The organism is Shewanella sp. SM101, from assembly GCF_025654465.1.
In the GTDB taxonomy this organism is placed as follows: Bacteria; Pseudomonadota; Gammaproteobacteria; order Enterobacterales; family Shewanellaceae; genus Shewanella; species Shewanella oncorhynchi.
Genome location: NZ_JAKKRH010000006.1, coordinates 57,672 through 115,342, shown reverse-complemented (window position 1 = coordinate 115,342; position 57,671 = coordinate 57,672). Strand labels below are relative to the sequence as shown.

53 protein-coding genes (2 of these 53 cut by a window edge) are annotated in these 57,671 nt (G+C 46.0%); 32 read left to right on the top strand and 21 right to left on the bottom strand.

The features are described 5' to 3' along the window. Positions 1-320 carry the final stretch of an O-acetylhomoserine aminocarboxypropyltransferase/cysteine synthase family protein gene (locus tag L5M38_RS05115; RefSeq protein ID WP_131523875.1) on the top strand. It extends 979 nt beyond the left edge of the window, so only the last 320 of its 1,299 coding nucleotides appear in the window; the start codon falls outside the window, past its left edge; it ends in the stop codon at positions 318-320. Between the two features lie 132 nt (positions 321-452). Here L5M38_RS05115 and L5M38_RS05110 read toward each other — a convergent pair whose 3' ends face one another. Next, positions 453-3,683, bottom strand: a complete 3,231-nt coding sequence (locus L5M38_RS05110; protein ID WP_263178492.1) for a DUF2339 domain-containing protein — start codon at positions 3,681-3,683, stop codon at positions 453-455. A gap of 212 nt (positions 3,684-3,895) precedes the next feature. Further along, positions 3,896-5,032, bottom strand: a complete 1,137-nt coding sequence (locus L5M38_RS05105) for a methyltransferase (protein WP_113939937.1) — start codon at positions 5,030-5,032, stop codon at positions 3,896-3,898. An 83-nt stretch (positions 5,033-5,115) separates the two neighbouring features. Between L5M38_RS05105 and L5M38_RS05100 the strand changes: the two genes are divergently transcribed. The 16 genes from L5M38_RS05100 to dinB all read left to right on the top strand — a co-directional run bounded on the left by L5M38_RS05100 (position 5,116) and on the right by dinB (position 20,604). Then, positions 5,116-5,730 (top strand): alpha-ketoglutarate-dependent dioxygenase AlkB family protein, encoded by a 615-nt coding sequence (locus L5M38_RS05100; protein ID WP_263178491.1) that lies wholly within the window; start codon positions 5,116-5,118, stop codon positions 5,728-5,730. Positions 5,731-5,882: 152 nt separating this feature from the next. After that, entirely contained in the window at positions 5,883-6,203 is a 321-nt protein-coding gene (locus tag L5M38_RS05095; protein ID WP_028761572.1) for a BolA family protein, read from the top strand. 253 nt (positions 6,204-6,456) lie between these two features. Further along, positions 6,457-7,575: a TRAP transporter substrate-binding protein gene (locus tag L5M38_RS05090; protein ID WP_263178490.1), complete on the top strand. Its 1,119-nt coding sequence runs from the start codon at positions 6,457-6,459 to the stop codon at positions 7,573-7,575. 167 nt (positions 7,576-7,742) lie between these two features. Then, positions 7,743-8,252: an S-ribosylhomocysteine lyase gene (luxS, locus tag L5M38_RS05085; RefSeq protein WP_028761570.1), complete on the top strand. Its 510-nt coding sequence runs from the start codon at positions 7,743-7,745 to the stop codon at positions 8,250-8,252. A 164-nt stretch (positions 8,253-8,416) separates the two neighbouring features. Further along, on the top strand, positions 8,417-10,471 hold the full coding sequence (locus tag L5M38_RS05080) for a TonB-dependent receptor domain-containing protein (RefSeq protein WP_263178489.1): 2,055 nt from the start codon (positions 8,417-8,419) through the stop codon (positions 10,469-10,471). A 401-nt stretch (positions 10,472-10,872) separates the two neighbouring features. Beyond that, positions 10,873-12,207, top strand: a complete 1,335-nt coding sequence (locus tag L5M38_RS05075; protein WP_028761568.1) for a Na(+)-translocating NADH-quinone reductase subunit A — start codon at positions 10,873-10,875, stop codon at positions 12,205-12,207. Beyond that, on the top strand, positions 12,207-13,406 hold the full coding sequence (locus tag L5M38_RS05070; RefSeq protein ID WP_105250021.1) for an NADH:ubiquinone reductase (Na(+)-transporting) subunit B: 1,200 nt from the start codon (positions 12,207-12,209) through the stop codon (positions 13,404-13,406). Before L5M38_RS05075 ends, L5M38_RS05070 begins: the two co-directional genes overlap by 1 nt. Further along, positions 13,399-14,187 (top strand): Na(+)-translocating NADH-quinone reductase subunit C, encoded by a 789-nt coding sequence (locus L5M38_RS05065; RefSeq protein ID WP_028761566.1) that lies wholly within the window; start codon positions 13,399-13,401, stop codon positions 14,185-14,187. The genes L5M38_RS05070 and L5M38_RS05065 overlap by 8 nt, the downstream gene beginning before the upstream one ends. Next, a complete protein-coding gene (locus tag L5M38_RS05060; RefSeq protein ID WP_006080467.1) occupies positions 14,187-14,819 on the top strand; it encodes an NADH:ubiquinone reductase (Na(+)-transporting) subunit D in 633 nt (210 codons plus the stop codon). Before L5M38_RS05065 ends, L5M38_RS05060 begins: the two co-directional genes overlap by 1 nt. 5 nt (positions 14,820-14,824) lie before the next feature. After that, complete coding sequence (nqrE, locus tag L5M38_RS05055) at positions 14,825-15,433, top strand: NADH:ubiquinone reductase (Na(+)-transporting) subunit E (protein WP_006080469.1); 609 nt, start codon at positions 14,825-14,827, stop codon at positions 15,431-15,433. A gap of 46 nt (positions 15,434-15,479) precedes the next feature. Further along, a complete protein-coding gene (gene nqrF / locus L5M38_RS05050) occupies positions 15,480-16,736 on the top strand; it encodes an NADH:ubiquinone reductase (Na(+)-transporting) subunit F (RefSeq protein ID WP_028761565.1) in 1,257 nt (418 codons plus the stop codon). Positions 16,737-16,834: 98 nt separating this feature from the next. Beyond that, the gene (locus L5M38_RS05045) at positions 16,835-17,881 is read left to right on the top strand and encodes an FAD:protein FMN transferase (protein WP_131523870.1); all 1,047 of its coding nucleotides are present in this window, start codon (positions 16,835-16,837) and stop codon (positions 17,879-17,881) included. Positions 17,882-17,896: 15 nt separating this feature from the next. Then, positions 17,897-18,121 (top strand): (Na+)-NQR maturation NqrM, encoded by a 225-nt coding sequence (gene nqrM, locus L5M38_RS05040; RefSeq protein ID WP_105250019.1) that lies wholly within the window; start codon positions 17,897-17,899, stop codon positions 18,119-18,121. A 253-nt stretch (positions 18,122-18,374) separates the two neighbouring features. Next, positions 18,375-18,848: a bacterioferritin gene (gene bfr, locus L5M38_RS05035; RefSeq protein ID WP_006080475.1), complete on the top strand. Its 474-nt coding sequence runs from the start codon at positions 18,375-18,377 to the stop codon at positions 18,846-18,848. 9 nt (positions 18,849-18,857) lie between these two features. Beyond that, entirely contained in the window at positions 18,858-19,325 is a 468-nt protein-coding gene (gene bfr / locus L5M38_RS05030) for a bacterioferritin (RefSeq protein ID WP_011918791.1), read from the top strand. A 202-nt stretch (positions 19,326-19,527) separates the two neighbouring features. Further along, positions 19,528-20,604 (top strand): DNA polymerase IV, encoded by a 1,077-nt coding sequence (gene dinB / locus L5M38_RS05025; protein ID WP_263172423.1) that lies wholly within the window; start codon positions 19,528-19,530, stop codon positions 20,602-20,604. A 44-nt stretch (positions 20,605-20,648) separates the two neighbouring features. Here the strand turns inward: dinB and L5M38_RS05020 are convergent, their stop codons facing one another. Further along, complete coding sequence (locus L5M38_RS05020) at positions 20,649-21,548, bottom strand: LysR family transcriptional regulator (protein WP_263178488.1); 900 nt, start codon at positions 21,546-21,548, stop codon at positions 20,649-20,651. 92 nt (positions 21,549-21,640) lie between these two features. On the opposite strand from L5M38_RS05020, the gene L5M38_RS05015 reads away from it, so the two are divergent. Further along, entirely contained in the window at positions 21,641-22,573 is a 933-nt protein-coding gene (locus L5M38_RS05015) for a DMT family transporter (RefSeq protein WP_263178487.1), read from the top strand. Between the two features lie 153 nt (positions 22,574-22,726). Here the strand turns inward: L5M38_RS05015 and L5M38_RS05010 are convergent, their stop codons facing one another. The 4 genes from L5M38_RS05010 to L5M38_RS04995 all read right to left on the bottom strand — a co-directional run bounded on the left by L5M38_RS05010 (position 22,727) and on the right by L5M38_RS04995 (position 26,957). After that, positions 22,727-24,373: a methyl-accepting chemotaxis protein gene (locus tag L5M38_RS05010; protein ID WP_263178486.1), complete on the bottom strand. Its 1,647-nt coding sequence runs from the start codon at positions 24,371-24,373 to the stop codon at positions 22,727-22,729. A 95-nt stretch (positions 24,374-24,468) separates the two neighbouring features. Next, entirely contained in the window at positions 24,469-25,023 is a 555-nt protein-coding gene (locus L5M38_RS05005) for a cache domain-containing protein (protein ID WP_028761558.1), read from the bottom strand. A gap of 245 nt (positions 25,024-25,268) precedes the next feature. Next, positions 25,269-26,729 carry an aminoacyl-histidine dipeptidase gene (locus L5M38_RS05000; RefSeq protein ID WP_263178485.1) on the bottom strand — a complete coding sequence of 487 codons (1,461 nt, stop codon included), beginning with the start codon at positions 26,727-26,729 and terminating at the stop codon, positions 25,269-25,271. A 51-nt stretch (positions 26,730-26,780) separates the two neighbouring features. Then, the gene (locus L5M38_RS04995) at positions 26,781-26,957 is read right to left on the bottom strand and encodes a hypothetical protein (RefSeq protein WP_173496936.1); all 177 of its coding nucleotides are present in this window, start codon (positions 26,955-26,957) and stop codon (positions 26,781-26,783) included. Here L5M38_RS04995 and L5M38_RS04990 point away from each other — a divergent pair. Together L5M38_RS04990 and L5M38_RS04985 are read left to right on the top strand one after the other, a co-directional pair. After that, positions 26,949-28,487 (top strand): leucyl aminopeptidase family protein, encoded by a 1,539-nt coding sequence (locus L5M38_RS04990; RefSeq protein ID WP_263178484.1) that lies wholly within the window; start codon positions 26,949-26,951, stop codon positions 28,485-28,487. The two genes, L5M38_RS04995 and L5M38_RS04990, sit on opposite strands and share 9 nt — an antisense overlap. 875 nt (positions 28,488-29,362) lie before the next feature. Continuing rightward, positions 29,363-29,884: a hypothetical protein gene (locus tag L5M38_RS04985; RefSeq protein ID WP_263178483.1), complete on the top strand. Its 522-nt coding sequence runs from the start codon at positions 29,363-29,365 to the stop codon at positions 29,882-29,884. A gap of 46 nt (positions 29,885-29,930) precedes the next feature. Here L5M38_RS04985 and L5M38_RS04980 read toward each other — a convergent pair whose 3' ends face one another. The 7 genes from L5M38_RS04980 to L5M38_RS04950 all read right to left on the bottom strand — a co-directional run bounded on the left by L5M38_RS04980 (position 29,931) and on the right by L5M38_RS04950 (position 35,587). After that, positions 29,931-30,275, bottom strand: coding sequence for a DUF2956 domain-containing protein (locus L5M38_RS04980; protein WP_173246420.1), 345 nt, complete (start codon positions 30,273-30,275; stop codon positions 29,931-29,933). Positions 30,276-30,390: 115 nt separating this feature from the next. Further along, complete coding sequence (locus L5M38_RS04975) at positions 30,391-31,230, bottom strand: heme ABC transporter ATP-binding protein (RefSeq protein ID WP_105250012.1); 840 nt, start codon at positions 31,228-31,230, stop codon at positions 30,391-30,393. A gap of 10 nt (positions 31,231-31,240) precedes the next feature. Then, a complete protein-coding gene (locus tag L5M38_RS04970) occupies positions 31,241-32,257 on the bottom strand; it encodes a FecCD family ABC transporter permease (protein WP_263178482.1) in 1,017 nt (338 codons plus the stop codon). A gap of 65 nt (positions 32,258-32,322) precedes the next feature. Further along, positions 32,323-33,201, bottom strand: a complete 879-nt coding sequence (locus L5M38_RS04965; protein WP_411569299.1) for an ABC transporter substrate-binding protein — start codon at positions 33,199-33,201, stop codon at positions 32,323-32,325. 190 nt (positions 33,202-33,391) lie between these two features. Beyond that, a complete protein-coding gene (locus L5M38_RS04960; protein WP_263178480.1) occupies positions 33,392-33,829 on the bottom strand; it encodes an ExbD/TolR family protein in 438 nt (145 codons plus the stop codon). Continuing rightward, positions 33,826-34,581 (bottom strand): MotA/TolQ/ExbB proton channel family protein, encoded by a 756-nt coding sequence (locus L5M38_RS04955; protein ID WP_263178479.1) that lies wholly within the window; start codon positions 34,579-34,581, stop codon positions 33,826-33,828. The genes L5M38_RS04960 and L5M38_RS04955 overlap by 4 nt, the downstream gene beginning before the upstream one ends. 136 nt (positions 34,582-34,717) lie before the next feature. Continuing rightward, positions 34,718-35,587: an energy transducer TonB gene (locus L5M38_RS04950; protein WP_263178478.1), complete on the bottom strand. Its 870-nt coding sequence runs from the start codon at positions 35,585-35,587 to the stop codon at positions 34,718-34,720. 349 nt (positions 35,588-35,936) lie between these two features. Here L5M38_RS04950 and L5M38_RS04945 point away from each other — a divergent pair, with 349 nt between their 5' ends. The 4 genes from L5M38_RS04945 (at position 35,937) to L5M38_RS04930 (ending at position 41,362) form a co-directional block, all read left to right on the top strand. Beyond that, positions 35,937-38,027 carry a TonB-dependent hemoglobin/transferrin/lactoferrin family receptor gene (locus L5M38_RS04945; RefSeq protein ID WP_263178477.1) on the top strand — a complete coding sequence of 697 codons (2,091 nt, stop codon included), beginning with the start codon at positions 35,937-35,939 and terminating at the stop codon, positions 38,025-38,027. Positions 38,028-38,062: 35 nt separating this feature from the next. Continuing rightward, entirely contained in the window at positions 38,063-38,644 is a 582-nt protein-coding gene (hutX, locus tag L5M38_RS04940) for a heme utilization cystosolic carrier protein HutX (RefSeq protein WP_263178476.1), read from the top strand. Positions 38,645-38,681: 37 nt separating this feature from the next. Beyond that, on the top strand, positions 38,682-39,239 hold the full coding sequence (hutZ, locus tag L5M38_RS04935; protein WP_263178475.1) for a heme utilization protein HutZ: 558 nt from the start codon (positions 38,682-38,684) through the stop codon (positions 39,237-39,239). Positions 39,240-39,457: 218 nt separating this feature from the next. Continuing rightward, entirely contained in the window at positions 39,458-41,362 is a 1,905-nt protein-coding gene (locus L5M38_RS04930; protein WP_263178474.1) for an ABC transporter transmembrane domain-containing protein, read from the top strand. 97 nt (positions 41,363-41,459) lie between these two features. On the opposite strand, the gene L5M38_RS04925 is transcribed toward L5M38_RS04930, so the two are convergent. The 3 genes from L5M38_RS04925 to L5M38_RS04915 form a co-directional block, all read right to left on the bottom strand. Then, positions 41,460-43,061, bottom strand: a complete 1,602-nt coding sequence (locus tag L5M38_RS04925; RefSeq protein ID WP_263178473.1) for an AMP-binding protein — start codon at positions 43,059-43,061, stop codon at positions 41,460-41,462. A gap of 521 nt (positions 43,062-43,582) precedes the next feature. Next, entirely contained in the window at positions 43,583-45,055 is a 1,473-nt protein-coding gene (ccoG, locus tag L5M38_RS04920; RefSeq protein WP_263178472.1) for a cytochrome c oxidase accessory protein CcoG, read from the bottom strand. A 173-nt stretch (positions 45,056-45,228) separates the two neighbouring features. After that, positions 45,229-46,689: a sigma-54 interaction domain-containing protein gene (locus tag L5M38_RS04915; protein ID WP_105250005.1), complete on the bottom strand. Its 1,461-nt coding sequence runs from the start codon at positions 46,687-46,689 to the stop codon at positions 45,229-45,231. 369 nt (positions 46,690-47,058) lie between these two features. Between L5M38_RS04915 and L5M38_RS04910 the strand changes: the two genes are divergently transcribed. Next, a complete protein-coding gene (locus L5M38_RS04910) occupies positions 47,059-49,635 on the top strand; it encodes a TonB-dependent receptor plug domain-containing protein (RefSeq protein ID WP_263178520.1) in 2,577 nt (858 codons plus the stop codon). A gap of 141 nt (positions 49,636-49,776) precedes the next feature. Here L5M38_RS04910 and L5M38_RS04905 read toward each other — a convergent pair whose 3' ends face one another. Then, positions 49,777-50,328, bottom strand: coding sequence for a thioredoxin family protein (locus L5M38_RS04905; protein ID WP_263178471.1), 552 nt, complete (start codon positions 50,326-50,328; stop codon positions 49,777-49,779). Positions 50,329-50,604: 276 nt separating this feature from the next. Between L5M38_RS04905 and L5M38_RS04900 the strand changes: the two genes are divergently transcribed. Further along, positions 50,605-51,219 (top strand): LysE family translocator, encoded by a 615-nt coding sequence (locus L5M38_RS04900; protein WP_105250002.1) that lies wholly within the window; start codon positions 50,605-50,607, stop codon positions 51,217-51,219. A 92-nt stretch (positions 51,220-51,311) separates the two neighbouring features. Here the strand turns inward: L5M38_RS04900 and L5M38_RS04895 are convergent, their stop codons facing one another. Beyond that, positions 51,312-51,632 carry a DUF3144 domain-containing protein gene (locus L5M38_RS04895; protein ID WP_105250001.1) on the bottom strand — a complete coding sequence of 107 codons (321 nt, stop codon included), beginning with the start codon at positions 51,630-51,632 and terminating at the stop codon, positions 51,312-51,314. A 74-nt stretch (positions 51,633-51,706) separates the two neighbouring features. After that, positions 51,707-52,270 (bottom strand): Tfp pilus assembly protein FimT/FimU, encoded by a 564-nt coding sequence (locus L5M38_RS04890; protein WP_173496946.1) that lies wholly within the window; start codon positions 52,268-52,270, stop codon positions 51,707-51,709. Positions 52,271-52,457: 187 nt separating this feature from the next. Between L5M38_RS04890 and ung the strand changes: the two genes are divergently transcribed. Then, complete coding sequence (ung, locus tag L5M38_RS04885; RefSeq protein WP_173496947.1) at positions 52,458-53,123, top strand: uracil-DNA glycosylase; 666 nt, start codon at positions 52,458-52,460, stop codon at positions 53,121-53,123. A gap of 86 nt (positions 53,124-53,209) precedes the next feature. Here ung and ispB read toward each other — a convergent pair whose 3' ends face one another. Then, a complete protein-coding gene (ispB, locus tag L5M38_RS04880) occupies positions 53,210-54,181 on the bottom strand; it encodes an octaprenyl diphosphate synthase (protein ID WP_049821790.1) in 972 nt (323 codons plus the stop codon). Between the two features lie 272 nt (positions 54,182-54,453). Between ispB and rplU the strand changes: the two genes are divergently transcribed. The 5 genes from rplU to L5M38_RS04855 form a co-directional block, all read left to right on the top strand. Further along, positions 54,454-54,765 carry a 50S ribosomal protein L21 gene (gene rplU, locus L5M38_RS04875; protein WP_006080526.1) on the top strand — a complete coding sequence of 104 codons (312 nt, stop codon included), beginning with the start codon at positions 54,454-54,456 and terminating at the stop codon, positions 54,763-54,765. Between the two features lie 14 nt (positions 54,766-54,779). Beyond that, positions 54,780-55,034: a 50S ribosomal protein L27 gene (rpmA, locus tag L5M38_RS04870; RefSeq protein ID WP_006080527.1), complete on the top strand. Its 255-nt coding sequence runs from the start codon at positions 54,780-54,782 to the stop codon at positions 55,032-55,034. A gap of 214 nt (positions 55,035-55,248) precedes the next feature. Next, positions 55,249-56,418 (top strand): Obg family GTPase CgtA, encoded by a 1,170-nt coding sequence (gene cgtA / locus L5M38_RS04865; RefSeq protein ID WP_105250000.1) that lies wholly within the window; start codon positions 55,249-55,251, stop codon positions 56,416-56,418. 27 nt (positions 56,419-56,445) lie between these two features. Next, positions 56,446-57,207, top strand: coding sequence for a threonine/serine exporter family protein (locus L5M38_RS04860; protein ID WP_028761534.1), 762 nt, complete (start codon positions 56,446-56,448; stop codon positions 57,205-57,207). After that, on the top strand, positions 57,204-57,671 hold the 5' portion of the coding sequence (locus tag L5M38_RS04855; protein ID WP_113939894.1) for a threonine/serine exporter family protein. The gene runs 6 nt beyond the window's last position; the window shows 468 of its 474 coding nt (coding positions 1-468); it begins with the start codon at positions 57,204-57,206; its stop codon lies beyond the right edge, outside the window. Before L5M38_RS04860 ends, L5M38_RS04855 begins: the two co-directional genes overlap by 4 nt.

Below are 57,671 nucleotides of genomic sequence, written 5' to 3'. Positions count from 1 at the left end.
ATTGCCACAAGATCACTGGCGGAAAAGCTTCTGGGATCATCAGCTTTGGGATTAAAGCGGCCACAGCTGAAGAGGGTAAGCTTGCTGGCGGACGTTTTATCGATGCACTGCAGATGATCCTGCGTTTAGTGAACATTGGGGATGCGAAATCCTTGGCCTGCCACCCTGCGAGCACTACGCACAGACAGCTCGATGCCGATGAATTGGCAAGGGCGGGCGTGTCTGAGGATCTTATCCGTATCTCGGTTGGGATTGAGCATATCGACGACATCATTAACGATGTGGCGCAGGCGCTCGATAAGGCACTGGCGAGCAAATAGCTCGTATCGAAGCTCGTATCGAATAGTCCATATTAAATAGCCGATACCTCATCGCTTTATTAAATCGTTAACAGTAAAAAGCCGCCATCGATTCAATTTGATGGCAGCTTTTTTAGTGCTTTAAAAACGATGTTAATCTTGCTGCAGTCGATTTCTCGCCTTCTGATAGAAGTAAGAAACAGTCAGCAAAATGACCCCGATCAGCATAAAGGCAATCACCTTTTGCACTAGCTCGAATGAAGCCATATCCAGTAATAGCACCTTGAGCGTCGATAAGGTAAATAGCCCAGCAGCGAGGCGGATCATATCGGCATTTTGTGGTTTTAAGCTGATAAACATCAACACACTGCCATGGATAACCAATAAAATCGCGCTGAGTGGGGCGGCAATAATGTTATCGAAGCTATAACTCCACATGAAGTAACTTAAGGCGAGTAACAGATGCCAACCCCACTTAAGTCCTTGTAAAGGTAAGATGCGTCTATGCAAGCGTATTGCTGCACCGTGCTGCAAGATAAGCCTTGCTAGGAGTGCCAGTGATAAAAACTCGATTAACATGAACGAGGCATTATCACAATTAAGCCCGAGTGTTAGCTCAAAATGGAACATGATGGGCAACAGGGCTAAGCCTAAAGTGAGACCATAGGCGAGATGGTAGCTTTCCTTTATTGCGGCTTGGATTTCGGCGGCGAGGGGGAATTTTGCGCTATATGAGGCTTGGCCTACAGATCTCTGACTTAAACCTCTCAGGCTTAAACCTCTTTGGATTAGCAATGCAAAATAACCACTTAAGGCTAATGCTGTCATCGCTATTCCTACTAGCTCAGAATGATTAAAGCCATAAACGATCACGGCCGTTACCAGTGCAAAGTAATAAGGGCTCAATTGCCATTGTAGTTGCAGCAAGGGGCGCCATGTCTCGGGTAACTGGCGGTAGCGGAGCAGGGTGAAGCTCATAAACAGGGCGCCAACGGCTAGCGCCGCGAGTCCTTGCCAAGCGTGAATAAGGCATAGCGAGGCTGTCATAAGAACCGCTAGCCAAGTGAGGATTTTGGCTTCTATGTTCAAACTCTTATGTTTAACAAAGTAGGCTAAACCTAGGCTCATAAAGGTGCTCAGCCAGAGTGCAATAGCGGTATATTCCCAATGGTTGCGGATGACTTTGGGCAGCAGAATAAGCGGCAGCAGCAAATAGCAGAAGATTTGCATCGTATAAGCGGCTTTGGCAAATAAGGCATCTTTATAGTGGCGACGATACCAATAATGGGCCAAGAGTAGGGCTGAAAATAACTCAAACCGTGCCAGTTTTGCCATAAGCGGTTGGGCACTAAAGCTAAAACTGCCTGTGAGTATTATGCCTTCAACAACCTTAAACAGCAGCGGCAATAGTAAGAGCCAAGCAGCAAACTCGCTCACAACGAGTCTGTCCTTTGCGCTCAAATACAGCAGTAATAGGCTGACGAGTGGCAAGATGGCGAGGTAGTAATCGCTGCTCAAAAGGTAAGCCGCGAGGATAATTGTCGCCACATAAAAACCGCTTAATAGCTCTTTTAACACTCTGTTTAGCTGACTTTCTAGGGTCGAAAGCAATGCATGATGGAGTGTTAATAGCCGAATCACTAAGACTAAGGCGGCGCAACTTAAGGCCTGTGCTAACAGTGGAAAGCCAAAAGCTGACAAGGGAGAAATTGGCGCCCCATCGATAAAGCTTGATTCTAAAAGGCTCATGCCCGTCAGTACACTAGACACATTGAGCCCTAATCCCATCAGCAGCAATACATAGGCTTCGGCGCGCACTGAAACCAGCTCTTCCTTGGTGCCAATCCATAGCAGTAATAAGGCTTCGAGCAGTAAGACTAAGCCGAGGAAATCATGGCTGAGTAAATACAGCGCCGCGAATCCGGCAAAACTTCCTGCAAAGACTAACAATAAGCCGCTGCGGGCTTTTTCTAAGCGGCTTTTTAGCTGCCAATAGAGGGCTGCACAGATCAGCGCGTTGACCGCAAAGATTTCCCCTGCGAACTCAGTAAATTGCGTTAATTCGAATAGCACAAAGGCGAGCAATGCTATTGGCATGGCGAGTATGCGATGGCTCAGTGCATTATGTTTTTCATCCTGATGGGTAAACGGTTTGGTAAATAGTAGGCCTGTGATGCCGTAGAGATAAAAGAACGCATTAATACTGATAAGCGCGAGCAGACTGTCGCCGCCAACGTCGCTGAGTGGCAATTCAATGAAATGGCTAAAAGTTTCGATGCAGCCTATGTGCAACAGGGCGGTGATTTCCAGTAGCAGCGGCCACTTAAGTTTGCGACTCTGGGCAAGGGCGCCTGCACCAATAAGCAGTAAATAAGGCAGATACAATAGCGGCGCATAGCTTTGGGATAACAGCATCATAGGCGCGGTTGAGCCACCGACTAAGGCGATCACGGCGATCACTTTGGCATCTAAGCGCATCGACAGGCCATAACCCGCCAAAGTGATCAATAACAGTAAGATAAAACTCGCGCTATTGGGTATTAACTCAAAATACGGCCCAATAAAGTACGCGCAGAGATAATTAAGTATGAGTCCGAGTCCGACAATACCTGAGCCAAAATCCGCCATGCCCGCGCGTTTTTGGCGAATAAAAATCCCGCCGGCTATGATAGCGTTCGCGCTGGCAAACCCGAGTAGCGCTTTGCCAAGTTCTGAAAACCAATGGTTGATTGAATATTGCAGTAAATAACCAAAGCCTAAGGTCAGGGTGATGATCCCTGCGACAGTCATTAAAAAGACAGGTCCTAATCCCTTAGCCTGATAATGATGGTAGAAAGATTTGACTTGCTCGTTGACTGCCGCAAAGGGTGCCATGACGGCCGCGAGTCCTTGGGATAGCAACTCATCAAATTGACTCGCCGCTTGCACGCTTGCCTGCAATTTGACTTCATCACTCAGCTGTTGATTTTGTGCTTGAATAGGGTGTTCGGTTTTAGCGGTTTGTTCTGTCGAGGTATTTTTCGTTTTTCTTTGCCAAGGGTCTTCTTGCCAAGATTCTGTTGGTATAGGGCCTTGCTGCCATGGGTTGGGTTCTGCTGGGGCTGGTTCTACGGAAGCTGGCTCAAGGGTTGGTGTTTGTGCCGCATAGGTTAATGTAGGCGCGTTATCGGCGGCGGTGAGCACAGATGCAATTGATGAAGCATTCGCTGCCATATTCAGAGTGGTTTCAGCTGCGTCTTCAGTCGCAATTTGCTGACTTAAGGTCTCGAGCTTAGTGGAGAATTCTGCTAATTGACGACCGAGCGAAGATTGCTGCGATAAATGCAGCGATTGTAACTGTGCCAGCTCAGCTTTTAGTTGGGCAACGTCATCCTTTAACGGCATATCTCATTCCTAAGTGTTTAAGTGCTTAACTCATAAACCTTTGTCGGCAAGAAGTGTACTTGTATGTGTATTTTTCGGCTAGTTGTTGTTGATTTTTAGGAAATCTCCGACTGCGACTTTTCCAACATGTCATTGCTCAGCATAAAAAGAGCCCTGTATAAAAAAGAGCCAGATATTGCTAGCTCTCATTTAACGTGTCAATTTCGATGAGGTTATTTTTTCTGTGCCTGCAGGATCACAAATTTACCGTTGGAGGCGACTGTGGTGCAGTTCTTAAATAAGCGCTGTAATTTTACATGGTAAGCCAGATGACGGTTACCGACGATATGTAAGATCCCCCCCTCTTTTAAGCGGCGGCGGGCATCTAAAAACATCTGCCAAGCGATATGATCGGTAATGGCTTCACCTTGATGGAACGGCGGGTTACACAGTACCAGATCCGGTTGGACTTCTTCTGGTAGATGCGTCATGCAATCGTCCCAATAGAAGTGGCCTTTATCTGCGGGCAATTGGTTGCGTGCCCAGTTTGCCTTGGCTGATGCGACTGCCATTTCAGAATCATCGATAAAGTGAATGTCAGCCTCTGGGAATAACTGGGCGGTGCGTAACCCCAGCACGCCATTGCCACAGCCGAGATCAACAATCGACTTAAAATCCCCTTTGGGCAGATTCTCTAGCATGATGCGTGCGCCAATATCGAGTTTGTTGGCGGCAAACACATTACTTAAATTGCTGATCTCAAGTTGATATTCGGGTACGGCCCAAGTGACTTCTTTGGCTAATGGTCTTGATTTGCCATCACTGACACAGGTGATCACTCGCGTGTTTTTCCACGCTAAACTGGCGCTTGCGGGGCCTAAATGCTTAGCAAAGATGTCGAGTAAGGCGCCATTAATCGATTTGGCTTTGGCGGCCACTAATACACGAGTACCAGCGGGTAACACTTGCGACAGGCGCGTAAGCTGGTGGGCAAAGTAGCTTAAGTTCTTAGGCAACTTCATCAATACTAAGGCTAAGTTTTCTGGCAAAGTATCGCGGCTGGTAAACCATTGCAGATTATCCATTGGCAACTGATTGCGGCCATGGTTTTGTTCTGTGCCTAAAAAGCTGGTTCTGGCATCGGTTTCAACAAATAGCGGCCAACTTGGATGCAATTTAGATAAACCGCAGCTTAAGGCGCCGAAACTGTCGTTGATAATGGCGGTTGGCACGGCGGCTTGCTCTGACTCAATAAGGCTTTTGAGTAAGTGTTCATCGGCGGCATCCCAAGCTTGAAGATTAGATTCCTGCTGAGCTGGATACCGTAAGAGTTCGAGTTCAACACCCGCTACTGAAAATTGTGTTGTCATGTGCCACACTGCGCCAATAAATTTAAGGCGCAGATTATCGCAGATTTCATGGCGCAGTGCGACGGCTCGCATGGAGGACGTCAATGCAGCAAGGTAAGTTAGGGTTTGATACAGAGGGTGAGGCTCAAATTAAACCGGCCATCACCTTAGTGCGGGGTTATCTTAATGCTGAGCAGCAAGCGGCGCTAATGAAAGAAGCGCTGACCTATCCCTTAAGCCGCCCCGAAATCCAAGTCTTTGGTCAGTTTCACGCAATTCCCCGCCAGCAAGTGTGGTTTGGCGATTTGGGCTGCGACTATTTATATTCAGGACTGTTTATTCGCGCCTTACCTTGGCCTAAATATGCTCACAAGTTGAGGGATAAGTTAGCGCGGGATTATGGTTTGGAGAGCAATGGGGTATTAGTGAATCGCTACGCCGATGGTAAAGATTGTATGGGCGCCCACAGTGATGATGAACCTGAAATTGCTCAGGGGAGTCATATTGCTTCTATTACCTTAGGCGCCACGCGGGATTTTGTGCTTAAGCATAAGCACAGTCAAACCAAGTACTGCATCAGTTTGCACAGTGGCGATCTACTGATCATGCACTGGCCTATGCAAAGTGACTGGTTACACAGTTTGCCTAAACGTTTGAAAGTAAAAGAGCCGCGTTGGAACTATACCTTTAGACAACTTATCGTTAATTTCCATGGTTAATTGCCTCCCGCTAACTGCCTATGGTGAAGCACTGCGAAATATGACTGGATATAAAGTGGTAGGGCATCAACAAATTGAAAGCGTGAATTTGATCTTTTCAATTTGAAGCAGTACTCTGCGGCAACTGGATTTCCCCATTCTGAGACTCGAATATGTCCAATACTCATGTGCAGGGCACTGTGGCTAACACTATTTCGCAGAAATTAACCGAATGCTTTTCGCCGACCCATTTAGAAGTGATTAACGAAAGTAATCGTCACCATGTACCACCGAATTCAGAAACCCACTTTAAAGTTGTGCTGGTGAGCGAGCAGTTTGATGGCTTACGTTTATTAGCCCGTCATCGATTGGTCAACACTCACTTAGCCCATGAGTTAGCCAATGGCGTGCATGCTTTGTCTATTCACACTTTCACTCAAAATGAGTGGGATGCGAATGCACAAGTACCTAATACGCCAAATTGTCGCGGTTAATTAATCGCTCAATAAGACTGTTTAGCTTAGATTTCAAGGCCACTCTTCATAGAGTGGCTTTTTGTTTTAGGCCAACTTAAGACCGTTTTTGGATTTGCCGACCTTAGTTTCTAGTTTCCCTACCTTAGTTTCTGTGTTAACAATATGTTTTATTTTAAGAGGTTGGGCGATGTGATTGTCGATACCCATCCTGAGTGCATTTCCATGTCAGTTGGATCCATGCGCTCGTTTGACATCAGGGAGACTATTAAAAATGCGTAAGTTAGGGAGTTTGTTTATCTCAGTGCTGCTGATGGGACTGAGCGGTTGTAACCCCGTCTCCAGTGATGCGCAAAGCGTAGCCGCTTCCCATGCCGCAACTGATGTTCCCCACGCTTTACCTGCTATTGAATGGCGTCTTGCAACCTCTTGGCCGAAAAACTTCCCCGGTTTAGGCATGGCTCCTGAGCGTTTTGCGCATTTAGTCGATGAAATGTCTAACGGTCGGTTAAAGATTAGCGTTTATGGTGCGGGTGAGTTGATGCCCGCTTTTGCCGTATTTGATGGTGTGAGTCAGGGTAAAATTCAAATGGCCCACTCCGCTTCTTTCTACTGGAGAGGAAAAGCGCCCGCAGCGCAGTTTTTTTCATCGATCCCCTTTGGTATGACCGCACAGGAAATGAATGGCTGGCTTCACTATGGCGGTGGTATGGAGCTGTGGACTGAAGTGTATCAACCCTTTGGGATTATCCCCTTCGCGGGAGGCAATACAGGGATGCAGATGGGCGGCTGGTTTAATAAACCCATTAATACTATTGCGGATTTTAAGGGATTGAAGGTCCGTATGCCGGGCTTAGGTGGTGAAGTGTTGAAACGCGTTGGTGCTGTACCTGTAAACATGGCGGGGCATGAACTTTATGGTGCATTGCAAACGGGGGCGATTGATGCCGCAGAATGGGTAGGGCCAGTGAATGATCTTGCCTTCGGTTTACATAAAGTGGCTAAGTATTATTATTATCCAGGTTGGCATGAGCCAGGTTCAAATATGGAATTCTTGATTAATACCGCTGCCTTTGAGAGTTTACCTGAGGATTTACAGGCCATAGTCAGAGTTGCTGCGAGAGCCATTAACCAAGATATGCTCGATGAATACACGACCCGTAACGTGACCGCCCTTGAAACCTTAGTGAAGGACGAAGGTGTGGAGCTTAAAGCGTTTCCACCGAACGTCTTGTTGGAGCTTGAGAAAATTTCCAAACAAGTGATTGAAGATCAAGCGAATCAAGATCCCTTAATGCGAAAGGTGTACGATGCCTACCACACGTATGAGCAAGGTGTGCGCCAGTACCATAAAATATCTGAGGATGCTTACAGTCAACAGCGTCAACACTAAATGATGGTTTTTTTACTGCAAACTGTCACATTAGCATCTGATTTATATGAGATGATTTCATCTTAGATTATCTTGTTATCGGCGTAATTCATTTGGTGTTATGCTTGCAAGCCATAAATAGACAGTTACAGTGGCGTTGATGTCGCCCTGAGAATTTGGAGATCCCTATGCCATTACTTGATAGCTTTACCGTCGACCATACTCGGATGAATGCCCCTGCGGTTCGTATCGCTAAGCATATGAGCACGCCAAAGGGCGATGCTATTACTGTATTTGATTTACGTTTTTGCGCACCGAATAAAGAGATCCTCAGTGAGCGCGGAATTCATACTCTAGAGCATTTGTTCGCGGGTTTTATGCGTGACCATTTAAATGGCAGCGATGTTGAGATCATTGATATTTCGCCAATGGGATGTCGTACCGGTTTTTATATGAGTTTGATTGGTGAACCCACAGAGCGCCAAGTGGCCGATGCGTGGTTAGCCGCGATGGAAGATGTGCTTAAAGTGGTTGAGCAGTCTGAAATCCCTGAGCTGAACGAATACCAATGTGGTACGTATGAGATGCATTCATTAGAGCAAGCACAAGATATCGCCCGTAATATTATTGCGGCAGGCGTAAGTGTTAATCGTAATGACGATCTAAAATTAAGCGATGAAATTCTAGGTAACCTGTAATTGTTCGCACTCTTATAGTATGAGAGTGCTTCGTTAGTAAATTCAGTTTCCTGAAGTTAATAAGAGAAAGCGACGAGAGTCGCTTTTTTTTTCATTCAAATTCAGCTATTTTACAAGTTAATAACAAAAACACCGTACGCTAACAAAGTTTTTGGGAGCTTGGTATGCCTAGTCGTTACTTCACTGTATCACTTTGTGCAATTTCTGTATTTCTTGCCTGTTCTAGCACAACGTTCGCCGATGATCTTCACAGTCAAATGCTTGAATTGAACAAGCTCAATGACACATTTCATTCAACGTCTAATCGTTTAGCATTAGGTCAATTGACGGCTTTGACGGTTTTGCCTGCGGATCTGAGTGGAAATCCCGCGAGCATCAGCATGCGCAGTGCGACTCAAGGTATTGCGGTATTACAAGATAGAGTGTATTTCTCCCCTGCGCCGTATTCTGCACCGCAATTACAACTCTTACCTAATCTGCTGCAGCAGCAGAGTGTTACTGCCACCCCGATGGCAAATATGGCTGTCGGTGGGCAAGGTGCGTTTGGGGTGGTGAGTTATCAAACCTTACCTGTTGCTGAGCAGACCGAGAATAGTAAGGCGACTCTCGAGGGCAATACCGATTCAGACTACAGTGTCGATATGAATTGGGGAGTTAAGCAAAAAGAGTATGGCATGATACTCGCGGTTAATTATGCAGATAATAGCGGCGCCGATCACTTGCTCAATGGTCAAGACACAGACCATCAAACGACAGACATCTTATTTAAAATCAATGCTGCGAGTTTACTCGGTGCCAGAAGTCCACAGGTGACTGAGTTTACTTACCAGTTTCTCGATGATGATAGCTATCGCTCTCAACTTGGATTAACACAGGCCGATTGGCAACAAGATCCTATGAGTTTGTATTCGGCCACTGCGGCGGATAAACATCAGGGGCGACATCATAAGTACCAACTGTCTCACCAAGTTACGCTCAATAGTGGGCATAAGGTCACCACAGACTTTTACTACCAGTCCTATTCGCAGCAATTAAACCAACTCAATCAATTTGATGGGCAAATGTTCGATGCCCAGAGTCTTGCTGCATTGGCCGCATTTGAACGTCAGCCGACAGTCGATGGCGTCGAACTGGCTTCTTTACAACAAGACAATGATTTCAGCTCCTTTGGGGCACAAACTGAATCAGTGAATCAGTATGGTGCCCATCAAATTATCTATAGTGCCCGTTATCATACGGATAAAGCCGAGATGCACCTTGGCGATCAACAGAGTCTATGGCAGCAGGACTTGAGTTTAGTGAGTGATGCACAAAATGCGTTATTGGCCTATACCGACGATGCAACAGCATTTACTTCGGCAATCGATTCTTTGTTTAATTGGGACGAATTACAGATAAAGCTCGCGCTTGCCTATGAACAAGTGAGCGTCAATCGCAAGGTCGATTTAGCTTATGTAGGACTGGATGCGGCTGATTTCTCCGACAGCGATTGGATGCCACAACTCGGTGTTTTATATGATGCTGGAGATTGGCGCTTTAGTACGGATATTCGCCGCTCATGGACCGCCGCGAGTGCAGGTAATCTTGAGCAAGAGGCGCAAGTGTCGCTGCAATATCAAGTCAGCGCCCAATATGCCAGCGAGCATTTTAGTGCTGATATCAAAACCTACGTCCAAGATTTTGAAAATCTTCATGTGAATTGTGATGCGTATACCCAATGCGCCGACAGTCGTTTGTGGGTTCAAGGTAATGTTGTGGATGTACTGACCAAAGGAGTTGAGCTGAATCTTGGCTACCAGTGGGATATCGGTAGTGTACAGTTACCATTAGTCTTAAATTATCAATATTCGAATTCGGAATATCAAACCAATAGCTGTAACGAAATCCAAGGTTGCGTTGTGGCTGGTGATAGAGTGGCTTGGTTACCTGAGCAGCAATTGCATTTTAGTGCTGGAATGAAATATGCCGAATATGAATTGAATGCAAATGTCTTTTATCAATCCGAGCGGGAAATGGGCCAATTTGGCGCTGAATTACAGCCTATCGCAGTACAATGGCGTGTAGATTTAGCGGCGAATTATCATTTTGATCGCCACCATGAGATTTATTTTAGGGTAGAAAATCTCTTAGATGAGTCATTAGTTACGACAGCATCAAATAGCGGAATTCGATCGGGAAATGGACGTATTAGCTATTTAGGTTATCAATGGCGCTTTTAAATTGAGTTTTATTTTGTTTGAATTTAAATCAATTGAAACAAATAAGATCGATTTCGGCTGCGTTTAGTGGACGTTTCGACTTTTTGCTAAATTAAATCTTTAATTATTAATGCTATAGTACCCAGTGGCCGTAATATTCTCTCTTTCTGATCAGTCACTAGGTCGGAAGGTGAACGCCGTAGCGCATGATTCTTTTCAATCCGTATTTTAGGTTTGAAATCACCTATAATTTTCGTGGCGATGCCAAGTCAATTGGGGTAAAATGCGCGCGACCAGCGTGATTGCGATCGCATTTCTGTGATAAATCTGCGCTAGCTCAATGCAGTAGGTTTTGTTTAAAACCTAAGTATTTAGCAGGAACGCGGCGCATTGTCTTTCCTTCAAACGTAGTGCTTGTGGATATGATTACAATTAAGAAAGGATTGGAACTGCCTATAGCAGGCGGACCAGAGCAAGTTATCCATAATGGCCCAGCCATTAAACATGTAGCTACTTTGGGTGAAGAGTATATTGGCTTACGTCCAACGATGAAGATCAAAGTGGGCGATAAAGTACAAAAAGGCCAAGTTCTTTTTGAAGATAAGAAGAATTTAGGCGTTAAATATACGGCTTTAGCCAGTGGTACTATATTAGACATTAACCGGGGCGCCCAGCGTGTTCTGCAGTCTGTTGTCATTGAAGTGGAAGGAAACGACAGCGTTGCCTTTGCTAAATATGATGCCACTGCACTTGATACGCTCGACTCGCAGTTAGTCCGTGACAATCTGATTGAATCAGGTTTATGGACTGCTTTGCGTACTCGTCCTTTTAGCAAAGTTCCTGCTGTAGACTCTTCTGCTGCTGGTATTTTTGTAACCGCAATAGATACTCAACCTCTTGCCGCTGATCCCGTTGTGGTGATCCGTGAGCATAAAGAAGATTTTGCTAATGGTCTTAAGGTCTTAGCAAGACTTACTGACGGTAAAGTTTACCTTTGTAAAGCGCCTGGCGCTGATATTCCTGCCGCAAACGCCCAAGTTGAAGAATTTGCTGGTGTGCACCCTGCAGGATTAGTCGGTACTCACATTCACTTCTTATTGTCTGCCTCTGCAAAACGTACCGTTTGGCATATTGGTTACCAAGATGTAATAGCAATTGGTCAGCTATTTACGACGGGTGAACTCAATACCGAACGTGTTATTGCGATCGCAGGCCCTAAAGCGGCTAAGCCAAGACTCGTACGCACTGTTGTGGGCGCGAGCATGACTGAATTAACCGCAGGTGAAGCCTTAGATGGCAATGTTCGTCTGATTTCAGGCTCTGTTCTGAATGGTCGTACAGCCGTTGGCCCACAAGGGTATTTAGGTCGTTACCATGTTCAAGTAAGTCTGTTAGAAGAAGGTACAGAGAAAGAATTTTTAGGCTGGGTATTACCAGGCTCAGACAAATATTCTATCACTCGTGCATTCTTAGGACATCTTGCTCCTTCTCGTCTGTTCAGCATGACGACCAGTACAGGTGGTTCAGACCGCGCTATGGTGCCAATTGGTAACTATGAGCGTGTAATGCCATTGGACATTCTTCCTACTATGTTGTTGCGTGACTTGATTTCAGGTGACTTTGACGGTGCTGCTACGTTAGGCGCGTTAGAGTTAGATGAAGAAGATCTCGCACTGTGTACGTTCGTATGTCCAGGCAAGTATGACTACGGTTCATATCTGCGTGACTGTCTAGATACGATCGAGAGGGAAGGCTAATGAGCTTGAAAGATTTTTTCGAACGTATTGAACCCGACTTTGAAAAAGGCGGTAAATACGAAAAGTTTTATGCCCTATTCGAAGCGGCATACACGATTTTTTATACCCCAGGTAAAGTGAACAAGGGCAAAACCCATGTTCGCGATAACCTCGACCTAAAACGTATGATGATTACGGTTTGGGCTTGTGCTTTCCCCGCGATGTTCGTGGGTATGTACAACGTAGGTTTACAAGCTCAATTAGCTTTAGTGGCTGGTTTTGCTACTCCTGACGTATGGCAAGTGAGCTTGTTCAGCATGTTCGGTACCGAACTGACGGCAAACTCTGGCTGGCCTGCGCTGATGTGGTATGGCGCCTGTTTCTTCCTACCTATCTACGCGGTGACCTTTGCCGTCGGTGGTATCTGGGAAGTGCTGTTTGCCTCTATCCGTGGTCATGAAGTCAACGAAGGTTTCTTCGTTACCTCTATCCTGTTTGCTTTAACGCTGCCAGCAACTATCCCATTATGGATGGTGGCGCTGGGTATCACCTTCGGTGTGGTCGTGGCGAAAGAAGTGTTCGGTGGTACAGGGCGTAACTTCTTAAACCCAGCACTAGCGGGTCGTGCCTTCTTGTTCTTCGCTTATCCGTTGAATATGTCAGGTGATACCTCATGGGTTGTGGCTGACGGTTACTCAGGTGCAACTGCACTGAGCCAAGCGGCGTCTGGCACTTTAGATTACGCAATTAACCAAAACTGGTGGGATGCGTTCTTCGGTTTCATTCCAGGTTCAGTGGGTGAAGTGTCTACATTAGCGATTCTGTTAGGTGGTTTGGTCATCATCTACACGCGTATCGCTTCATGGCGTATCGTTGGCGGTGTAATGGTGGGCATGATTGCCATTTCTACGCTGCTTAACGTTGTCGGTAGTGACACTAATCCAATGTTTGCAATGCCTTGGTACTGGCACTTAGTGTTAGGTGGTTTTGCGTTTGGCATGATGTTCATGGCGACAGACCCAGTGTCAGCGTCATTTACTAACCAAGCTAAATGGGCATACGGTATCTTGATCGGTGCAATGGCTGTGTTTATCCGCGTGATTAACCCTGCATTCCCTGAAGGCATGATGTTGGCAATTTTGTTTGCTAACTTGTTCGCGCCATTGTTCGACCACTTCGTGGTTCAGGCAAATATCAAGCGGAGGATTGCCCGTGGCTAGTAATAAAGATTCGTTCGGCAGAACCTTATTTATCGTCGTTGGCCTGTGTCTAATTTGTGCGATATTTGTGTCTACTGCAGCAGTGTTACTGAGACCGACTCAAGCAGAAAATAAACTGCTTGATAAGCAAAAGTACATTCTGGAAGCCGCTGGTCTTATCGATACTAAAGCGGGCAAAGTGACCAAAGCGCAAATTCTGGATACATACGGCAAACACATCGAAGCTAAACTGGTCGATTTGAAAACGGGTGCTTGGGTTGAGGGTGTTGATGCTGACACTTATGATCAACGTAAAGCGTCTCGTGATGTGAAAACCTCATTTGTACCTGAGAATGACATCGCTTCAGTGAAACGTGTTGCTGATAAGGCTGTGGTTTATCTTGTTCGTGACGGCCAAGGTAAATTAACCAGTGTCATTCTGCCAATCCATGGTTATGGCCTATGGTCTACTATGTATGCCTTCCTTGCTATGGATGCTGACCTAAACACAGTGCAAAGCTTAGTCTACTACGAGCACGGCGAAACGCCGGGCTTAGGTGGCGAAGTGCAAAATGCTCAGTGGAAAGCGAAATGGCATGGCAAAAAGTTATTTGATGAGCAAGGTAAACTCGCTATCAGCGTAACGAAAAACCCAACTGTTGCTAGCACTGAGTACGGTGTAGATGCATTATCTGGCGCAACCTTAACGAGTAACGGTGTACAACATTCACTGACATTCTGGTTGGGTAAAGAAGGTTTTGCGAGTTTCATTGAAAAAGCACGCAATGGAGGTCTCAACTAATGTCTGACGCTAAAGAACTGAAACAGGTTCTGACCGGACCTATAGTCAACAACAACCCGATTGCTTTACAAGTACTTGGTGTATGTAGTGCATTAGCGGTAACGAGCAAGCTCGAAACTGCACTGGTAATGGCGTTGGCGTTAACTGCGGTAACTGCGTTTTCGAACCTGTTTATCTCAATGATCCGTAATCATATTCCAAGCAGTGTGCGTATTATCGTACAGATGACCATTATTGCCTCTTTGGTAATCGTGGTTGACCAATTGCTGCAGGCTTATGCTTATCAGATCTCTAAGCAGCTGTCGGTATTCGTCGGTCTGATTATTACGAACTGTATCGTAATGGGTCGTGCCGAAGCTTACGCGATGAAAACACCGCCAATGATGAGCTTTATGGATGGTATCGGTAACGGTTTAGGTTACGGTGCGATTCTGTTAGCTGTTGGCTTCGTACGTGAACTGTTTGGTAACGGTTCTCTGTTCGGTGTTGAAATCCTGCACAAGATCTCTGATGGCGGCTGGTACCAACCAAACGGTCTGCTACTACTGCCTCCGAGTGCGTTCTTCCTGATCGGTGTTTTGATTTGGATTATTCGTACCTATAAGCCAGAGCAAGTTGAAGCAAAAGGGTAAGTGCGATGGAACATTATATTAGCCTGTTAATTCGCTCTGTTTTCATTGAAAACATGGCACTGGCCTTCTTCCTAGGTATGTGTACTTTCTTGGCTGTGTCTAAGAAAGTCACTACAGCCATGGGCCTAGGGATTGCGGTAGTTGTAGTGTTAACTATCTCTGTCCCAGCAAACCAAGTTATCTATCAAGGGCTGCTAGCTCCTGGTGCACTTGCTTGGGCTGGCGCACCTGAAGCTGACTTAAGCTTCTTGAAATTCATTACCTTTATCGGTGTGATTGCGGCTTTGGTTCAAATTCTGGAAATGGCACTGGACAAGTACTTTCCACCTTTGTACAACGCATTAGGTATTTTCTTACCTTTGATCACAGTGAACTGCGCGATTTTCGGTGCGGTATCATTCATGGTTGAGCGTGACTACAAGCTAGGCGAGAGTGTGGTGTTTGGTTTCGGCTCAGGAGTGGGTTGGGCATTAGCTATCGTATTGATGGCCGGTATCCGTGAGAAGCTGAAGTATGCCGACGTGCCTAACGGCCTACGTGGTTTAGGGATTACCTTTATCACCGCTGGTTTGATGGCCTTAGGTTTCATGTCGTTTTCAGGTGTGTCTCTGTAAGAGACACATAACGGCTTCTTGAATTGGACCTTCTAAGGATAAGTTAATGGATATTCTTGGTATTTTTAAATCTACTCCGCTCGAGGTTTACCTCGGTGTGAGTATGTTTACTGCTATCGTCCTCATCTTGGTATTAGTGATTTTATTCGCTAAGTCTAAGTTAGTGGCTAGTGGTGACATCACGATCGGCATTAATGACGATCCTGAAAAAGCGATTACAACCGGTGCGGGCGGTAAGTTGTTAGGCGTTTTGGCTAACAGCGGTATCTTCGTATCGAGTGCGTGTGGTGGCGGTGGCTCATGTGGCCAATGTCGCGTGGTGATTAAGTCTGGCGGCGGCGATATTTTGCCAACGGAACTTGACCACATCAGCAAAGGTGATGCCCGTAAAGGTTGTCGTCTTTCTTGTCAGGTTAACGTTAAGAACGATATGGAAATCGAGCTTGACGAAGAAATCTTCGGTATCAAGAAATGGGAATGTGAAGTTATCTCTAACGATAACAAAGCCACTTTCATTAAAGAACTGAAGCTGCAAATTCCTGATGGCGAGTCTGTACCATTCCGTGCTGGCGGTTATATTCAAATCGAAGCACCAGCTCATCATATTAAATATGCAGATTTTGATGTGCCTGCACAATACCGTGGCGACTGGGAACACTTCGGTTTCTTCAATCTTGAATCTAAGGTTGATGAAGAAACTATCCGTGCATACTCAATGGCTAACTACCCAGAAGAGTTCGGCATTATTATGCTGAACGTGCGTATTGCTACGCCTCCACCACGTAACTTGACTCTGCCTTGCGGTAAGATGTCATCTTACATTTGGAGCTTAAAAGCTGGCGATAAAGTGACAATTTCTGGCCCATTCGGTGAATTCTTCGCGAAAGATACCGATGCAGAAATGGTGTTTATCGGCGGTGGTGCGGGTATGGCGCCAATGCGTTCACATATCTTCGATCAACTGAAGCGTCTTCAGTCTAAACGTAAGATGAGCTTCTGGTACGGTGCACGTTCTAAGCGTGAAATGTTCTACGTAGAAGATTTCGACGGCCTAGCGGCTGAGAATGATAACTTCGTATGGCATGTGGCACTTTCAGATCCTCAACCAGAGGACAACTGGGATGGTTACACAGGTTTTATTCATAACGTATTGTATGAAAACTATCTGAAAAACCATGATGCTCCAGAAGATTGTGAGTTCTACATGTGTGGACCTCCAATGATGAACGCTGCCGTCATTGGTATGTTGAAAAATCTTGGTGTCGAAGACGAAAACATCCTGTTGGATGACTTCGGCGGCTAATGTTCATTAGTCCTAGATAGAAAAGTTGCAGATGTTGAGGTTAACCTTTCATCTGCAACTTTTGCATTTAAGGGCCCAAATAAGAGTAGTAGGTCACTATGTTTCAGACCTTAAAGATCAATACCTCAGCACTAAAGCATTCATTTAACTGGCTAGTCCTCGTGGGACTGGCCTTTTTTGTTTCAGCCTGTTCAAAGCAAAACGAAGTCATTTCGTTGGCCGGCAGCACTATGGGCACGACTTATCACATTAAAGTCGTTCCGAATGAGCAGATGCCGACGGCGCAGTTACTTCAAGCGGAAATTGATTTAGCCCTTGAGCTAGTCAATGACCAGATGTCGACCTATCGGCCTAATTCAGAATTATCCCGTTTCAACCAATTGCCATTGGAGCAAAGCGTTGAAGTCTCACCGGATACCATAAAAGTGGTGCAAGAGGGAATACGTTTATATCAAGTGACGGATAAGGCACTTGATATTACCTTAGGTCCTTTAGTTAATCTGTGGGGGTTTGGACCTGATAAGCGTCCAACTAAAGTTCCGACACAGGCTGATATTGATGCGGCTAAAGCCAAAACAGGGATTAGTGAACTTTCCATTGAAGGCAACCGTCTAAGTAAGCACAACACCCATTTATATGTAGATTTATCATCAATCGCGAAGGGATTTGGGGTTGATAAGATCGCTTCCATTCTTGATAAATACCACGCGACAGGGTATTTAGTTGAAATCGGTGGCGAACTGAGTATCAAAGGTGCCAAAGGTGATGGAAGCTCTTGGCGTGTTGCTATAGAGCAACCGACCAATGATGGCTCTGAAGCCGTACAGCAGGTTATTGCACCTGGTACTATGGCGATGGCGACCTCTGGTGACTATCGTAATTATTATGAAGAAGACGGCCAACGTTTTACGCATATAATCGATCCGCGTACTGGTTTGCCGATAAATCATAAGTTAGCATCCGTGACTGTATTGCATCAAAATTGTATGACGGCCGACGGTTTTGCGACGGCCATGATGGTTTTGGGCACAGAAGCATCATTGGAGCTTGCCAAGAAGGAACACTTGGCGATAATGCTAATCGAAAAGCAAGGCGACGGATTTAAGGTCTATTACAGCGACGCCTTCAAGCCTTTCCTTATTTAGTTTTTGGAGTAAACCATGACCTCTTTTATTGCGGCATTTGTGATCTTGTTAGTCTTCTTTTTGCTCATGTCGATTGGTTATCTCATCAAGCGCAAAGCCGTTGAAGGAAGTTGTGGCGGTTTAGGTGTTCTAGGGATTGAAAAAGCGTGTGATTGTGATGACCCTTGTGACAAACGTAAACGTCGTATGGCCGCTGAAGAAGCGCGTCGTGAAAAGTTAACGAAAGACCGCATTATCTAAATAGTCTTGATTCGATCATAGCTTCCGATTTAGGGGGCTATTTTTTTGCCTCGTATTTTCTTACACGGGTTAATCATTTGAGATTTATCCTTGGGATTAGAGTGGGATAGCAAGTTAATCTAAGCAGGAATGAGAATGCTTTTCATCATTAAGTGAGTGAAATATAAAGATAATTTGAGTTGGTCGATAAATTGTACTAGGCTAGAAGCTTGATTTAGATCAATCTTTTCACGCTTACCAAGGATAGTAACTTATGAAAGGTCATCCTAAAGTGGTTGGGCAACTGAATCGGGTGCTTACCTGTGAGTTGACCGCCATCAATCAATATTTCCTCCATGCCCGCATGTTTAAACATTGGGGCTTAGAGAAGTTAAACCACGTCGAATACAAAAAATCCATCCAAGATATGAAGCACGCCGATAAGCTCATCGAGCGAGTGCTGTTTTTGGAAGGTCTGCCTAATCTGCAACAACTCGAAAAACTTCGCATTGGTGAACATAGCCAAGAGATGCTCGACTGCGATCTGGCCATGGTGCAAGAGCAGCTTACATTGCTGCGTGATGCGATTAGCTTGTGTGAAGCCGAACAGGACTATGTGAGCCGCGATCTGCTGGAAGATATTCTCGAAGACGAAGAAGAGCACTTAGATTGGCTCGAGTCGCAGCAAGAGCTCATTACGCTAACCGGTATTCAAAATTATCTACAATCGCAAATTAGCGACCAATAGGAGCAAGATATGAAAGGCGATAAAGACGTTATCGATGCGTTAAATCGACTCCTAACGGGAGAACTCTCGGCAATGGATCAGTATTTTGTCCATGCCCATATGTATGAAGATTGGGGCCTGAATGAACTCTATGAGCGTATCGCCCATGAGTCAGATGATGAGAAAGCCCATGCAGCCAAATTAGTGCAGCGCATTTTATTCCTCGAAGGTACACCCAATGTTGCCGCCCGTGAGGCATTGAACATAGGTAAAGATGTAGAAGAGATGCTACGTAATGATCTCGCCTACGAATACAAGGTCGCGGACGATTTGCGCAAAGTGATTGCACTGTGTGAGCAGAAGCAAGATTACCAGACCCGCGAAATCCTTGAAGTATTACTTGACGATACAGAGTCTGACCATATGTATTGGCTCGAAAAACAACTTGGGCTTATCGACCGTGTTGGGCTGCAAAACTACCTGCAAACTAAGATGTGAGCTTTAGATTGTTAGGTTGAGTAAATACCTAGGCCATTGAGTGTAATGGCCTAGGAACTCAGTTATTAAGCATGTCTGTTGTTCCTCACACTTGTCTTGTTCTCTTTTTTAGCGCTAGGCCACATCTTATTGGCCCCAAATCTATCAGGAATACTTGATTACTGTTTTTATATACAGTATTTTGGCGTTGGAGGAATTCAACGTGCGAAAAATTATTCATATCGATATGGACTGCTATTTTGCGGCAGTGGAAATGCGCGACTTTCCCGAATACCGTGGCAAGCCTTTAGCCGTGGGCGGCAGTAGCGATCGTCGAGGTGTTATCAGCACTTGCAGTTACGAGGCACGTAAATTCGGTGTACGTTCAGCAATGGCAACGGCTTATGCCTTTAAGTTGTGCCCTGAGCTGATTTTAGTACCAGGCCGGATGCAGGTTTACAAAGAAGTGTCGCTACAAATTCGTGAAATATTTTCCCGCTATACCCAATTAATTGAGCCGCTTTCCTTAGATGAAGCTTATTTGGATGTGAGTGAGTGCCAGCAATATAAGGGCTCAGCGACCTTGATTGCCCAAGCGATTCGTCGCGATATCTTAGCCGAAACGGGTTTAACCGCATCGGCGGGTATCGCGCCAGTAAAATTTTTAGCTAAGGTCGCCTCGGATCTGAACAAGCCAAACGGCCAATATGTCATTACGCCAGAGACGCTTTCTGAGTTTGTTAAGACCTTATCGCTGCGTAAAATTCCCGGTGTTGGTAAAGTCACCGCAGAAAAGCTCTCTTCGCTCGGGCTCAATACCTGTGGTGATGTGCAAGCTTATTCTAAACCTGAGCTCTTAGCGCGATTCGGTAAGTTTGGTGGTGTGTTGATTGAGCGTTCCCAAGGCATAGATGAACGGGGTATTTCTGCCGACAGAGAGCGCAAGTCAGTGGGGGTTGAAACCACATTAGCAAAGGATATTTATAGCTTAGAGCATTGCCAGCAGGTGATGTCGAGTTTGATCCAAGAACTGTCGTTGCGTTTAAGTCGCAGTGCTAAGGAACGCAAAATACATAAACAGGTGGTCAAACTTAAGTTTAATGATTTCAAGCAGACTACAATTGAGCACCGCAGCGATGAAGTCTCGATTGTAATGTTTTATGAGCTACTCGCGCAGGCTATGGAAAGGCAAGAAGGCCGTGGCATTCGTCTATTGGGTATTTCGGTCGGCCTTACCGATTCTACTCTTGTCGTCGCCACAAGCTTAAACGGCCAGACTCAGCTGGATTTAGCACTCTAGCCGTTTATTGAGTCGATAAGCCGCAGACTCATGCCTGCATTGGCTCAATAAGCCTCGGGTGGATTCGCCAACATAAAATCAATTAACAGTCTGACCCGTAAGGGCAGGTTGTCTCGATCGCGATACATCAAGTAGGCGGTGCGCGGAATACCTTGCCACTCGGGCAGTATTTGAATGAGTTTGCCACTTCGTATCTGTTCACTCGCCATGCTGATGGGTATGAGTCCAATCCCAAGCCCCGCCACCACGGCCTGACAGGCAATCGCCATATCATCGACGGCTAATTTGATATTTCCCCTTGGTTCAAACTCGACATTTTGCCCTGTGCTATTGTGCTGTAAACGCCACGTTTTTGTGGGCTTGGCGATGATAACCGGATGCTGATCCAGCTCTTCAATGGATTGCAGCGTATGCCACTGCGTTGCCGATGTGCTGGTGCAAAGTACAAAGCTAATCGTGGTAAGTGGCCTTGCAATCCAATCGGGATCTTTAGGTTCGCCCACTCGAAAGGCGATATCGATGGCGTTTTCACTGACATCGATATTCATGTTCGACAGACTTAAATCGATATCAATATTGGGATAATGCCGTTGGAAGGCGTTGAGTGATTCACCTAGCCAGCGATAGGTTGTATTGATGGGCGCCGAGATCCGCAATTTGCCAACCGCTTGATGTTTATCCGCATGCAACTCACCAGATACCTGGTTTAACTCGATAAACAGCGGGCCGCAGCGTTCGAGATACCGCTGACCTGTGGCGGTAAGGTTGACTCTATGGGCGTCTCTGTGCAGTAAACGCAGACCTAAGGATTGTTCTAACAGATTGATTCGACGGCTTAAGGTTGAAGGTGGAATGCCTAAGTGCTGCGCCGCGAGCTTAAAACTCCCTTGCTGTGCCACCACCCAAAATAAGCGCATATCGTCTAAGGAATAATTAAGTTTCATATTTGGAATTTAAGCTCTCAATCTTGTTGGTTTTAATAATATATGAAACTTATAAACTAAGCTCAATCCCAATTACCTCCCTAGAGGCCGATATGAAATCCCATACACCTTACATGACATTCGTTTGTCTACTGATTTGCGTTTTTAGCTGGGGCAGTGTGTTTCCTATTGCTAAGCGAGTGCTGGAGGAGATGTCAGGAGAGTCGCTCGTCTTCTGGCGTTTTACCATTGCGGCTGTGACTCTAGCGTTATATATCGTTTTTACTCGTCAGGTTTGGCCCAAATTGAGTTTGACGCAATATATTGTCATAGCGTTAGTGGGTGTGATTGGTGTGGGCGGCTTAAATCTGGCGTTATTTAATGGCCTGCAGCACACCTCTGCTGCCAATGGTGCCTTGATTATGGCGCTCAGCCCGCTGGTGACTTCAATCGTCAATGCGCTATTACAGCGTGAATGGCTCAGCAGACAACAAGTGTTTAGCTTAGTGGGTGGATTGGCGGGCGTACTGCTAGTGATCACCAACGGTAGTGTGCAGCAGTTGCTCAACTTTAGTTTTAACCAAGGTGATGTGATGATTGCCGCCGGCATGTTGGCGTGGAGTGGTTATACCATTTGTTCGCAACGGGTCGGCCATTGGTTGCCTGTGTTGCCATTTACCTTGCTGAGTATGATAGCTGCCAGTGTGTCTATGTCCGTGGTTGGGCTTGGCCGAGGTGAGTTTCACCCTTGGCTAGAGTTGATGGAACTGTCGGCAACGGCTTTTTCTAGCGTGCTCTACATAGGTTTGTTCGCCACTGTGCTCGGTTATCTGTTTTGGATTAACGGTGTTAAGGCGCTTGGCCCCGCTAAGGCATCGATTTTTTTTAATCTCGTGCCCGTTTTTGCAGCATTAACGGCGTTAGCCATGGGGCAGGCAGTGACGGAAATTCAGTTGGTAGGGATGCTGATAGTGATCCTTGCGTTGATGTTACCTATGTTAGTCAACCTACGCGCGGCAAGAGGCTTAGTGGTTAAGCGCTGCTAATCTGTGCTAGCTTTGCTGTTTAAATATAAGGGAGCACCTGAATTCAGATAATCACTGCGACAGGTTTATGCTCCCTTATTCGTTAGAGGGGACTTTTCAAACATCACTGATTTACAAAAGGTAACTTATATAAAAGCTTTCACCCTCAACAAATTACAGTTTAAAGCGGCTGACCAGCGCCGTGAGATTACTCGCCATTGACGAGAGTTGTACGCTTGCTGCGTAGATTTCATCAGTGGTTCGTAGACTCTCCTCCGACTGTTCGGCAATGTGTTGAATATTTTGATGACTCTCGTTGGCCATAGTGGTTTGTGCTTTAGCCGCGAGGGCGATTTGATTATTCATCTCACTAATTTGGCTGACCATTTCTGCAATATGCGCTAAGGCTTCACCGGCATTACTGGCGGCTTCTACGCTTGAGATAGCCTTTTCATTACCGATATTAATCGCCGCCACAGCGCTTTGAGTGCCATTTTGCACATTGGCGATCATCAATTTAATTTCTTCGGTGGATTGGTGAGTCTTAGAGGCGAGGGATCGCACTTCATCGGCAACCACTGCAAATCCGCGTCCTTGTTCGCCCGCGCGCGCCGCTTCAATTGCGGCGTTAAGGGCTAATAGATTCGTCTGTTCGGCAATGGCTTGAATCACCTCAAGCACGCGGCCGATATGTTGGCCTTCCTGTTCGAGTTTATTGATCTGCATTTCTGCCGTGCCTACATCTCCCGCAAGTTCACGAATCACATTGATGGTTTTTTTCACTCTTGCCTGACCGTCGGCGGTAAATACGTCGGCTTGTTTAGCGGCATCGGCGGCATGACTGGCACTGACCGATACTTCTTGCACTGATGCGGCAATATGATCGCTGGCATCGGCGATTCTGTGGGTTGCAGCTTGTTGATCCATCAAGGTATGTTTTGCTGATGCGCTGGTTTTGGCTAGACCTTCGGCAGCGATGTTGAGCTCTGATGTAGACTGTTTAAATTGCGAGATAATACCGTGTAAGTTATCGAGAAAATGATTGAATGCCTTGGCGAGATCACCAAGCTCGTCCTTAGAGGTTAAGTGGACTCGTTCGGTCAAATCGCCATCACCATCGGTAATGTCGTGGATTTTTGCGAGTAAAACCGCCAGCGGTTTGCTGATGAGTTTAGGCAGTGCAACGATAAAGAGTATACAGATCAAGAGACTGATGGCTAAGGCAATTAACTGCATCTGTTGTCCATGATTGGCATCATCATCTACTTGGGCTATCGCTGCGGTAGTATTACTATTTAAATCATTGATTAAATGATTAATGTTCTGGTGTAGTTGCTCGAATTGCGTTGCTGCTTGACCGAAACTAAGATCAATCGCCGTCGTTCTACCGTTACGGCCATTTTGGGTGCGTTGATTACTGATTTCTGTGGTTGTCGCTCGCCAAGTATCGAAACTGTGATTCAATTCATTGAGCTTATCTTTAGCGAGGGGACTTGTGGTCACATCGGCAAACTTATCAATATGTTCTTTAACCAGAGAGATACTATTAGTGTGCTGCTTTAAAAGATCGTTGTAAGAGTCTGTGCCCACGTTAACAAACATCAGGCTGCGCTCGGCCACTTGAGCTTGATAAAGCTCTTTATCGGCCTGTAGGAGTTCAGATTGGCTAGGTAAGTATTCAAGCGCGAGTGTATTCGCGCTGTGATTTAAGGCTTTGAGTCCTAAAATACCAGTTGAAGAGGCGAAGATGACTACGCCAGCGAGTAGCAGACTCGGATAAGTCAGTTTCTGGTTAACGGATAGATCTTTATACCATTCCATAGTCACGCCCTCCTTGATTGATGCACTGAAAAGGTGAGAGCCGCAATAACCTCTGTGGTAAGAGGATGCAGCCCATCACTGGCGTTCTCTGGTAATTAGAGCCCAAATTGATCTAGGTTGATCCCAATCGTTATAGCGCCAATTGCGGCATCACCATCCATCACTGGAATAGAAATTTGTACTAGATAGGCTTGGGAGCTCTCGTCAAATTTGACCGGACCTATGTGTTTATCGCCTTTGCCATTGGCGAAGGATTTTTGCCATTTATCCTCATCACCCTGCCAATAATCTGAAGTTTTACTGATCATGGCGACGTTCGCGCCTTGATTGTCCATGAGGAAAATTTCTTGGTAGTAAGGTTTGCTGGCTTCGAAGGTCGTGAGAAACTTGGCCGCTTCGTTGTTCATCAGGGATGACATAAAGTCATCAATACCTGCGGTGGCAATCCATTTTTCATCTAATGTTTTGATTGAATCTAAGCTTTTGCCTTGGGCATTTTGCGCTTTAACGGCATTCACCAGTACCACTTCTCTGCCTAATGGCATCAGTGAATCGGCTAGGTCGATAACGGCTTTGGGGACTTCTTCGGCGAAACTGAGGTTACTGCTGAGCAGTAGTGCGGCGGCTGACAAGATTTTACCAAATTTCATGATCTCTATTCCTTAAGGTCACAGTATTGAAGGGGGAAAGCGGTTATCTCTAAAAGCGCGATAAGCAAAAATACGTTAGGGTCAGACAGAACAACTATAGTAGAAAATTCAAGTTATTCAGTTCTTTCATAAAAATTTTATCGATGGCATTTCTACACAAATAGAATCCGCGGTAAAAAATAAGGCCACATCTGACTTGAGCAGATGTGGCCTTGAATTGAGTGAGCTAGGGTAAGGTTAGAGCATTAAGCCTTGACTGGAATGCGCTCGAGTACGGCTAATAATAAGGTCCAATATTGGCCGACGGTGGTGATGTTTACCATTTCGTCTGGACCGTGTGGATAGCGAATGGTGGGACCAATCGAGACCATGTCCATGTCTGGATAGGGTTTCTTGAATAGGCCGCACTCGAGACCCGCATGGATCACCATGATCACTGGCTCTTTGTGGTAAATGTCTTGATAGGTTTCGCGCACTATCGCCATTACAGGTGAGCTGTTATCTGGCTTCCAGCCTGGGTAAGCACCGCTTAAATCGATATCGGCTCCGGCTAAGTTGGTCAGCGCAGTTAACATGCCTTCGACTTGAGTACGGCCAGAATCGATCAGCGAGCGGATAAGGCACAGGATAGTGACTTCTTCATCGTTAGTGCTGATAACGCCAACGTTGAGCGAGGTTTCAGTCACACCTTCGACTTCATCACTCATGCGGATCACGCCGTTCGGGCACACATGCAGCAAATCGATCAGGGTATTTTGGCTGTTTTCGCTCATCACACGTTTTGGCGTTGGGATAGTGTTTAACACTAAACGCATATCGGGATCGGCAATGGCGAGTTCGGTGCGGATAAGCGCTTCAAACTCAGCGACTTTTTCGTTTAAGGCGCCGACATTTTCTTCTGGCAACATAAAGCTGATGTTGGCTTCCCGTGGAATCGCATTACGCAATGAACCGCCGCTAAATTGGGTCAGCTCTAACGCTAAATCATCTGCATTTTCAAAGAGGAAACGCGCCAATAACTTGTTGGCGTTGCCGCGACCTAAGTGAATGTTCACCCCAGAGTGACCCCCTTTTAAGCCAGATAAGTGCAGGCTAAAGGCTGAGTAACTTTGCTCAGAGGCTTGCCACACCATAGGCAGGGTGATTTGAGCATCGACACCGCCGGCGCAGCCCATGTAGATTTCACCTTCTTGCTCTGAGTCGGTATTGATCAGAATATCAGCGTCTAACATGCCCGCCTGTAAACCAAAAGCACCTGTCATGCCCGCTTCTTCATCTATCGTCAGCAGCACTTCTAATGGGCCGTGCTTGATATCATCAGAGCCTAAAATGGCTAAAGCCGATGCCATGCCAATACCGTTATCTGAACCTAAGGTTGTACCCTTGGCTTTAACCCAATCGCCATCGACATAAGCTTCGATAGGATCTTTAGTAAAATCATGCACTTTATCGGCATTTTTTTGTGGCACCATATCGATATGGGCTTGAATAACCACGATTTTACGATCTTCCATACCCGGCGTCGCAGGTTTACGGATGATCAAGTTGCCAACGGCATCCTCAACGACGGCAAGTTGTTTGCTTTTAGCCCACGCTTGAATGTGCTGGCTTAATGCTTGCTCATGCTTAGATGGATGGGGAATCGCGCAAATTTGTTCGAACCATTGCCATAATGGCTGCGGGTATAACTGACTTAAGGCTGTCACTTGAGTGTCCCTCATAAGGTCTTGTGGGTATAGGGCAAATTTGCGGCCATTCTACCACATTCTGTGCAGCCAAATAATCTCAGCGTCACAGGCTTTTGGTGAGCTGGCAGCCAAAGTTTCCAGTTCGATTTTTTCTGGGAGTGTCGGTAGCACTTTTAGATTGGTAATTAAGCGATAGAGCGGGAATAATGCAGGCACAATAATGAAAAAGGATGGGTCATGTTTCAAGTTAACTTCGTTGATGTAAAAGCAGAAAATGCCATTTTTGATGGTGAAGGCTGGGATGCGGTTGTGGTGGTGACGCCCGATCTGGATTCTATCGGTTTTGATGAGATAGGTTTATTGGCTCAGCACGGTGCCCACGTGGATAAGCGCGTGGGTAAGAGCCCGACATTACTGTTTGCCCCAGGGCTTGCGGGAGGGCGTTTGATCATTGCCCCTGTCACCCAAGTGAATGACGAGTATGTTGATGTGCGAGTCTATGCCAATGCTGCAAGGGCGGCGATTGCCATTGCAAAAGACGCAGGCGCAAAACGTCCATTGTTATATGTAGTGCCATCGAAGGACTCACGTTTTAGTTTTGCCTCTGAAGTCGCAGCATTAGCCTGCGGTCAAGAACTGTGGCAAACCTTAGAGCTGCGTGAAGCGACTGGCTTAACACCTGCATTTGAGGCCATAGGGTTATTATCTTCATCAACCCATAACAGCAATTTGCTCAATGCCTTAGAAGCTGGCCGCGTATTAGCGCGGGATTTATGTGGTACTGAACCCGAGCGCATGTCGGCTAAAGCCTTTGCGGACTATTGTTTGCAATCCTTTGCGGGCAGCGTGATCAAAACCGCAGTGGTAGAAGACAGAGATATTTTAGAGCGTGATTATCCGCTGCTCAGTGCCGTGGCGCGTTCTTCTTTTGCCGTCGGTCGTCATCAGCCTCGCGTGGTGAAACTAGAGTATCTGCCAGAGGGTCAAGTGACTCGCACTTTCCTGTTTGCGGGTAAGGGCGTGATTTACGATACCGGCGGCGCCGATCTGAAAGTCGGCGGCGCTATGGCGGGTATGAGTCGTGATAAAGGTGGCGCTTCTGCCGTGGCGGGTTTATTTAAAACTCTGTCAATGCTCAAGCCTAAAGGTATTCGAGTGATTGCCGAGTTAGGTTTAGTGCGTAACAGCATAGGCAGCGAAGCCTTCGTGACCGATGAAATTATTACGAGCCATGCGGGTGTGCGGGTACGAATTGGTAATACGGATGCCGAAGGGCGCTTAGTGCTGGCGGATTTACTGAGCCATTTACGTATCAAAGCCGTGTCAGCGGTGAAGCCTGAGATGTTTTCGGTAGCAACACTCACAGGTCATGTCGTACGTTGTTATGGCAGTTATCCTGCGGCGGTGGAAAACTCAGTGGCGAGTTCACAGCAATGCGTTGTCACTTTACAGCAGCAAGCGACTCAATGGGGTGAACCCTTTGAAGTGTCTACATTACGCCCTGAAGACTTCGCTAAGATCCGCGATGTGTCAGGCGCTGCTGAAATATTATCTTCCAATAATGCGCCATCATCGATTACCGCCCGTGGACATCAGTATCCCGCGGCATTTTTACTGAAAGCGTCGGGGCTATTTGACCATGGTGTAACAGCCCCTATTCCCTTGGCTTACACACACTTAGATATTGCAGGCAGTGCAACAGAAGGTGATCCGCTCTACGGCAAACCTACAGCGAGTCCGCTGGTGGGCTTGTATCAATATCTGATCAATCGCTAACGGGTAGGGCGTGTTGACGTTTCAGGGTTATTTTTGCAGCGAGTTGGCTGGCTTTTATGCAAGGTAAAGCCCGTGCGGTGTAGTTATTCTACATAAACGGGCGATAACGCAGCAGAAATGCCAGCCAAACGCTGCCCGAAGGGTTCGTCTGGCAAGCTCTTGCTCTTTGTCACTCGTCATTTGAGTAGAATAACTACACGTCACTCCTCGTTTCGCGATCACGAGCTTGCCAGAGCGAACAAAATTTAATCTCGAAACGTCAACACGCCCTAGTAACAAAAAGAAATAATTCTGTAATATCTTATTTATTAGATATTTACAGGGTTATTCCTGTTTTTCTGTGAAGCAGATCGCCATTAACCTCACTATAATTGTGTAATTTAATTACATTAAAAAGCCTTAATCAAAAAAAGTACAAATAAAGGTTGTAATAAAACTACAAATCCATATAATTGCTTTCGTGGATTAGGCACTATGCCTTTCCTCTCTAGTCTATCCAGGATGGATATTTTTCTCCAAGGACCTGAGTGACAAGTCGTCTCAACGGATATGAGAATCTCTAGTTCCAAGGAACCGAGCCAAGCTTCACTAGAGTACTTAATCACAACTAATTTAGGAGTATTGACTATGTCTTATACAGGCAACAACCATATTTATTGGCAAAACACTTGGTTTAACACTGATGTTTTGCGTGGCGGTTTATTCGCCATGAGCTTTAAGGCCTAACCCTCCTTAAAGTTTGAGTTTCCATCATCCATCAACCTTTGTATCGCCTTTTTTGGCGTGTTTAGACTCAAGTAGCATATTGATGTTTTTGCATGAATATGCCAGGTTTTTCCCGCTAGCGCGGTAATGTACTTCCCCGAAAGGGACGCTTGAAATATGTCTTTGCCTGCTCATTGAGCAGGCTTTTTTTTGTCTTTTTTTCGCTTAAGCATTTAACGGTTTTGCCTGATGGTAATGAGCGTAAATGGTTCGTGTTAGAAGTGATGCGGTATGGACAACAAATGGATATGGGGTTCAATATACAAGCTATCGGCCTATCGCTTGTGATACTTGTTACTCAGGGACTGTTTATGGACACTAAGCTGTTTTTTCAAAATGGTAAGTTAACACTGGATATCAACCCCAGTGAGATGCGAATGTCGCATTGGGTTTATGCGCCTGTGTTAATCAATACTGAAACGGCGGAAGTGCTTTTTGATTTATCAGGGAAGGGCTGGGATTTTCGGTCTGCAGAAGAAAATGGTGATGACATCATTTTAGAGCTTGCCCGTTATCCTGATGCGAACAACGTATTTAGGCTCGTTCTGAATATATCAAAAGACCGAGCAAGCCTTAACGGTAATATTTTTTCAATTAATGATGTGTGTAAGGTATTAGAGGATATTGTCTAACAAGTGATATATAGATGTTTTAATTTTTATATATAAATCATAGTCTTTAATCTGCAAAGATATATGCGGCAAACCCTACCCAACTTAGTAGTAAAAGCGTTATGGCAATCCAAGTCGCGGTGGTGAACTGACGTTGAGATTCGAATAATGCGTCTGAATCCTCTAGTTCATCAGTGTCATTAACTGTGCGAGATTTTGCTCTCAACTGTTGTTTACGTGCTTTATCCCGTTCGCGAGCTTTGGCTTTTTGCAGCTTTTTATATTCAGCTATGCCTTTTTCTATCCCTTGGGCAATGAGTTTAGTTTGCTCTTTGGTTTGGCCCGGCTTTTGGGTGGCTTTGGCTGCGACCAGTGCTTCTTGTTGAGTTTCTGTTGAGATAGTGGGTTTCATCTGGGCTCTGCCTAAATTAATGCGGCTGCGGCTAAAAGGTGATAGCTAAAAGTGTAAACGCAGCGATTATACCCACATCAGACCTCAAAAATGTAAGATGAATATCTTCTTTCCATTAAAAAATCAGTGGATGTCCACCCTGTGGGGCGGGGATATATACGGGCTCGTAGTCCCATACTTCCCTAATGGTATCAACCGACAGAGCATCGGATGGCGTGCCTTCACTGACGATTCGCCCTTGTTTTAACACAATTAATTGATCGCTATAGCGCGCGGCTTGGTTTAAGTCATGTAGTACCACTATTACAGTGTAGCCTTGTTGGTGAGCTAAGTTTTGGGCTAACTCAAGTACTCTGTGCTGCTGGGCAAGATCTAACGCCGATGTTGGTTCATCCAGTAATAGTACGGGCGGAAACGGCGATTGCCTGAGTTGAGTTAAGACTCTGGCGAGTTGGACTCGCTGTTTCTCGCCGCCTGAGAGGGTTGGATAGCTGCGCTTAGCCAGATGGGTTAAGCCCACTTGCGCCAGTTGCTCGGCAACTAACGCATCTCCTTCTATTTTACTGATGGTTAAGGGATATAAGCCCATTGCTACGACTTCTGACACAGTGAAGGGAAAGGTGAGACTGGCGTGTTGCGGCAGTACAGCTAAGGATTTTGCCAGCTCGCTCCTAGGCCAATCCGCCAGTTGGCTATGGCCTAGCCGTATACTTTGCCTTGGTGTGCTGATTTCTTGGCAAAGGGCTTTAAGCAGGGTGGATTTACCCGCACCATTTGGGCCGAGTAGGGCTGTTACTGCACCCGATTGAAACTGTACATTAATATCACTGAGCACGGTTTTTGGACCGATGTTGACATCGAGCTGACAAATGCTGAGCTGGGTGCGATCAAATTGCGCCTTGGCTGAATAAGTTGTCGATTGTGATGGTTGATTTGCAAAGGATGTTGCAGCCATAAAAACTCGCTTAGATTAGCTTACTGCGCTGTTGCAGTAGTAAAAAGATGAAGAAAGGCGCACCGATGAGCGCGGTGACGAGTCCAACGGGTAACTCGGCAGGCGGTAAAAAAGCGCGCGCGCCGATATCGGCCAATGCCAATAGGGCTGCACCTAAAAGTGCGCTGATGGGCAGCAGTTGGCGATGATCTGGGCCTAACATCATGCGCACTAAATGCGGCACGACGAGGCCGATAAAGCCGATAATTCCTGTTGCAGCTACACTTACGCCAACCCCTAAGGCGCAAAGCAAAATAAGCCTAAGTTTGAGCCTATCGACATCTATCCCTAAGTGGCGTGCTTCGGATTCGCCAAGCAGCAAGGCATTAAGTGCCGCCGCATCTTGGTGAAATCGCCAACTCAGTAGCACTAAGGTCACAAGACACAGACTGACATATAGCCACTGCGCACCTGCAATCGATCCCATTTGCCATAGGGTTAAGTCACGTAGCGCCATGTCGTTGGCAAGATATGTGAGAACACCTATTCCTGCGCCTGCCAGCGCAGCTATGGCAACACCCGACAAAAGTAATAATACGACCGATGTACCTGTTGGGCTGCTGGCGAGTCGGTAGACGATAAGGGTAGTCACTAATCCCGATGCAAACGCACTGATGGGGATCATCAACGGATTCGCGTTGGGTAGCAGCACGATACAGATGGCTGCGCCAAGTGCAGCGCCGGATGACACTCCGATAATACCGGGATCCGCTAAGGGATTGCGAAAAAGCCCCTGCATTACCGCGCCGCACTGTGCGAGCGTAGCGCCTACTGCTAACGCCAGTAATGTCCGTGGTAAGCGCACATTGTTGATTACCAGTTGCTCGTGGGGCGCAATATTGCCGATATTTTGCTGGGTAGCCCAATTGAACACTGCATTTAGGGCGTCGACAAAGCTGATGCTAACAGGGCCAGTGCTGACCGAGAGTAAGCCGCTTAGGGCTAACAGTGTGACTAGACTCGGCCAGAGCCAGCGGTTGAGGAACATCTCAAATATCCTTTCTATTTTTATCTGGGGTTAATTAGTGCTAACTGCACTCATCGCTGCGTTTGTTAATGGTTTTGCTTGAGCAATGTGCTAGCGAGCGTATCCGCGGCGCTTATGGCACTGATGCCTAAACCACCGAGAAGGGCTTGCGGTGCTAGTGTTTGAATATGGCCGTTTTCACCTGCTGGGGTATGGGCGAGTAGTGGCATCTCTTTCAACAGTTCTTGAGCAATTTGTGCATTAGTTTGATTTGTGGGTTTATCGCTACGCTTTGACAGCAAAATAATGTCGGGCTGCAAGGACAGAATCCCTTCTTGAGACATGCTTTTGTAGCCATCAAACTCGGCGATATTTTGTGCCCCAGACAGCTCGATAATAGTATCTGCGGCAGTGCCTTTACCGCCAACCCGTGCACCGCGGCCTTCTTGTAACACCATGAAGAGAATTTTTGGCTGAGAGCCAGCATCGCGCACTTGTTGTTTTTTACCCGCTAAGCTTTGCAGTTGTTGATGTAAATCTTGTTTTAATTTAACCGCATGTTCTTGGCGATTGAGTAAGTGACCTAAGGTATCCACATTGTTCATCAGTTGTGGTTCATCATTTGTTGCGGGTAATTGCACAACTTGGATATTCGCCTGTTTTAATACCTTTAGTGTGGTTTCTGGTCCCATCACATCTGAACCGACAACCAGCGTAGGGGAGAGGGCAATAATGCCTTCGGCGGAGAGCATTCTGTGATAACCAAGCTTAGCCACATGGCTCAAACTTTCAGGCACATAGCTGGTGGAGTCGATGGCGACTAGCTCATTGCCTGCGTCGAGGGCGAGCACGAGTTCTGTAACTCCCGTACCTGCACTCACGAGTCTTATCTCTGGCTCGGCACTCAGTTCAGCGCTAAAAACGCTTGAGGATAGTAAGGCCGTAAGTGCTGATGTGAAAAACATCAAATTTTTTAATGTCTTATATGTGCGCTTATGTTGATAACGCTGAACTCTGGAACCTTTTTTTACTGGTATTTTAGTTGCTTGAAACAACATGGTTAAACTCCTAATACAACTTGTTCGCCACAGGCTTAGATGCCGTTTTTTGATGTCAGACTTTTGCTTTCTCGTTTAAATGGCTGGTTCGGATACGCTAGTGCTCCATCAAAATTTGGGTCTGACTGATGGACTGCGTCTGCAATAGTGCCAGCAGTTGCATCAAAGGTTCCACTGGCGCGGCTTTGTCGGCGGCAATGACAACCGTCGCCTTCGGCATAGTCTGAAAATGTGCAGTAAATGCAGTGGTAAAAGTGGCTAAGTCATCAAACTCTTTACCATCAATAGCCCAATAAGGCGCTGTTGCCATGATATTGATGGCAATTGTTTGTTTGTTGTCGATTACCGTGATGGCCGAGCTTGGGCTTTGTGGCACATCTACCGGCAAACTCAATAATTGGCTATTTGCCGTCAGCAGTAAAAACACCAGCACGATAAAAATAATGTCGATTAACGCGGTTAAATCTAGGCTCGGAAGTTGCTCAGGCGAAGCAATGCCAGCCTGCGATAAGAATGATTTATCTGCACTTATCATGTCTGTGGCTCAATTTGAGAATGGGGCTTGGATGCCAATTTTTGCTCGACGCTGGTTTTACTGACTCGGGTGAATGCATGGTAATGATTGGCATCAATTGAAATATCTTCGATACCCGCTAACCAGAGATTGAGTTGATTGAGCACATGCCCAGCGCGCAGGCATTGGCTTTGAGCCCAGATCCCAAAAAGATGGGCGGCGGTAATGGCGGGCACGGCGATCATGAGTCCGGCAGCTGTGGTGTTCATCGCAAGGCCCAGTCCAGCACTGAGTTGTGCTGGAGTGACGGGGCCTTGTGATTGCCCGAGTTGGGCAAACATTTCGATGAGTCCCAATACTGTGCCGAGCAAACCGAGTAGTGGACTAATGATGCCAATCACTTGTAAAACCTTGAGTCCGGCTTGCAAGTCGCGTTGTTGCTTATTGAGCCACAGACTGAGTAATTCTTCCCTTAGCACTTTTGGCTGGTGGACTTGTTTGAGTAACAAGGTCGCGCCACGGGCGAGTAAATCTTGCTGTGTGCTGGTTTGCGCTAGCAGCGCGCTGACGTTTTCAGTGGTCGCCGCTGAGCTTGATTGACGCAATGCTTTTACCCAGGCCTGTTTTTGGGGCCAGATTGACAGCAGAGTTTGATGCAAAAACAAGGCGCTACGTTCAAGGCAGATCATCAAAGCTAAAAAAGCACATAACAACAAGGGCCAAGTGAGCACGCCGAGTTGAGTCTGTAGGGTTGAAAAATCAGTTACGGGCATTAAGCCTCTCCAATCTATTGAAAAATAAGTTTTATATGTAAGTTAGTAAAACAAAAATCAGGCTAGTTGTGCGGTGGCTAACACTCGACGAGCTAACTTCCCACGAGCTAACTTTTCAGTGGCAACATTGGGCCTGTTAGTTGAGCGCGAAGCGAATAGGCACTCTGACCTTATAATGACTCGCTAGCCTTTGCGCTGGCGCCGCAAATTGCCAGTTTTCAACTGCATCTAACGCGGTTTGATCTAACAGACTGAACCCTGAGCTTTTTACTAACGTCAGTGCCAGTTGCTCACCAAGTTCGTTAAACATCACTTCTATGGTTGCGGTGCCTTCTAGCCCTTTTTTACGCGCTATCTTTGGATAAGTCGGTTGCGGTGGTGCTGCAGCGAACAGCGGTTTGGCTAATTCCACTATGTTAGTTTGGGCACTGTCAGCTGTTGCACTGGCCACATTTGGGGTCGCTTTTGCATCAACTTCGGCTGCGTTAGTGATTAAATCCATTTGTGCAGTTTTGGGTTCTGTTTGTTGTTCAACTTGTTCGAGTCGCTTATGTGCTAAAGCACTTGGGTTTAAAGCACTTGAATTTAAAGCACTTGGTTCTAAAGCGTTCGTCGCTAAAGGGTCCGTATTCGGATGATTGTTAGCCGTGGGTTTTGTTGCTGAAGATTTTTTGGCGAGTTGGCTGTCAATTCGTTGATCAGCTTTAGTTTTCGGGATAACCGCCTTATCGACAGATTCTGCTGTTGATACTTTTTGCGCTGTACTGTTCACAGTGGCTACTTTGGCGTCTGTTTGCTTGATGGGCTCTGCACTCGTGTTGCTTGTAGCGCTAGTCGCGGTAGAAAAATTAAGGGTGACAGTATTCGCGCTGGGAGTGAGTGATGCTTGGTTTACGCTCGATGATTGGGCGCTTGGCTGCATAGTCATAGCGGGTTGTGAGGCGATAACACCCGTCTGGATGGCAACCGTTAACGCGCCAAAGGCAAGATATCGTTTTGGTGTCACAGCAACCTCTTTTTCCAATGAAAGCCATTTTCCTAATTAAGATATCTCAATACAAACAAGATCGCAAATGATAATGATTTGCATTTGATCTATTTTATTATCTCAGGTAGAGTGCCTGCAATAGCTCGAATGAGCGCTTAAAAAAGCAGCTAAACCGACAATTTACCCTACTTTATGGGTACTGATTGCCTTGGGCTCGATCTGGAAGGGGTTCAATCTCGAAAGAGCCAAATCTGGAATGGATCATCTGTAACAGACTCAATCTCGAAAGGATTGGCGTCTGGAAAGAGAGTCTAGGCTCAGTATTAAATTGCACGGAAACAGCTGAATATCACTTGAGGATGAAGAGATGAAAAAAAAGCCGTTAGTGATCGCCATGGCGATAGCACTGAGTGGTACGGCCCTAAGTTTTACGTTAGCGGCAGAGGAAAGTGTTAAGCCTGTTGTTCAACAGGATGCGGATAAAAAACTGGTCACAACAGAGTTTGATGAAGTATTAGTGAGTGCAACACGCATCAGTGAAAAAGCCTCCGGAACCAGCCGTAGCGTGGCAGTGGTGGATGAAGAGCAACTTACGGTCGCCCAAGCATCATCAGTTGCCAATGCCCTTAAAAATGAGGCGAATATTACGTTGACCAATGGCCCAAGAGCTTCATCTCAAGGGGTTGAAATCCGTGGTTTAAGTGGCGATCGTGTGTTGCAAACAATTGACGGCGCAAGACAAAATACCAGCTCTGGTCACAGAGGTACCTACTTTATGGACCCTGAGTTGCTCAAATCCATCGAAGTGCTGCGCGGCCCTGCCAGTAGCTTGTGGGGCAGTGGTGCCCTCGGTGGTGTCGTAGCGCAGAATACTAAGTCGGCACAAGATTTTTTAGCGCCAGATGAGACCTTTGGTGGCTATTTCAAACAAGGTTATGAGACCAATGGCTCCCGCACTAAAACCAGTGGCGCTATCTATGGTCAACAAGACAGCATCGATTGGTTACTCAATGGTTCCTATTACGATTCAAACAATATAAAAACTGGTAATGACGAAACTCTAAACAACAGTGCATCCCAAGGCAGCAGTGGTTTAGCTAAATTCGGTTGGCAAGCCGACGAGGCATCACGGTTAGAGTTATCTGCAAGAGCCAGCAAAAACAATGAATTAGTACCGAGCAATCCTTCTGCTGCTGTGAGTAGTTCAGTGCTTTTGGTGCGTCGCAAAACTGACGATCAAAACCTCACCCTAAACTACAGTCTCAATCCTGCTAATAACCCGTATCTGGATACTAAGATGCAAGTGTATTGGAACAGTACCGACTACGATGAAGACCGTATTACGAAAGGTCAGCAAGACAGTACTGAGTTCCGCACTGTGGGGATTAACCTTAATAACAGTTCGCGTTTAGGTAATACTCTGTTGACCTACGGGGTCGATGGTTTTCGCGATACCATAGAAACGACGCGTGATGATTCGGGCCAAGTGGGCCAGCGTCCAGAGAATATCGATGGCGAAACCACAGTATGGGGCGCTTTTACGCGGGCGGATATCGAGCTGAGTCAGACGTTAAATCTTGAAGCGGGTCTGCGTTATGACAGCTTTAAAAATGACAGCCATAATCTCAACTTATCCTCAGATGACAATGAGTTATCACCATCGCTTGGCTTGGTGTGGCAGACTCAGCCTTGGCTGACCTTAAGCGCCCGTTACGATCAAGCCTTTCGCGCACCTACGGTAGAGGAAATGTTCTCCAGTGGCACCCATTATTGTATCCCGCCAATCCCCGGATTTTTACCCCAAGGTTTATGTAACACCTTCGCGGTGAATTCGGATCTAAAAGCAGAGACTGCGCGCAATAAAGAAATCAAAGCGGACTTACGTTTCAGTGAGTTAGCGGGTGATGATGAACTGGCGCTAACGTTTAACGTTTTCCGTAACGATGTGGACGATTTTATCGTGCAGCAAGTGTCTAATCCTTGGCGTGGCATTCCTGGATTCGAGCAAACGACCTCATGGAATAACGTTGAAGATGCACGTTTAACAGGTTTTGAAATTAGCGGTCGTTACCGTATTGGCCAAACTCGTTTAGCGATGAATTACGGCCAAACCCATGGCGAAGATCGTCAAACGGGCGATGATATAGAAAATATACCCGCCAATAAGTTCAATGTCGATTTATCCCAAGGCATTATGGAAGGCGACATGAAACTCGGCACTCGCGTCACTTATGTGGCGACGCAGTCGAATACGCCTGACGGCTTTAAAGTGGCGAAATACGACGATTACACCCTATGGGATGTGTATGTAGCGTGGGAGCCGACTATGGGCGCGATGGCGGGTGTGAGAGTGGATTTCGCAATCGAAAATATCGGTGATGAGAAGTATCAACAAGCGTGGCAAACCTTGTATCAACCGGGTCGTAATATGAAGTTATCGGCGCGCTATATGTTCTAAGCCACTTAATAGTCACTACCGCTGGAGACAGTAAAATGAAGATGACACTCGATACCGAGCTCGATGTCGCGCCAGATTTAAGCTCTGAGCAACGTCAGCTAAGTGGGCAACAGGCGCAATTGCGACAACGATTTGAACAACAAGTTGATTTAATGCCAGCCCAGCTCGCCAGTGAATTAGGCATTGCCGAGCTCGAAGTGGTCGCTGCATTGCCGCCCGAACAAGTGGTGTTTGTTCCGTTAACTCAGCTTGATACCTTACTGCAAGCCTTACCCAAATGGGGAAAGTTAACCACTATTGTGATGTTATCTGGCAGCGTATTTGAGTTTAAAGGGGATTTCCCCGAGGGAAAATACGCCCACGGTTATTACAACCTCTACAGCAAGGGTGACGGTTTGCATGGTCATCTCAAATTAGATGCCATGAGTGGTATCGCCTTGATCAGCAGACCTTTTAGAGGCAGCGAGAGCCATTCGATTAACTTTTTCGGCCGTGAAGGTGAGGTGGTGTTCAAAGTGTATTTAGGCCGTGATAAACAAAGAGCACTGTTTCCTGAGCAAGTTCGCCAATTTAAAGCGCTCGCGACTGCCTTTGCCTCGGTGCAATCACACCTCTGAATTGCAGCATTAATAAAAGTATTAAGGAAAACAGCAAATGAAGCCTGAAATTACCGAACAAGAACAGCGTCTAAGAGACAAACTCTTACCCGAAATCGAAGCCTTTAAACAGCAGCGCGAGACCTTACAACTGGCCACCATTGGTACAGATGGCCAGCCGAATGCGAGCTATGCGCCCTTCGCACTGGCAGATGATGGTTTTTATATTTTGGTGAGTGACTTAGCCCGTCACGGTCATAATTTAAAGCAATCATCTAAGGTCTCTGTGATGTTAGTTGAAGACGAAACTGCGGCCAAATCGGTTTTTGCCCGCAAGCGTTTAACCTTCGATGCGATTGCCGAGGCAGTACCCCGCGATACGCCCGCCTTCAGTAAAGGTGTTGGTGTGTTGTCGGCCCGTTTTGGCGAAATGTCCGATAACCTTGCGGCATTAACCGATTTTAACTTATACAAGCTCGCGCCCCATCAGGGTCTTTACGTCAAAGGTTTTGGCCAAGCATTTAGCCTGAGCGGCGCAGAGTTGTTAGATGTGGATTGGAAGCGCGATGGCCACCACGGCACGCCAAAAACGCCGGAAAACAAGCAAGTCGCTTAAGCCGCGCTAAGCTATTGTAATAAAACAAACCCGCACTCGCTGCGGGTTTGTTTTATGCTTTTCTCTTGAGTAAAACCACACAGCCCTTGAATTCCACTGCAAGAGGTAGCATCTCACTTATATGCTTTAAGTAATGCTGCGCGGTTAACGGTTGCAGATGATCCCATTCATGCTGATGTTATATTTGAATTGCCTTACCTACCTCAAGGATGCCACCCGTGACCGAGCCGACACACGAACTCGCCAAATCATCTGAACCCATTAAAGCGGGGGCTGAGCCATTGCCCGAAAAGTTAATTCCAGTCACGCCCACATCAAGCGCTGATACATCAAAGGCCAAACTGACCTCGGCGCAGCAAAGATCGGTATTGCCTTGGATTATGGGTTTTCTTAAACCCTACAAACTGAAAGTTGTCGCGGCGATTATCTGCTTGATGATAGGGTCGCTCGCTTGGTTATCATTGGGCCAAGGTGTGCGCTTGATGGTCGATGAAGGCTTTGTAAGGGATAATGCGCAGCGGCTGAATGAAATCATACTGTTAGTGCTCGGAATTACCGCCGTCAGTGGCACAGCGGTGTTTTGCCGCTTCTATTTGATGACTTGGCTTGGCGAGCGGGTCAGCGCCGATATTCGTCTAACGGTTTACAATCAACTGCTTAAACTCTCTCCCGCCTTTTACGCTAAGGTACGCACCGGCGAAGTGATCTCCCGTTTTACCGCCGATTCTACTTTGCTACAAACTGTGGTGGGTTCAAGTCTTTCCATGGCGCTGCGCTCTAGCGTAACAGTTCTTGGTGGTTTAGTCATGATGGGTATCACTAGCGTTAAGATGACATTGCTGGTGTTGTTGGCGGTGCCCTTAGTGTTAGGGCCGGTGATCTTTTTTGGTCGCAAAGTACGTGTGTTAGCACGGGAAAGCCAAGATAGGGTTGCTGATCTCGGCGCTTATGTTGATGAAACACTTCATGAAATTCATACGGTACAAGCCTATGGGCATGAAGATAAAGACCGTAGCTTGTTCAATCGCCGCGTCGAAGATGTCATGTCTGCGGCCAGTGGCCGGATCCGTTACCGTGCCTTATTGATCTCAACCGTGATGTTTTTAAGTATCGCCGCAATTGCTATGGTGACTTGGGTCGGTGCCCACGATGTGATGGCGGGTAAGATGACGGGCGGTGAGTTATCTGCCTTTATGTTTTACGCTGTGATGGTTGCGGGCGCAGTGGCGACCATTAGCGAAGTGATAGGCGAAATTCAGCGGGCTTCTGGCGCCGCCGAACGTTTAATCGAACTGGCTGAAACACAAGTGGATATTCCCGTTGCAACTCATCCTGTGACTTTGCCCGCCAAGGTCAGTGGCGAGTTAATGATTGAAGGGCTCAATTTTGCCTATCCAGAGCATGATGCCTTAGTGCTAAAACAGCTCAATATGGCTATTGCCGCGGGTGAGCGGGTTGCCTTAGTCGGGCCAAGTGGCGCGGGTAAAAGTACCTTGTTCCAGTTATTGCAACGCTTTTATGTGCCTAGCGCTGGCAGTATTCGACTGGAAGGTATTGATATTGCCAATCTTCTTCCGCAGGAGTTGCGGTCGCAGTTTGCTCTAGTGCCGCAGGACTCGGTGATTTTTGCGACTAGCGTACTTGAAAACGTGCGTTATGGTCGAGTCGATGCCACCGAGCAAGAAGTGATAGATGCCTGTATTGCAGCACGTGCCCACGAGTTTATTAGCGAGTTTACTGAAGGTTATCAAACCTATTTAGGCGAGCGTGGCGTGCGGCTTTCTGGTGGACAAAAACAACGTATTGCCATTGCGCGGGCGATTTTAGCCGACAGACCGATATTGTTACTCGATGAAGCGACCAGTGCCTTAGATGCGGTGAGCGAGCAGAAAGTGAAGCAAGCGTTAGACGTATTGATGGCGGGTAAAACGACTTTGATTATTGCTCACCGTCTATCGACGGTAATTAATGCTGATAGGATTTTTGTATTTGATAAGGGTGAGGTTGTCGCCTGCGGTCGCCATCAAGAGTTAATGCAATCTAATGCGTTATATCGTGAATTTGCCAGTCTGCAATTGTTAACCGAAGAGGCCAATGCCAGCGCCTTGAATGAGACCATTTAGGTAAAATAAAACCCAGTTGCTAGCTGAAATGCTCAGGCTAGCTTACTGGGTCTTTTATTGTGTTTTTGTTTCTTAGCTTTGCCTTTAAATGCGGTTTTTAAGCTTTATCTTTTAGCTCGCGGCGCAGAATTTTGCCGACGGTACTTTTAGGTAATTGCGCCATAAATTCAATGATTTTTGGCAATTTATAGGCGGTTAACTGCTCGCGGCAATAGGTTAGAATGGCCTCTTTAGCCTGTTGATGATCTTGGCTATCATCCTTAAGCACGATAAAGGCTTTAACCGCTTCGCCCGAGTGTTCATCTTTTACTCCCACCACGGCGCATTCGATCACACTTGGATGGCTCGCCAGCACGTTTTCCACCTCGTTGGGATAGACATTAAAACCTGAGACTATGATCATATCTTTTTTACGATCAACTATTTGGTGGAAACCTTCCGCTGTTGCTATGGCAATATCCCCAGTTTTGAAGAAGCCATCTTGAGTCATAGTATTGGCGGTTTCCTGCGGATTATTCCAATATCCCCGCATGACTTGTGGGCCGCGTGCGGCTAATTCTCCGGCCTTACCTAAGGGCACTTCAATGTCGTTTTCATCTAAGAGTTTAACCTCAGTGCCAATCACAGGTTTACCAATAGTGCCTAGTTTTTGATAACCAGGTGCATTGAGTGAAATCACTGGCGAAGTTTCAGATAGCCCATAACCTTCACTGATCATGTTGCCTGTCGTCTGTTGCCAAATGTTGGCCGCCGCGGCCGTCAGTGCTGTGCCGCCCGAGATGGTGATTTTTAAATGGCTAAAGTCGAGTGCTTTAAACTCGGGTTGATGGCATAGGGCGACAAACAGAGTATTGAGTCCTGCAAATCCAGTGAAGGGATATTTGGCGAGTGTCTTAATTAAGCCACTAATATCCCGTGGATTTGGAATTAATACCGAGCAGCCGCCACACTCGAAATACAGCACTAAGTTCACCATAAATGCATAAATATGGTAAATCGGTAGCGGTGCAACGAAGATATCTTCCCCTTCGGTGATCACGCTCGCGATGCGGGATTTTACCTGCGCCGCATTAGCGAGCATATTGCCGTGGGTCAACATGGCACCTTTAGATAATCCAGTGGTGCCGCCCGTATATTGCAACGCCGAGAGGTCGTCGAGATTTGAGATAAATCGGCTAAAGGGGAGCTCTGCGCCTTGTTTTAAAATTTGGCAAAACTCCACATTCTTCAGGCCTGTCTTAGGCTGTACGTGCGGATCGATCAAATCTAAAGGGTGGGTTGAAATGACATATTCTATTTTGGTGCTGTCGATGACTTTGGCTAAGGTCGGTAATAGATCGGATAACACCACGATCGCTTTGGCACCAGAATCATTGAACTGATGGATGAGCTCACGCTCGGTATATAGGGGATTAGTGTTAACTAAGATAAGCCCAGCCCTGATTGCGCCGTAGGCCGCGATGACAAATTGGGTGATATTAGGCAATTGAATGGCGATGCGATCGCCCGGTTTGAGTGTGGTCTTATTTTGTAAATAGGCGGCAAAGTAACGAGAATCGCGTTCTATCTCGTTAAAACTGCTGGTTTTACCGAGACAGGCATAGGCGGGTTTATCACCGTAACGCAGGCTGGTTTTCTCGATCAGATCGACCAGTGATGAGTAGTTTAGTTTGAGTTGAGAGTCTTGATCGTATGCCATGCTGAACTACCTCAAAGATGATGTTTATTAGTTGTTATTATTTTGGAGTTAAACAGGTGTTTAGATTAGAGGGTGTTAGCACTAGAGGTCAATGCTTATCGCGAAAAACATCTTTATGCCAATAACGGTATCTTTATGTAACAAATAGTATTTTTACTCTAAAGCTGAGTGCTTAACTATAGCTTAGTTATTTTAGAAGCTTAGTTATCCAATGAACCACAAAACCTAAATAAGAGTTGAAGGAAAGACAATTTAAAATTTGTAACCGTTATGTTTCTAAGGATTAAGATTAAATGTGCTCAATTTGCTTTGTCTATGCGCCGTTTAACGGGGAAATTTTCAGCTTTGTAGGCGTTTAAGGTTTAATTCCGATGTATGAGACGTTAAAGATCTGGTTGTCTTTGGGGATGAATATCTGCCTTTAACCGGCGCTTGAGTTGATTCCTCAAGCGCCGATTGGCTAGTTAATGTGATGATGACCAATGTTACGGTAACTCATATTAAGCGCTAAAAGCTTAGTGCTAAGGACTGAAGAATCCGGTTTCTTGGCTTACTTGTTGTGTTGGCTGTTTAACATCCGTCACCGAGAATTGGATCATTTTGCGCCCCGAGGGGATGGCATCCTTATCGGCTAATACTGTGACGGGATAGTCCACTTGTTCACCCGCTGCCAAGGTAATAATAGGATCGGCAATCAAGCTAAAGGGCATTTCACTGTCGACGGCGAGTTGATATTGCTTAGTATCTTGTGTCTTGTTGCGGATCTTCAGCTGATAGGTATTTTCAACTTTATTATCCGAGGTTTCACGGTACAAGCTTTGACGATCACGGATCACGTTAAGCTGGATCTCGCTGCGGCTATTTAAGTCTAACCCTATGACGATAAACATGATAATGACCGCTGCACCGTAGCCTAAGAAACGCGGCGAGCGCCAATAGGAGTAATTCACTCCCTTAAGATCATTTTCACTCATATAGCCGATAAGATTCTGCTTGTAATCGAACTTCAACATAGTCTCATTACAGGCATCGACACAGGCGCCACAGTTAATGCACTCATATTGCAAGCCGTTACGAATATCTATCCCTGTCGGGCAAACTTCGACACACAAATTACAGTCAACACAGTCACCTAAAGTATGGTTATCTTGATTGTTCTCTTGTTTACGTTTGCGAGGGCCACGGGCTTCACCGCGCTGTGCATCATAGGTCACGGTTTTAGTGTTGGCATCAAACATCACAGCTTGGAAACGTGAATAGGGGCAGCAATGTAAGCACATTTGCTCGCGCATCCAGCCCGCATTGAGATAAGTACAAATGGCGAAAAACCACACCCAGCTTGTCACCCAGAAGCTGGCATTACCTGTCAAGATGTCCGCATAAAGTTCGCGGGCGGGAATAAAATAACCGATAAAACCACAGCCAGTGAGCAGAGCTGTTAGACCCCAAAGTAAGTGTTTTGCACTTCTTTTACCGATTTTACTGCTAGTCCAAGGGGCTTTGTCGAGCTGCTTACGTTTATTACTGCTGCCTTCGATGCGCGTTTCTATCCACACATAGATAAAGGTCCACGCCGTTTGTGGGCAAAGGTAACCGCACCAAACACGGCCCCAAAATACGGTAATGAAAAACAGACCGAAGGCGGCGGCGATAAAAATCCATGCCAGCAAGGTAAAGTCCTGTGGCCAGAGCGTGATACCAAAGAAAAAAAACTGTTGTTGGCTGATATCTAACAGTATTGCTTGGCGGCCATCAATAGAGATAAACGGCAGGGCGAAAAACATCACGATCAATAGGCTATTCATCATGGTTCGCAGGCGCTGAAAATCACCTTTTTGCTCACGGAAATGGATATTGCCAGAGGGGAGACGACTCTTTGCTGCGGTTTCAGTAGAGAGATTTTTAACCGGAATGTGTAGCTCTACTGAGGCAGGTTTCGCGCCCACACTCTTATTTACACTTGGAGAATTTGGGGTAACTTCGCTCTTGGGCATAAAGGGTCCTAACGGCTTAAATAAGATTCGCCTCCCTAATAGCAAGCGCTAGGCCAAGTTTTAATTGGCTCAACATCATGATATTTATAATTATTTTGTGATTGGAACCAGATACGGATCACGATATATCACACATTGGCGATATATCGTGTTTTTAGTGTGCTCGTTTTGAATTAGATTTCACTCGATTGACGCTGGATCCCCAGTTTTTTCATTCGCGATCTCAGTGTACTTGCGGGCACACCGAGGACATTCGCTGCGCCGAGTGGGCCGGATATGCGCCAGTTTAAGCGCTTAAGGGTTTGTTCTATATGCAGCGCTTCCGCTTCTGCTAAGGTTTGCCCTTGGGTTTGAGCTAAGGGATTATTGCTCGGCATAGCGTGGATCTGCAGAATATCTCCTTGGGATAGAATGGCTTCGCGTTCGAGGATATTTTGCAGTTCGCGCACATTGCCGGGCCAAGTATAAGCCATGAGTTTTTGTAGCCCCTTTTGGCTCACTCCACGGATTTTTTTACCTAGCTTACGATTCAAGTTGTGCAGAATATGGCTGACGAGTTCGGGAATATCTTCGATTCTTGCGCGCAGTGGTGGTACTTGAATAGGGAATACATTCAAACGGTAATAGAGATCCATCCTAAATAATCCCTGTTCGACTCGCTTGAGTAAATCGTGGTGACTGGCGGCGACTAAGCGAATATCCACTTGAATGGTTTCGCTGCCACCGAGACGTTCGAAGGATTGTTCTTGGATGACTCGCAGTAGCTTTGATTGGGCTTCTAAACTGAGCTCAGCGACTTCGTCGAGGAACAGTGTGCCTTGATGAGCAAGTTCGAAGCGACCTTTACGGCGGCTCGTGGCGCCAGTAAATGCCCCCTTCTCGTGACCAAAGAGTTCACTTTCTAGTAAAGATGCCGAAAACGCGGCACAGTTGACACTGATCATGGGTTTATCTTTGCGGCGACTGAGCTGATGTAAGTTACGGGCAACGAGTTCTTTTCCTGTGCCATTTTCACCACAAATGAGCACAGTACTGTCGGTATTGGCCACCATGTGCAATTGCTGGATCATATGGCGGATCACTGTACTGGCACCCGAAATATCCACATCACCCGTTTTGTCTGCCAACTCTGCCTGTAGATAATGATTTTCAGAGGCGAGTCGCTCCGAGAGTGCTTGTACTTGAGCTAGGGCTTGGCGTAATGACTGCTCTGTTTGTTTTTGAATACTAATATCACGAAATATCGCGACTACGCCAATCAGTTGATTGTCACGGTAAACAGGGGTGGAACTGTAATGAACGGGGAAGCTACTGCCATCTTTACGCCAAAATACATCGTGAGTGATTTCTCGGGTGATCCCATCCTTTAAGGTGTTGTAAATTGGACAATCCTCTTGGGGATAATGACTGCCATCTGCATGGCTGTGATGATGACAGTTATGGATGTTTTTACCGAGTAGCTCTTCATTCTTCCAACCCGTCATGCGTTCGGCTGCCGGATTGATAAACACCGCATTACCGCTTAAATCAAATCCATAAATACCTTCGCCGACAGCGTTGAGCAATAACTGGTTTTCCGGTAAGAAATGCTTATCTATCGATTTTTCATTATTGACTGAAATCTTATTGGTCATCTGTCTTACTCTGGTTTTGGCGGTATTTTCTGAGTATACCTTAAGTACTGTGACGCGATATATCGTGTTTTTGATTATGCCCTTTAAGCATTTTTTCTTTGGTGATTTTTCTGCTCACACTTTTTGCCGTTCGAATACATTTTACTTGATGCCATCCTCTAAAAAATATTTTCACCTAAGGAATTGATATAAAAGATAAATTACTAATATTCATTCAAAAGTCTGATTTAACATTGGATATTGTTTAATTTATGTTATAAAAATGTTTGTGCAATGTGATTTTGTGTTGGCCGTGGTAGCAAGGTTTAGGGACGAGAATCGCACAAAGCAGGTCAGGTATTCTAAAAATAATAAGCAGTTGGGATGAATATGATGACCTCAAAGAAGCAGAAGTTTGGATTAAGTGCAGTGAGTTTGGCGATTACTCTAGCCTTGTCTGGTAGTTTAATCAGTCCGCAGGCAATAGCAGAAGAAGATGAGACGGCTGTTAAAAATGAGAACGTTGAAAAAATTGCAGTTGTAGGGTCCCGTGCTGCGCCACGCTCAATCGGCGATTCTCCCGTTCCTATTGATATTATTAGTAGTGACGACCTTAAAAAAAATGGCTCAACTGACATGATTGATATGTTAGTGACTTCGGTGCCATCGTTTAACTCACGCGCTCAACCTATTAGTGATGCAGCAACCTTAGTTCGTCCCGTTAATTTACGGGGTTTGCCATCAGACAGTACGCTAGTGCTAGTCAACGGTAAGCGTCGTCACCGTGCATCTGTGATTGCGTTCCAAGGTGGTGGTATTAACGATGGCGCTCAAGGTCCTGATATCTCAGTTATTCCTGGTTCTGCATTAAAGCAAGTTGAAGTGTTGCGCGACGGCGCAGCAGCGCAGTATGGATCGGATGCGATTGCAGGAGTCATGAACTTTGTTTTAAAAGATAATTCCGAGGGTGGTTCTATCACTGTGACCCAAGGAGAATATTACGAGGGTGATGGTGCTACGACTACGGTCGAAGGTGATGTCGGTTTACCTGTGACTGAAAATGGCTTCGTCAATTTGAGCTTCCAGTATAAAAATGCTGACTCCACTAGCCGTAGTGTGCAGCGTCCTGATGCGGCTAACTTAGCCGAGCAGGGTAATACCGCGATTAATGACCCCGCTCAAGTGTGGGGTAATCCTGAAATTAATGATGACTATTCAGTGTTCATCAACTCAGGCTTAGACATTAATGCCAATATGCATGCCTATGCCTTTGGTAACCTGTCATCCCGCGATGCCGTGGGAGGCTTCTATTATCGTTACCCGCAAAATCGTAGCAATGTGTATTCCAATGATGGTGGTCAGAACTTACTCGTGGGCGCGGTAAATGGTGATCCATCAACATGTGGACTCGTACCTATCCCTAAAAATGCTGATGGAAGTGACGGCAACGTACTCGACACTGATGCATACAAGGCGATGGTTGCCGACCCAAATTGCTTTGCTATGAACCAGATATTTCCAGGTGGCTATACGCCGCAGTTCACCGGTACCATTGAAGATATGTCCTTCTTCGCAGGTGTAAAAGGCGATATCGGTGAATGGAATTATGATTTCAGTGCCGGTACTGGGGCGAACAAAGCCAGTTTTGGTCTTAAAAATTCGTTGAATCCATCACTGGGATTAGATACCCCGACCGATTTTGATACGGGGGCTTATGAGCAAGTTGAAACTACCGTTAACCTCGATTTCTCGCGCTTCATAACCTTAGGAGGCATTGAAGACATTAGTTTTGCTTCTGGTTTTGAATGGCGAAATGAGTCGTTTGAGATTTCTCAAGGTGATGAAGCCTCGTGGATTGCTGGCCCTTATGCTAGTCAAGGTTTCAACATTGGTGCGCATGGTTTTAAAGGCTTTGGCCCAGAGTCTGCGGGTAAAAACTCACGTCATAACATAGGTATTTATACTGATTTAGAAGCTTATTTAAGTGATGACTGGTTACTCGGTTTAGCACTGCGCTACGAAGACTTTTCAACCTTTGGTGATACGTTAAATTACAAATTGACGTTGCAGTATTCTGCAACGGATGAATTGTCGTTCCGCGCATCACACAGCACCGGCTTTCGTGCACCAACGGTTGGCCAAGAAAACGTGGTGAATACCCAGACATCGATCATCGATGGTGAACTGATCCAGACCTTTATTGCGCCACCAACCGATCCGCTTGCGGCATTTTACGGTGGTGAAGTATTAAAGCCTGAAGAGTCGATTAGTTATGCGATTGGTGCTGTATATGAGTACGAAAGCTTCTTCTTAACGGTCGACTACTACAATATTGCCGTTGAGGGCCGTATTGCACAGTCGAGTAAGATTGATGTTGAGGCTAAAGATTATGATGCTTTACGTGCCGCTGGGGTTGAGTTCCCTGAGTTGATCCAAGGTGTGAGCTATTACACCAATGACTTTGATACTACGACTCAAGGTATCGACATCGTCGCCTCCTATGATGCAGAAATCCTGTCGGGTAATGCTAAATTCAGTCTTGCCTATGGTTGGACCGATACCAGCGTTGATAAGTTTGATCTTAAAACGACCGATGCGGGTAAAGTTCGTCGATTAGAAGATGGTATCCCAGCGCACCGTGCCACCTTAACTTGGGCACAGTCTTGGGACAAGTTAACCCTGTCACTGCGTGGTAACTATTTTGGTGAGTACTATGCGACTCACGCTGATGATACCTCTGACTGGGGCTCTGAAATGGCTGATGCTGCAGTGACCGTCGATCTTGAAATGAGCTATCAATTACTTGATGGCTTAACCCTGGCGGTGGGGGCTAATAATCTATTTGATCAAGAAGCGCAAAAGCTGAAAGAAGGGACCTTGGGTGAACTCGGTGGCGTTTACTATGAAAGTGGGCCATTCGATTACAACGGCGGTTTCTACTATGGTCGAGTGAATTACCGTTTTTAATGAGTAAGCCAATTTATAGAAGCGATTTCTAACCCACCTTTCAAGAAATTTGGCTTTTATAAATAGAAGTGAAGTAAGCAAAAAGGCTGCAATGCAGCCTTTTTTATTCGTATTTGACTCGTCCTAAATATAGTTTAGTGCTTAGTTACGATTCGTTTGCGCGGTAACTAAACCATTTAACACATCACTCATACTGAGTTTTGACGGCAAGAGAATTCCATTGGGGGCGCTTGGACCATAAATTTTATTGTAGGGCGTGCCGGGGACTCCTTCGTGGCGCATATAGGTTTCAATCGTTTTATTCGCCTCACTCCAGTTTCCTTGCATCAGAATGATATTGTCGGCCATCAAGGCATTTACAATTTGCTCCCTGTGGGTGACTTCCGCTTTATTCGTTTGGCAGATGGTGCACCAATCAGAGGTAATATCGACAAAGACGGTATAGCCTTGGGCAACCAGAGGCGCGATTTTCTCTGGGGCTAAGGTGTGCCATTGTAGTTTTTGATAGGCTTGGTAATCCTCGCTTTTGTGCACAAATCCAATAATAGCACTGAGTCCTAAGGCGAAAAATCCCAGCACAAAAATCACCGTCAGCGGTATGGTTTTACCTTTTTGTCTTTGCCAAAGCAGTAATAAGATCGCACCTATTAATAGGCAAAGAATAAAAATACTGATCAGCGTTATAGTGTTCATAAAATGTCCTGATTGAGAATCGCCTTTGTGGTGATTGCGATGAAGGCTTAGGTATTAAGGTTTGGCTATAAAGATTAGGTTAGCGCTAATCTTAGCGGTTAACGGCTTAAATCAGTGTGAATTTATGGGATTATCGCGTTTGGGGTTCTCTTAAATGACTGTTCATTTATTGAAAATGGATTTATTAGCGTTAACGCCTTGATGGCGCGATGCTAGAATGGCAAGCAAGTTTAAGGCCCAGCAGTGGGCTTTTTTATTCGGCGAAAGGTGTCATCAATGAGTTGGAGTACTTGGTTAGGTTTATTGGCTATTTGTTGTTTGGGGGCTATGTCGCCGGGCCCAAGTTTGACTATGGTAGTACGTCATACTTTAGGTGGTGGGCGGGGAAAGGGGATCGTCTGTGCTTGGGCACACTCGATAGGGATTGGGATCTATGCGCTGGTGACGTTACTGGGCTTAGCCGTAGTTCTTAAAAAGGCGCCCTTAGTCTTTAATGGCATTGCGATTCTCGGTGCCTTATACCTTGCTTGGATGGGAGTTCAAGCGCTGCGTTCTAATGGAGGTATGCAAGCTAAATTGGCTGCAGGGGAGGCGACAGATACCTTAACCGCAGCCCGTGATGGTATCGCTATTTCTTTATTCAACCCTAAGATAATGCTATTTTTTCTTGCGTTATTCAGCCAATTTGTGATGGTCGCCGACAGCATGACGGCTAAAGCATTAATTGTTTTTACACCGTTAGTGGTCGATGGTCTTTGGTACACCTTGATAGCCTTATTGCTATCCCACTCGAGTGTGTTGCCTAAGTTGAGAGAAAAAGCGGGGTTAATTGATAAGTTATCCGGCGTAGTATTGATATTGCTGGCGATCCGTGTGGTGTACACGCTTTAGTTATCTATCTAAAATTATTGGTTTTAAATAACAAACACGCCATCAATCGATGGCGTGTTTGTTTATGGCTATGCATTTAAATTAAGGCGTGATTAGCCTTTAAACATTTGCACAGAATTATCAGCTTCTTCTGCCACACTTTCTTGGATAATGGGTGGGTTGGCAATGTGGTCGTCTAAGTTGTCACTCAGCATTTCTTTGAATTCACTGCTAAACCATTCTAATGCGCTCTCTTTTTCTGCACCGAGATCCGCTGATTTAATCGCGGCTTCGAAGGCATTAAAACGTGCTGCGGCAAAACGGAGTGCTGTGCCAACTTTACCTACATCTGCTTCTTGTTGGCTTAGCTGATTGGCTAAGGCAATAAACTGATCGGCAAGTTCGTAAATGGTGGTGCTGCTCGTGTCGGTCATGGCGTTCACTCTAAAAAAGTAACAGATTAAAGTTCGATTCTAACTTAATTGGTGTAAGAAGGAATCGTCAGGCATTAACTATTGGGATCTGTGTCGGTAATGACGACTCCTGTGTGGGAGTCATAATTAATCGACAGTTTATCGTTTGTTCGATACAAATAAGTGCACTGGCCAGGATCGGTATAACTGGCTTTATAGTCGGTTTCAGTCGCATCAATATTCAAGCGCGAGACACTCGGCTGGGCATTTTGAAATAATACTTCCCATACCGATATACAGTCTTCAACATTATCGAGTGCCGGAGAGGCCTCATTGCCATGGATATAGTGTTGTGCTGGCCAACCGAAGGCGTTGAAATCTATTTGTTCGGATTGTGCCGTACCAAATACGGGTAAATCCTCTTTTGGACCTGAGCCCACTTTTACAGCCCATACGGAACGTGCCAGATTGATGGCTGATTTAAAGCTTCCGCCTGCCGCTTTAACGGTTGCAATTTGCGCATCTTGTTGCACATTGATAAATTTTGGCAGGGCCACTACGGCTAAAATACCGAGCACTATGATGACCACCACAAGTTCAATTAAGGTGAAACCCGTTTGATGTCTTTGAATTGATTTATCAGAATGTTGGATCATCATTACGTATCAGAGTGTGCGAGAATGGGCGCACTATATCACTTAATTTCGAATGTTTTAAATTGAAAGTCTTAACGTGAGACCTAGCAGGTTTAGTGGTATTACTTAGCGGCAGGTAAGGTCTGTAAACTTGCCATACTACTACAGGACTTTTAAGCTAACCCGATTATAGAATTGAGGAAGTAAAATAGTGACTCAGGCGACATGGCAAACATTTATCGATGAGCAAAGAGCTTTGCCTTATTTTCAGCAACTAAGCGCATTTGTTGATAATGAACGCAGGGCTGGGAAAGTGGTTTATCCATCTGAGGCTGATGTTTTCAATGCTTTTAGTATGACGCCCCTTGAACAAGTCAGAGTGGTTTTGATTGGCCAAGATCCCTATCACGGCCCAGATCAAGCCCATGGTTTATGTTTTTCGGTTAAACGCGGGATAAAACCACCGCCATCTTTAGCCAATATGTACAAAGAATTAGCGACGGATATTGAAGGTTTTGTTGTGCCATCCCATGGTGATTTATCTGCATGGGCGGAGCAGGGGATACTGATGCTCAATACTGTGCTGACCGTTGAGCAAGGCAAGGCGCATTCCCATGCCAAAGCCGGGTGGGAAGTCTTTACGACTGCGGTGCTGGAATTATTAAATCGGCAGACCCAGCCGATTATTTTCGTGCTTTGGGGCAGTCATGCCATTAAAAAGGGCCAAGTCGTTAACGCACCGCAACATCAAGTGCTCACAGGACCACATCCTTCACCTTTATCGGCTTATCGCGGTTTTTTTGGTTGTGGGCATTTCTCTCAAGTGAATCAATTATTGCTTGAGCGAGGCGAAACGCTGATCCTTTGGCAGGTTTGATTTTAGGATTGCGGTTAAAGCAATAAAAAAGGTCTTACTGAGTAAGACCTTTATTTTTTTGGGGTGAAACTACATTTAGTTAGCAATCAGTGGTTTCTGTCGACCGAAATCTTAGCTAGCGTTACTAAGGCTTGCTTATAGTCGCTATCGGGTAAAGCAGATAATGCCGCGATGGCTTTCTCTGATTCTTCAATTGCTTTTTGTTGGGTGTAGTTTAACGCGCCGCAATGGTGCAGTGCTGCTACGATTTTATCTATGGCCTGAGTACCATCACCTTGCTCAATTGCTTGACGTATGAGCTGTTTCTCTTCGTCTGTGCCATGGGCAATGGCATAGATGAGTGGCAGAGTCGGTTTACCTTCGGCAAGGTCATCGCCAATATTCTTTCCTAGCTCGTCACTGTCGGCGGTATAGTCGAGTAAGTCGTCGGTGAGCTGAAAGGCGGTGCCGAGATACTTACCATAGTTGCCTAAGGCGGTTTCTTGCTCAGGCGTTGCACCTGCTAGCACGCCCGCGAGTAGCGTAGCGGCTTCAAATAACTTGGCTGTTTTGCAATAAATGACCCGCATATAGCTTTCTTCAGTGGTGTCAGGGTCATTGCAATTCATTAGCTGTAAGACTTCGCCCTCGGCCAACACGTTAGTCGTATCAGCTAACACTCTGAGCACTTTCATGTTGTCAAGTTCGGTCATCATCTGGAATGAGCGGGTATAAAGGAAATCCCCGACTAGCACACTGGCACTATTGCCAAACAGTGCATTGGCGGTTTCTCGTCCGCGGCGTAACGTCGATTCATCAACGACATCATCATGGAGCAATGAGGCTGTATGGATAAACTCAATAATCGCCGCTAGCTTAAGATGTGCTTCGCCTTCGTAGCTCACCGCACGTGCGGCTAAAACCGACAGCAGAGGACGAAGACGTTTACCACCACCATTAATAATGTAAAAACCTAATTGATTAATTAGGGCGACATCTGATTCAAGCTGTTTATATATCAGCTGATTGACTGCTTGCATATCAGTGTCAGCCAGTTGACGAATAGCGTTTAAATCCATAATAGACTCTGGTTGTGGGGTCATTACGTACCCGGCCCCTGTTTAGGCTCACGTGTTATAATGAAATGAATTTTACCTAAAATTCTGACATATGACAGCACTAGCTCAACTAATGTGAGAGTTAATCCGGTCTTTTTTTATTCTTTCCTAATTAGGGCTTGCCAGAGTTGGATTCTTCGCGTAAACTCCGCGCCCATTGTCAATAAAGTTTTTGTAGCACCCTGCCTCATCCAAGAATGAGCCCGCGTGTTAGGAATTGGAGTAAAATAGCTATGTACGCTGTTTTTCAAAGTGGTGGTAAACAACACCGTGTAGCTGAAGGCCACACAGTACGTTTAGAAAAGTTAGAAGTTGCAACTGGCGAAACTATCGAGTTCGATCAAGTTCTTTTGATCGCTGATGGCGAAACAGTGCATGTTGGTGCTCCTTTAGTAGCTGGCGGTAAAGTCGTTGCTGAAGTTGTAAGTCACGGTCGTGGCGATAAAGTTACTATCGTTAAGTTCCGTCGTCGTAAGCACCACGACAAGAAAATGGGCCACCGTCAGTGGTTCACTGAAGTTAAAATTACTGCTATCAACGCATAATAGGAGTCTAACTCATGGCACATAAAAAAGCTGGCGGTTCTACTCGTAACGGCCGCGATTCAGAAAGTAAACGTCTAGGTGTTAAGCGCTTTGGCGGTGAATCAGTTCTAGCTGGTAACATTATTGTTCGTCAACGTGGTACTAAATTCCACGCTGGTGTAAACGTAGGTATTGGTCGTGACCATACTCTGTTTGCTCTGACTGACGGTAAAGTTAAATTCGAAGTTAAAGGCGCTAATAACCGTAAGTTTATTAGCATCGAAGCTTAACTTTCGAACCTAGCTTATACTGTTAAAGCCCCGCCATTGGTGGGGCTTTCTGTTTTTTGTGCTTCTATTTACGCCGTGTAGATGCTTGAGTTGGTAAATGATTACCAAGAATGAGCATTGACAGGTAAGATTGGGAGCAAAGTATCTCGAGTTTTTTGGCGACCAATGAAGTTAGACGGTATAATTGCTTCATTCAGTGGTGCCAGGAGTAAGTATGAAGTTTGTCGATGAGGCAGTAATTAGGGTCGAAGCAGGCGACGGCGGTAGCGGTTGTGTTAGCTTTAGGCGCGAAAAGTATGTACCTGATGGTGGTCCTGATGGTGGTGATGGTGGCGACGGTGGCAGTGTTTTCCTGCAAGCTGACGAAAACTTCAACACTTTGATCGAGTTCCGTTTTGAACGTTTTCACATGGCTGAACGTGGCGAAAATGGTCGTGGCCGTGATTGTACTGGTCATAGCGGTAAAGATCTGATCTTAAAAGTTCCTGTTGGTACTCGCGCGGTCGATCATGATACTGAAGAAGTCCTTGGGGATTTAACGACCCACGGTCAAAAGCTATTGGTTGCCAAAGGTGGTTTCCATGGTTTAGGTAACACCCGTTTTAAGAGCAGTACTAACCGTGCCCCACGTCAAAAGACGTTAGGCACACCCGGTGAAGTTCGTAGCCTTAAATTAGAGTTGTTACTGCTGGCTGACGTTGGTTTGCTTGGCATGCCTAACGCGGGTAAGTCGACATTCATTCGTGCGGTTTCCCGTGCAACGCCGAAAGTGGCTGATTATCCGTTTACAACACTGGTGCCTAACTTAGGTGTGGTTAATCCACGTCCTGGGCAAAGTTTTGTGATTGCGGACATTCCTGGTCTCATCGAAGGTGCTGCCGATGGTGCGGGTTTAGGTATTCGCTTCTTAAAGCATCTTGAGCGTTGTCGTATTCTGCTGCACATCATAGATATTGAGCCGATTGACGGAACCGATCCGGTTGAGTCTGCGCGCGCTATCGTAGGTGAGCTTGAGAAATACTCTCCAAAGTTGGCGAGTAAGCCGCGTTGGTTAGTCTTTAACAAAACCGATCTGCTGCTTGAAGAAGAGCTGCAAGAGAAGGTTGATCGTATCGTTAAAGAAATGGGTTGGGAAGGCGATGTTTATACTATCTCCGCCTATAACCGCGACGGTACCAGTGAGTTGGCATTAAAACTCCTCGATTACATTGCGAGTCTTCCACCTGAAGACAATGAAGTCGACCCAGATAGTGAAGTTGAGTTTAAGTGGGATAATTATCATCAAGCAAACCTTGATTCATTGAATGAAGATTATGTTGATGAAGATGATGACGACGACTTTGATGATGACGACTACGACGTAGAAGTTATTTACCAAAGATAATAGTAATCTTTGAGTTTTGAGAGTTCTGTGTACGCTGATACTCAAAATGATATTACTCGGCAAGTTGTGCGTGCTGCACAATTGCTACTGGCCTACGGCGCGGAATCTGATTTAGTTGAAGAAATCAGCCAGCGTCTAGGTCAGGCTTTAGGTCTTGCCAGCGTAGAACTCTCTATTTCCTCTAATTCCCTCGTGTTAACCAGTTTGGTTCATGGTCGCTGTATCACAACTACTCGTCGTATTCGTGAGCATGGCATTAACATGACAGTCGTCTGTGAATTGCAACGTATCTGTTTACTCGCGGAAAAGGGGCTATATGGCCCAAATGAAGTGCGTAAACGTTTGGCGCGGATTGAACCTAAAACCTATCCTCCTAGCATAGTGGTATTCATGATTGGCCTGTCGTGCGCTAGCTTTTGTCATTTATTTAATGGCGATCTCACTGCATGCGTGATTACTTTTTTTGCCGCGGCAGTGGGTATGTCGGTTCGTTTAGCAATTGCTAAGCGGCATTTTAATTTATTAGTCAATTTTGCCATCACTGCTTTCGTCACCAGTATGCTGGCTCAAACGGGTTATTTGTTTGAGTTAAGCGAAACTCCTAAGGCTGCTATGGCAGCGAGTGTGCTGATGTTAGTGCCGGGTTTTCCGATGATTAATGCGATTTCCGACATGGTAAAAGGGCACATGAATGTCGGTATATCCCGCTGGGGTCATGCTACTTTGCTGACAGTTTCTTCTGTGATTGGGATTACGATTGCGATGCAGATCGGTGGAATTTTCCTATGATGGAATTACTGATAACGCTGCTGCACGATGCTTTTTTCTCAGCAATTCCCGCCGTAGGATTTGCTATGGTATTTAATGTTCCTAAACGATTTCTTCCTTACTGCGCTTTAGCGGGAGCCATTGGCCATAGTTCCCGTACTTTAATGTTACAGTTTGGTCTGCCAATCGAGTGGGCAACCTTCGCCGCCGCGGCATTAGTAGGGATTATTACCATAGGGTTTGGTAAGCGCCACTTAGCGCCACCTTTAATGTATGCTGTCGCTGCGATTATTCCTATGATCCCAGGCACTTATGCATTTAATACTGTGATTGCCTTAGTGCAATTGACCGCTCAATCTCAAGTCAGTCCTGAACTGACGGGGCAAGTGATTAGTAATGGCCTCAAAACTGTCTTTATTCTAGGGGCGTTAGCCGTGGGTTTGGCCATGCCGAGTTTGCTGTATTTCAGGACCCGCCCCGTCATT

What these genes read in the sequence shown, in the direction of transcription:
- rpmA (WP_006080527.1), top strand. Translation starts at nt 54,780, where the DNA reads ATGGCACATAAAAAAGCTGGCGGTTCTACTCGTAACGGCCGCGATTCA.
- L5M38_RS04910 (WP_263178520.1), top strand. Translation starts at nt 47,059, where the DNA reads ATGATGACCTCAAAGAAGCAGAAGTTTGGATTAAGTGCAGTGAGTTTG.
- L5M38_RS05045 (WP_131523870.1), top strand. Translation starts at nt 16,835, where the DNA reads ATGTTTCAGACCTTAAAGATCAATACCTCAGCACTAAAGCATTCATTT.
- L5M38_RS04975 (WP_105250012.1), bottom strand. Translation starts at nt 31,230, where the DNA reads ATGGCTGCAACATCCTTTGCAAATCAACCATCACAATCGACAACTTAT.
- ispB (WP_049821790.1), bottom strand. Translation starts at nt 54,181, where the DNA reads ATGGATTTAAACGCTATTCGTCAACTGGCTGACACTGATATGCAAGCA.
- rplU (WP_006080526.1), top strand. Translation starts at nt 54,454, where the DNA reads ATGTACGCTGTTTTTCAAAGTGGTGGTAAACAACACCGTGTAGCTGAA.
- L5M38_RS05090 (WP_263178490.1), top strand. Translation starts at nt 6,457, where the DNA reads ATGCGTAAGTTAGGGAGTTTGTTTATCTCAGTGCTGCTGATGGGACTG.
- L5M38_RS04945 (WP_263178477.1), top strand. Translation starts at nt 35,937, where the DNA reads ATGAAAAAAAAGCCGTTAGTGATCGCCATGGCGATAGCACTGAGTGGT.
- L5M38_RS04895 (WP_105250001.1), bottom strand. Translation starts at nt 51,632, where the DNA reads ATGACCGACACGAGCAGCACCACCATTTACGAACTTGCCGATCAGTTT.
- bfr (WP_011918791.1), top strand. Translation starts at nt 18,858, where the DNA reads ATGAAAGGCGATAAAGACGTTATCGATGCGTTAAATCGACTCCTAACG.
- nqrM (WP_105250019.1), top strand. Translation starts at nt 17,897, where the DNA reads ATGACCTCTTTTATTGCGGCATTTGTGATCTTGTTAGTCTTCTTTTTG.
- L5M38_RS04965 (WP_411569299.1), bottom strand. Translation starts at nt 33,201, where the DNA reads ATGTTTTTCACATCAGCACTTACGGCCTTACTATCCTCAAGCGTTTTT.
- L5M38_RS05105 (WP_113939937.1), bottom strand. Translation starts at nt 5,032, where the DNA reads ATGACAACACAATTTTCAGTAGCGGGTGTTGAACTCGAACTCTTACGG.
- L5M38_RS05015 (WP_263178487.1), top strand. Translation starts at nt 21,641, where the DNA reads ATGAAATCCCATACACCTTACATGACATTCGTTTGTCTACTGATTTGC.
- L5M38_RS04970 (WP_263178482.1), bottom strand. Translation starts at nt 32,257, where the DNA reads ATGTTCCTCAACCGCTGGCTCTGGCCGAGTCTAGTCACACTGTTAGCC.
- L5M38_RS05100 (WP_263178491.1), top strand. Translation starts at nt 5,116, where the DNA reads ATGCAGCAAGGTAAGTTAGGGTTTGATACAGAGGGTGAGGCTCAAATT.
- L5M38_RS05075 (WP_028761568.1), top strand. Translation starts at nt 10,873, where the DNA reads ATGATTACAATTAAGAAAGGATTGGAACTGCCTATAGCAGGCGGACCA.
- L5M38_RS05060 (WP_006080467.1), top strand. Translation starts at nt 14,187, where the DNA reads ATGTCTGACGCTAAAGAACTGAAACAGGTTCTGACCGGACCTATAGTC.
- L5M38_RS05005 (WP_028761558.1), bottom strand. Translation starts at nt 25,023, where the DNA reads ATGAAATTTGGTAAAATCTTGTCAGCCGCCGCACTACTGCTCAGCAGT.
- L5M38_RS05070 (WP_105250021.1), top strand. Translation starts at nt 12,207, where the DNA reads ATGAGCTTGAAAGATTTTTTCGAACGTATTGAACCCGACTTTGAAAAA.
- L5M38_RS05020 (WP_263178488.1), bottom strand. Translation starts at nt 21,548, where the DNA reads ATGAAACTTAATTATTCCTTAGACGATATGCGCTTATTTTGGGTGGTG.
- L5M38_RS04925 (WP_263178473.1), bottom strand. Translation starts at nt 43,061, where the DNA reads ATGGCATACGATCAAGACTCTCAACTCAAACTAAACTACTCATCACTG.
- hutZ (WP_263178475.1), top strand. Translation starts at nt 38,682, where the DNA reads ATGAAGCCTGAAATTACCGAACAAGAACAGCGTCTAAGAGACAAACTC.
- L5M38_RS05080 (WP_263178489.1), top strand. Translation starts at nt 8,417, where the DNA reads ATGCCTAGTCGTTACTTCACTGTATCACTTTGTGCAATTTCTGTATTT.
- L5M38_RS04915 (WP_105250005.1), bottom strand. Translation starts at nt 46,689, where the DNA reads ATGACCAATAAGATTTCAGTCAATAATGAAAAATCGATAGATAAGCAT.
- L5M38_RS04955 (WP_263178479.1), bottom strand. Translation starts at nt 34,581, where the DNA reads ATGCCCGTAACTGATTTTTCAACCCTACAGACTCAACTCGGCGTGCTC.
- L5M38_RS05095 (WP_028761572.1), top strand. Translation starts at nt 5,883, where the DNA reads ATGTCCAATACTCATGTGCAGGGCACTGTGGCTAACACTATTTCGCAG.
- bfr (WP_006080475.1), top strand. Translation starts at nt 18,375, where the DNA reads ATGAAAGGTCATCCTAAAGTGGTTGGGCAACTGAATCGGGTGCTTACC.
- nqrF (WP_028761565.1), top strand. Translation starts at nt 15,480, where the DNA reads ATGGATATTCTTGGTATTTTTAAATCTACTCCGCTCGAGGTTTACCTC.
- L5M38_RS04890 (WP_173496946.1), bottom strand. Translation starts at nt 52,270, where the DNA reads ATGATGATCCAACATTCTGATAAATCAATTCAAAGACATCAAACGGGT.
- L5M38_RS04900 (WP_105250002.1), top strand. Translation starts at nt 50,605, where the DNA reads ATGAGTTGGAGTACTTGGTTAGGTTTATTGGCTATTTGTTGTTTGGGG.
- cgtA (WP_105250000.1), top strand. Translation starts at nt 55,249, where the DNA reads ATGAAGTTTGTCGATGAGGCAGTAATTAGGGTCGAAGCAGGCGACGGC.
- L5M38_RS04990 (WP_263178484.1), top strand. Translation starts at nt 26,949, where the DNA reads ATGTTTCAAGTTAACTTCGTTGATGTAAAAGCAGAAAATGCCATTTTT.
- L5M38_RS04980 (WP_173246420.1), bottom strand. Translation starts at nt 30,275, where the DNA reads ATGAAACCCACTATCTCAACAGAAACTCAACAAGAAGCACTGGTCGCA.
- ccoG (WP_263178472.1), bottom strand. Translation starts at nt 45,055, where the DNA reads ATGCCCAAGAGCGAAGTTACCCCAAATTCTCCAAGTGTAAATAAGAGT.
- L5M38_RS04960 (WP_263178480.1), bottom strand. Translation starts at nt 33,829, where the DNA reads ATGATAAGTGCAGATAAATCATTCTTATCGCAGGCTGGCATTGCTTCG.
- L5M38_RS05010 (WP_263178486.1), bottom strand. Translation starts at nt 24,373, where the DNA reads ATGGAATGGTATAAAGATCTATCCGTTAACCAGAAACTGACTTATCCG.
- luxS (WP_028761570.1), top strand. Translation starts at nt 7,743, where the DNA reads ATGCCATTACTTGATAGCTTTACCGTCGACCATACTCGGATGAATGCC.
- nqrE (WP_006080469.1), top strand. Translation starts at nt 14,825, where the DNA reads ATGGAACATTATATTAGCCTGTTAATTCGCTCTGTTTTCATTGAAAAC.
- hutX (WP_263178476.1), top strand. Translation starts at nt 38,063, where the DNA reads ATGAAGATGACACTCGATACCGAGCTCGATGTCGCGCCAGATTTAAGC.
- L5M38_RS04905 (WP_263178471.1), bottom strand. Translation starts at nt 50,328, where the DNA reads ATGAACACTATAACGCTGATCAGTATTTTTATTCTTTGCCTATTAATA.
- L5M38_RS05110 (WP_263178492.1), bottom strand. Translation starts at nt 3,683, where the DNA reads ATGCCGTTAAAGGATGACGTTGCCCAACTAAAAGCTGAGCTGGCACAG.